The 45303-nt window shown below is 64.9% G+C and carries 42 protein-coding genes, 1 tRNA gene and 1 riboswitch; of the genes, 20 read left to right on the forward strand and 23 right to left on the reverse strand.

All coding sequences use genetic code 11. From position 1 onward, the window contains the following. From CIC12_RS14270 to guaD, 8 genes are all read left to right on the forward strand, one after another. Positions 1-553: GntR family transcriptional regulator (locus CIC12_RS14270; RefSeq protein ID WP_168664743.1), on the forward strand; the 553-nt coding region annotated here is incomplete at its 5' end. Positions 554-697: 144 nt separating this feature from the next. After that, the gene (locus CIC12_RS14275) at positions 698-2077 is read left to right on the forward strand and encodes an amidase (RefSeq protein ID WP_168664744.1); all 1380 of its coding nucleotides are present in this window, start codon (positions 698-700) and stop codon (positions 2075-2077) included. Between the two features lie 153 nt (positions 2078-2230). Then, positions 2231-2740: a disulfide bond formation protein B gene (locus CIC12_RS14280; RefSeq protein ID WP_168664745.1), complete on the forward strand. Its 510-nt coding sequence runs from the start codon at positions 2231-2233 to the stop codon at positions 2738-2740. A 425-nt stretch (positions 2741-3165) separates the two neighbouring features. Next, on the forward strand, positions 3166-4731 hold the full coding sequence (gene xdhA / locus CIC12_RS14285) for a xanthine dehydrogenase small subunit (RefSeq protein WP_168664746.1): 1566 nt from the start codon (positions 3166-3168) through the stop codon (positions 4729-4731). After that, positions 4731-7160, forward strand: coding sequence for a xanthine dehydrogenase molybdopterin binding subunit (xdhB, locus tag CIC12_RS14290; RefSeq protein WP_168664747.1), 2430 nt, complete (start codon positions 4731-4733; stop codon positions 7158-7160). The genes xdhA and xdhB overlap by 1 nt, the downstream gene beginning before the upstream one ends. A gap of 143 nt (positions 7161-7303) precedes the next feature. Next, positions 7304-8320, forward strand: coding sequence for a xanthine dehydrogenase accessory protein XdhC (gene xdhC, locus CIC12_RS14295; protein ID WP_168664748.1), 1017 nt, complete (start codon positions 7304-7306; stop codon positions 8318-8320). A 54-nt stretch (positions 8321-8374) separates the two neighbouring features. Then, positions 8375-9433 (forward strand): adenosine deaminase, encoded by a 1059-nt coding sequence (locus CIC12_RS14300; RefSeq protein WP_168664749.1) that lies wholly within the window; start codon positions 8375-8377, stop codon positions 9431-9433. 83 nt (positions 9434-9516) lie between these two features. Beyond that, on the forward strand, positions 9517-10890 hold the full coding sequence (gene guaD / locus CIC12_RS14305) for a guanine deaminase (protein WP_168664750.1): 1374 nt from the start codon (positions 9517-9519) through the stop codon (positions 10888-10890). Positions 10891-11015: 125 nt separating this feature from the next. Here guaD and CIC12_RS14310 read toward each other — a convergent pair whose 3' ends face one another. Then, positions 11016-12281 (reverse strand): NAD(P)/FAD-dependent oxidoreductase, encoded by a 1266-nt coding sequence (locus CIC12_RS14310; protein WP_174772047.1) that lies wholly within the window; start codon positions 12279-12281, stop codon positions 11016-11018. Positions 12282-12365: 84 nt separating this feature from the next. Between CIC12_RS14310 and CIC12_RS14315 the strand changes: the two genes are divergently transcribed. Then, positions 12366-13094: a methyltransferase domain-containing protein gene (locus tag CIC12_RS14315; RefSeq protein ID WP_168664752.1), complete on the forward strand. Its 729-nt coding sequence runs from the start codon at positions 12366-12368 to the stop codon at positions 13092-13094. 65 nt (positions 13095-13159) lie between these two features. Here CIC12_RS14315 and CIC12_RS14320 read toward each other — a convergent pair whose 3' ends face one another. The 17 genes from CIC12_RS14320 to CIC12_RS14400 form a co-directional block, all read right to left on the reverse strand. Further along, entirely contained in the window at positions 13160-13582 is a 423-nt protein-coding gene (locus CIC12_RS14320) for a signal peptidase (protein ID WP_168664753.1), read from the reverse strand. Between the two features lie 62 nt (positions 13583-13644). After that, positions 13645-14886, reverse strand: a complete 1242-nt coding sequence (locus CIC12_RS14325) for a beta-ketoacyl synthase N-terminal-like domain-containing protein (protein WP_168664754.1) — start codon at positions 14884-14886, stop codon at positions 13645-13647. Further along, on the reverse strand, positions 14883-16109 hold the full coding sequence (locus CIC12_RS14330) for a beta-ketoacyl-ACP synthase (RefSeq protein WP_168664755.1): 1227 nt from the start codon (positions 16107-16109) through the stop codon (positions 14883-14885). The genes CIC12_RS14325 and CIC12_RS14330 overlap by 4 nt, the downstream gene beginning before the upstream one ends. Then, positions 16109-16834 carry a 3-ketoacyl-ACP reductase FabG2 gene (locus CIC12_RS14335; protein WP_168664756.1) on the reverse strand — a complete coding sequence of 242 codons (726 nt, stop codon included), beginning with the start codon at positions 16832-16834 and terminating at the stop codon, positions 16109-16111. Before CIC12_RS14335 ends, CIC12_RS14330 begins: the two co-directional genes overlap by 1 nt. Continuing rightward, entirely contained in the window at positions 16831-17319 is a 489-nt protein-coding gene (locus CIC12_RS14340; protein WP_168664757.1) for an ApeP family dehydratase, read from the reverse strand. Before CIC12_RS14340 ends, CIC12_RS14335 begins: the two co-directional genes overlap by 4 nt. A gap of 5 nt (positions 17320-17324) precedes the next feature. After that, a complete protein-coding gene (locus CIC12_RS14345; RefSeq protein WP_168664758.1) occupies positions 17325-18509 on the reverse strand; it encodes a beta-ketoacyl-[acyl-carrier-protein] synthase family protein in 1185 nt (394 codons plus the stop codon). Continuing rightward, the gene (locus CIC12_RS14350; protein ID WP_238812610.1) at positions 18506-21172 is read right to left on the reverse strand and encodes an MMPL family transporter; all 2667 of its coding nucleotides are present in this window, start codon (positions 21170-21172) and stop codon (positions 18506-18508) included. Before CIC12_RS14350 ends, CIC12_RS14345 begins: the two co-directional genes overlap by 4 nt. Continuing rightward, a complete protein-coding gene (locus CIC12_RS14355) occupies positions 21172-21861 on the reverse strand; it encodes an outer membrane lipoprotein carrier protein LolA (protein WP_168664759.1) in 690 nt (229 codons plus the stop codon). Before CIC12_RS14355 ends, CIC12_RS14350 begins: the two co-directional genes overlap by 1 nt. Next, the gene (locus CIC12_RS14360) at positions 21849-22280 is read right to left on the reverse strand and encodes an acyl-CoA thioesterase (RefSeq protein ID WP_168664760.1); all 432 of its coding nucleotides are present in this window, start codon (positions 22278-22280) and stop codon (positions 21849-21851) included. Before CIC12_RS14360 ends, CIC12_RS14355 begins: the two co-directional genes overlap by 13 nt. After that, positions 22277-23881, reverse strand: a complete 1605-nt coding sequence (locus CIC12_RS14365; RefSeq protein WP_168664761.1) for an HAL/PAL/TAL family ammonia-lyase — start codon at positions 23879-23881, stop codon at positions 22277-22279. The genes CIC12_RS14360 and CIC12_RS14365 overlap by 4 nt, the downstream gene beginning before the upstream one ends. Continuing rightward, positions 23868-25610: a glycosyltransferase family 2 protein gene (locus CIC12_RS14370; protein ID WP_168664780.1), complete on the reverse strand. Its 1743-nt coding sequence runs from the start codon at positions 25608-25610 to the stop codon at positions 23868-23870. Before CIC12_RS14370 ends, CIC12_RS14365 begins: the two co-directional genes overlap by 14 nt. After that, a complete protein-coding gene (locus CIC12_RS14375; RefSeq protein WP_168664762.1) occupies positions 25610-27325 on the reverse strand; it encodes an AMP-binding protein in 1716 nt (571 codons plus the stop codon). Before CIC12_RS14375 ends, CIC12_RS14370 begins: the two co-directional genes overlap by 1 nt. Continuing rightward, positions 27322-27984, reverse strand: a complete 663-nt coding sequence (locus tag CIC12_RS14380) for a COG4648 family protein (RefSeq protein ID WP_168664763.1) — start codon at positions 27982-27984, stop codon at positions 27322-27324. The genes CIC12_RS14375 and CIC12_RS14380 overlap by 4 nt, the downstream gene beginning before the upstream one ends. Next, a complete protein-coding gene (locus tag CIC12_RS14385) occupies positions 27984-28235 on the reverse strand; it encodes an acyl carrier protein (RefSeq protein ID WP_168664764.1) in 252 nt (83 codons plus the stop codon). Before CIC12_RS14385 ends, CIC12_RS14380 begins: the two co-directional genes overlap by 1 nt. A gap of 3 nt (positions 28236-28238) precedes the next feature. Next, positions 28239-28538: a phosphopantetheine-binding protein gene (locus tag CIC12_RS14390; protein WP_168664765.1), complete on the reverse strand. Its 300-nt coding sequence runs from the start codon at positions 28536-28538 to the stop codon at positions 28239-28241. Next, on the reverse strand, positions 28513-29307 hold the full coding sequence (locus tag CIC12_RS14395) for a lysophospholipid acyltransferase family protein (protein ID WP_168664766.1): 795 nt from the start codon (positions 29305-29307) through the stop codon (positions 28513-28515). Before CIC12_RS14395 ends, CIC12_RS14390 begins: the two co-directional genes overlap by 26 nt. Next, positions 29291-30055, reverse strand: coding sequence for a beta-ketoacyl synthase chain length factor (locus CIC12_RS14400; protein ID WP_168664767.1), 765 nt, complete (start codon positions 30053-30055; stop codon positions 29291-29293). Before CIC12_RS14400 ends, CIC12_RS14395 begins: the two co-directional genes overlap by 17 nt. Before the next feature lie 593 nt (positions 30056-30648). Continuing rightward, positions 30649-30798: riboswitch (yybP-ykoY riboswitch) on the forward strand. 78 nt (positions 30799-30876) lie between these two features. Between CIC12_RS14400 and CIC12_RS14405 the strand changes: the two genes are divergently transcribed. Continuing rightward, positions 30877-31449, forward strand: coding sequence for a TMEM165/GDT1 family protein (locus CIC12_RS14405; RefSeq protein ID WP_168664768.1), 573 nt, complete (start codon positions 30877-30879; stop codon positions 31447-31449). A 142-nt stretch (positions 31450-31591) separates the two neighbouring features. Here the strand turns inward: CIC12_RS14405 and CIC12_RS14410 are convergent, their stop codons facing one another. After that, positions 31592-32290 (reverse strand): DUF4136 domain-containing protein, encoded by a 699-nt coding sequence (locus CIC12_RS14410; RefSeq protein ID WP_168664769.1) that lies wholly within the window; start codon positions 32288-32290, stop codon positions 31592-31594. Positions 32291-32519: 229 nt separating this feature from the next. On the opposite strand from CIC12_RS14410, the gene pepN reads away from it, so the two are divergent. The 5 genes from pepN (at position 32520) to CIC12_RS14435 (ending at position 37366) form a co-directional block, all read left to right on the forward strand. Beyond that, complete coding sequence (pepN, locus tag CIC12_RS14415; protein WP_168664770.1) at positions 32520-35216, forward strand: aminopeptidase N; 2697 nt, start codon at positions 32520-32522, stop codon at positions 35214-35216. Between the two features lie 199 nt (positions 35217-35415). After that, entirely contained in the window at positions 35416-35742 is a 327-nt protein-coding gene (locus tag CIC12_RS33865) for a type II toxin-antitoxin system RelE/ParE family toxin (RefSeq protein WP_446728009.1), read from the forward strand. Continuing rightward, the gene (locus CIC12_RS14425; RefSeq protein ID WP_238812612.1) at positions 35645-36259 is read left to right on the forward strand and encodes a HigA family addiction module antitoxin; all 615 of its coding nucleotides are present in this window, start codon (positions 35645-35647) and stop codon (positions 36257-36259) included. The genes CIC12_RS33865 and CIC12_RS14425 overlap by 98 nt, the downstream gene beginning before the upstream one ends. Further along, positions 36220-37236 carry a class 1 fructose-bisphosphatase gene (locus CIC12_RS14430; protein ID WP_091799881.1) on the forward strand — a complete coding sequence of 339 codons (1017 nt, stop codon included), beginning with the start codon at positions 36220-36222 and terminating at the stop codon, positions 37234-37236. The genes CIC12_RS14425 and CIC12_RS14430 overlap by 40 nt, the downstream gene beginning before the upstream one ends. 54 nt (positions 37237-37290) lie before the next feature. Then, positions 37291-37366 (forward strand) — tRNA-Thr (locus CIC12_RS14435). Between the two features lie 473 nt (positions 37367-37839). Here CIC12_RS14435 and CIC12_RS14440 read toward each other — a convergent pair. Beyond that, on the reverse strand, positions 37840-38040 hold the full coding sequence (locus CIC12_RS14440) for a hypothetical protein (RefSeq protein ID WP_174772048.1): 201 nt from the start codon (positions 38038-38040) through the stop codon (positions 37840-37842). An 859-nt stretch (positions 38041-38899) separates the two neighbouring features. Between CIC12_RS14440 and CIC12_RS14445 the strand changes: the two genes are divergently transcribed. Continuing rightward, the gene (locus CIC12_RS14445) at positions 38900-39049 is read left to right on the forward strand and encodes a hypothetical protein (RefSeq protein WP_168664772.1); all 150 of its coding nucleotides are present in this window, start codon (positions 38900-38902) and stop codon (positions 39047-39049) included. Between the two features lie 276 nt (positions 39050-39325). Then, positions 39326-39922, forward strand: a complete 597-nt coding sequence (locus CIC12_RS14450) for a chorismate mutase (protein WP_168664773.1) — start codon at positions 39326-39328, stop codon at positions 39920-39922. A 111-nt stretch (positions 39923-40033) separates the two neighbouring features. Here CIC12_RS14450 and CIC12_RS14455 read toward each other — a convergent pair whose 3' ends face one another. After that, positions 40034-41185 carry an exonuclease domain-containing protein gene (locus CIC12_RS14455; RefSeq protein ID WP_168664774.1) on the reverse strand — a complete coding sequence of 384 codons (1152 nt, stop codon included), beginning with the start codon at positions 41183-41185 and terminating at the stop codon, positions 40034-40036. Between the two features lie 333 nt (positions 41186-41518). Next, positions 41519-41722 (reverse strand): cold-shock protein, encoded by a 204-nt coding sequence (locus tag CIC12_RS14460; protein WP_007180812.1) that lies wholly within the window; start codon positions 41720-41722, stop codon positions 41519-41521. A 433-nt stretch (positions 41723-42155) separates the two neighbouring features. On the opposite strand from CIC12_RS14460, the gene CIC12_RS14465 reads away from it, so the two are divergent. The 3 genes from CIC12_RS14465 (at position 42156) to CIC12_RS14475 (ending at position 44509) form a co-directional block, all read left to right on the forward strand. After that, positions 42156-42398 (forward strand): hypothetical protein, encoded by a 243-nt coding sequence (locus CIC12_RS14465; protein ID WP_168664775.1) that lies wholly within the window; start codon positions 42156-42158, stop codon positions 42396-42398. Positions 42399-42933: 535 nt separating this feature from the next. Continuing rightward, on the forward strand, positions 42934-44082 hold the full coding sequence (locus tag CIC12_RS14470; protein WP_168664776.1) for a porin: 1149 nt from the start codon (positions 42934-42936) through the stop codon (positions 44080-44082). A 166-nt stretch (positions 44083-44248) separates the two neighbouring features. Then, the gene (locus CIC12_RS14475) at positions 44249-44509 is read left to right on the forward strand and encodes a hypothetical protein (protein WP_168664777.1); all 261 of its coding nucleotides are present in this window, start codon (positions 44249-44251) and stop codon (positions 44507-44509) included. Positions 44510-44552: 43 nt separating this feature from the next. Here CIC12_RS14475 and greB read toward each other — a convergent pair whose 3' ends face one another. Next, a complete protein-coding gene (gene greB / locus CIC12_RS14480; protein ID WP_168664778.1) occupies positions 44553-45122 on the reverse strand; it encodes a transcription elongation factor GreB in 570 nt (189 codons plus the stop codon). Between the last annotated feature and the right edge of the window lie 181 nt (positions 45123-45303).

A 45303-nucleotide genomic window follows, 5' to 3' on the forward strand; every position in this document is an offset into this window, starting at 1 on the left:
GCTCAACGAGGCCGAACTGATGGCGCTGACCGGGATAGGCAGAACGCCGGTGCACCAGGCGCTGCACCGCCTCGTGCACGAAGGCATGCTGACCATCATGCCGCGAAAGGGCATCATGGTCCGGCCGGTTTCGCTCGACGACGTGCTGGCGATCATCGACGTGCGTCTCGTCAACGAAAGCTACTGCGTCGAGCTCGCCGCGCGCCACGCGCAGCAGCACGACTACGACGCGATGCAGGCGCTGCTGGACCGCTCGTCGGTGTGCGTCGCCGCACACGACGTCGAAGGGATGATGGACATCGATCGCGAGTTTCATCTGGCCGTCTCGGCCGCCTCGCGCAATCCGGTGCTTGCCGACATCCTGCGCGGGTTGCATGAGCGTTCGCTGCGCTTCTGGTTCATTTCGCTGTCCGAGCCGCATCATCTCGAAGACGTCCATGAAGAACATCTCGAACTATTCCGGCTGCTGCGCGAACGCGATGCCGAAGGCGCGCGTCAATCAGTGCAGAAGCATATCGAGGCGTTCCGCGCGACGCTCTTCAACCGCATCTGAAGCATCCGGATCGCACGCGTCACGGTGCGTCACGGCGACGGTTTTTGAGCGCACACAGGTTTGCCATCTTCATTAGCCACCCTCACCTGCCGCATCCCCTGATCAACCGGCTTCGCCCGGTTCAACCGGATTCTCACCGACATCATGGCCACTGAATTCACGCCCTTCCCGCCGCTAGCCCAGCTTGCCGCCGACCTCGCCGCCGGACGCACCACGAGCCGCGCGCTCGTCGAAACCGCGCTCGAACGGATCGAAGATCCGGCCGGCCAGGGCGCGACCGCCTTCATGCACGTCGACGCCGGCAGCGCCCGCGCCGCCGCCGACGCGCATGACCGCCTGCGCGCAGCCGGCACCGTGCTCTCGCCGCTCGCCGGCATTCCGGTGTCGGTCAAGGACCTGTTCGACATCGAAGGCCAGCCGACCCGGGCGGGCTCCGTCGTGCTCGCCGACGCCCCGCCCGCGAAAACCGACGCCGTCGCGGTCGCGCGTTTGAAGCGGGCCGGCGCGGTGATCGTCGGACGCACCAACATGAGCGAGTTCGCGTTTTCCGGGCTCGGCCTGAATCCGCACTACGGCAATCCGCTCTCGCCGTACCGGCGCAACGTGAAAGGCGACGAGCGGATTTCAGGCGGCTCGTCCTCGGGCGCGGCGGCCTCGGTGGCCGACGGCATGGCGGCCGTCGCGCTCGGCACCGACACCGGCGGCTCGATCCGCATCCCGGCCGCCCTGTGCGGCCTGACCGGCTTCAAGCCGACCGCCTCGCGCATCCCGAAACAGGGCGGCGTGCCGCTCTCGACGACGCTCGATTCGTTTGGGCCGATCGGCGTGTCGGTCGCGTGCTGCGCGCTCGTCGACCGGATGCTGGGCGGGTTGGAGCCGCGCATTCCGGCCGCGCGTCCGCTCGAAGGCGTGCGCCTCGGCGTGCTGACGAACTTCGTCACCGACGGCGTCGAGCCGGCGGTCGCCGCCGCGATCGACACCGCGCTCAAGCACCTCGAAGCGGCCGGCGCGATCGTCAGCGAAGTGCGTTTCGCGCCGCTCGACCGCTTGCCCGACATCAACCGCTTCGGCTTCTCGCCGATCGAAGCGTATGCGTGGCATCGGCCGCTGCTCGAGACGCATCGCGAGCAATACGACCCGCGCGTGCTCACGCGCATCCTCAAAGGTCAGCCCGCCAGCGCCGTCGACTATCTGGACCTGCTTGCCGCACGCGAGGCCATGCTTGCGGAAGCCGCGCGCACCCTGTGGCAGCGCTTCGACGCGGTGGTCGCGCCGACCGTGCCGGTGCTGCCGCCGCGCGTGGCCGACCTGATCCACGACGACGACGCCTTTGGCCGCACCAATGCGCTGATCCTGCGCAACCCGAGCGCGTTCAACTTCCTCGATACCTGTGCGCTGTCGCTGCCCTGCCATCTGCGCGGTGACGCGCCCGTCGGACTGATGCTGGCGGGCGCGCCGCACGCCGACGATGCGCTGCTGGCGATCGGGCGCGGCGCGGAGGCGGTGCTCAACGCGATTCGTTGAGCGGGAGGGGGCGGCGAGTGAGGCGCCGGGCGGCTTGGGAGGTCCAGTGATCCAGCAGTCCAGCGGACGCAATAGTGCGATAAGCGTCGGGGCAGGGGTTCGCGCTAGAATCGCGGGCACCTGCCCTTTTGTCTTCAGACCGCCCTACGATCCATGAACAACGACACTGCAATGCTGCGCCGCGAGCGCTCCCTGCTGGTTCTGCTTGGCCTGATCTGTGTCGCCCTGGTGGGCGGTGCGTTGTACCTGCAGTACTTTCTGCACGAAGACCCGTGCCCGTTGTGCATCATCCAGCGCTATTTCTTCCTGCTGATTGCGATCTTCGCGTTCCTCGGCGCCCGCTTCAACCACTGGCGCGGCGTGCGTCTGCTGGAATTGCTGGCGGCGTTGTCGGCGCTCGCGGGCATCGTGACGGCCGCGCGGCACGTGTATGTGCAGGCCAATCCGGGCTTTAGCTGCGGCTTCGACGCGCTGCAGCCGGTGGTCGACGGTCTGCCGCCCGCCCATTGGCTGCCGGGCGTGTTCAAGGTGGCCGGCCTGTGCGAAACGGCCTATCCGCCGATTCTCGGCCTGACGCTGCCGATGTGGTCGCTGGTCGCATTCGTGCTCGCGTTCATTCCGCTGGTGATGAGCCTGATCCGCAATCGCCGCCGGATCGCCTGAACGCGCTTCCCAGCTTCCTGTCCCGACACCACGCCGGACTTCGCGTCGCCGGTCGCGGCGGCCGAAGGCCGGCGTTTTTTCGTCGGCTTGGCTTGTGCGAGCGCCTTTGCAATGCCGGGCAATGAATCGGCAAGAACCGCGGCATCCACGCGGCAATAACCGGCAAGCATCCGCCTGGCGCCCGCCCCCCGTGCGGCTTTTGCCCAATCCCGCCCGCCCACGCAACTTCCCGTCGCCGCGCGAATCGTACTGAAGCGACGGACTGCTCATGACCATCGCCGAATAAGCTTCATGCGACATGGGAAATATTTTCGGGTCGCGGTAATGCTATCTTGGGAACCGGATGGCGATCTACGTGCGCGAGGCCGGCTTTGGCGACCCCATGCGTAACGCGCGCCCGGTCCGCACTGTCTTTCGGATTCGCCATGACAACGCAAACCATCCGCTTCTATCACCAGGGGTCCGTCCGCGAGGTCGCGGGCGTCCCGGCGACGCGCACCGTGCTCCAGCACCTGCGCGAGGACGCGTTGTGCACCGGCACCAAGGAAGGCTGCGCGGAAGGCGACTGCGGCGCCTGCACGGTGGTCGTCGGTGAACTGGACGCGCGCGGCGCGCTCGCGCTCAAAGCGGTCAACGCTTGCATCCAGTTCCTGCCCACGTTGGACGGCAAAGCGCTCTTCACCGTCGAAGACCTGCGCGCCGCCGACGGCTCGCTGCACCCCGTGCAGCAGGCCATGGTCGATTGCCACGGTTCGCAATGCGGCTTCTGCACGCCCGGTTTCGTGATGTCGATGTGGGCGCTGTACGAAAACCAGCCCGCCGACGCCGGCCTGCCCACCCGCGACGAAATCAACGCCGCGCTGTCCGGCAATTTGTGCCGCTGCACCGGCTACCGGCCGATCGTCGAGGCGTCGCAGAAGATGTTCGACTATCCGCACTACCCGCGCGTGACGCTGGACCGCCCCGCCATCGCGGACACGTTGCGCGACCTGCAACGCCGCGCCACCTTCGAATACGGCGCGCCCGATGCACGCGGCGCGGCGTTCGGCTTGCCCACCTTCCGCGCGCCGGTCACGCTCGATGCGTTCGCCACGCTGCGTGCCGCCCATCCTCAGGCACGGGTACTCGCCGGCAGCACCGACGTCGGCCTGTGGGTCACCAAGCAGTTCCGCGATCTCGGCGACATTTTGTACATCGGCAACGTCGCCGAACTGAAAACCATCGAACGCGATGCGCAGACGCTGACGATCGGCGCGGCCGTCACGCTCGAAGACGCGTACGCGGCGCTCGCCGTCGATTATCCCGAACTCGCCGAACTGTGGACGCGCTTCGCGTCGCTGCCGATCCGCAACGCCGGCACGCTCGGCGGCAATGTCGCGAACGGCTCGCCGATCGGCGATTCGATGCCCGCGCTGCTCGCGCTCGGCGCGGAAGTCGTGCTGCGCCACGGCCCGACCCGCCGCACGCTGCCGCTCGACGCGTTCTACCTCGGCTATCAGAAAACCGCGCTCGACTCCGGCGAATTCGTTGCGGCGCTGCGCGTGCCACGCCCGGCGGGCAACCTGCGCTTTCGCACTTACAAGGTGTCGAAGCGCTACGATCAGGACATCTCGGCGGTATGCGCGGCGTTCGCACTCCACCTCGATGACGACGGCGCGATTCAGACCGCGCGCATCGCTTTCGGCGGCATGGCGGCCACGCCGAAGCGCGCCGCGCAAACCGAAGCCGTGCTGAACGGCGCAACCTGGAACGAAAGCACCGCGCGGCAGGCGATGAACGCGCTCGTCGCCGATTACCAGCCGCTCACCGACATGCGCGCGTCGAGTGCCTACCGGCTGAAGGTGGCGCGCAACCTGCTCTGGCGTTTTCATCTCGAAACGCGCCGGGACGGGCCGCTCGCGCTGCTCGAAGTGAATGCGTTCGGCTTCGCGGCCGCGCTGTCAGGCGTACCGGCGATGCCCGATGCGGCCGCAGCGAAGGAGCCATCGTGATGAACCGCACCGATGCTTTCGTCGAACACGCGGGCGGAGCGCTTGCCGCCCAGCACGCCGCCGCGCATGAACATGACAACGACGCCGCGATCGGCGTATCGCTGCCGCATGAATCGGCTGCACTGCATGTGAGCGGCGAAGCCACCTACACGGACGACATCGCCGAACTGCACGGCACGCTGCACGCGGCGCTCGGACTGTCGCGCCATGCGCACGCGCGGATCGTGTCGATGGATCTGGACGCGGTGAGAAAAGCGCCCGGCGTGATCGCGGTGCTGAGCGCCGCGGACATCCCCGGCGAAAACAATTGCGGCCCGGTGCTGCACGACGACCCGATCCTCGCCGTCGACGAAGTGCTGTATCTCGGCCAGCCGGTGTTTGCGGTCATTGCCGAGAGCCACGAACTGGCGCGCCGGGCGGCAGCGCTCGCAAAAAGCGACGACGTGATCCGCTATGAACCGCTCGAAGCCATCCTCACGCCCGCCCAAGCGAAGGCCGCGAAGCAGTTCGTGCTGCCGCCGCTGCATCTGAAACGCGGCGAGCCCGAGGCGAAGATCGCCGCCGCGCCGCATAGCATCAGCGGCACGTTCGAGGTGGGCGGCCAGGAGCAGTTTTATCTGGAAGGCCAGGTCGCCTACGCAGTGCCGAAGGAAATGGACGGCATGCTTGTCTACAGTTCGACGCAGCATCCGAGCGAAATGCAGCAGGTGGTCGCGCATATGCTCGACTGGCCCGCGCACAACGTCGTGTGCGAATGCCGGCGCATGGGCGGCGGCTTCGGCGGCAAGGAATCGCAGTCGGCCCTGTTCGCGTGCGTGGCGGCGTTGGCCGCGAAGCTGCTGCGTCGTCCGGTCAAACTGCGCGCCGATCGCGACGACGATTTCATGATCACCGGCAAGCGCCACGACGCGGTCTACGAGTACGAAGCGGGCTTCGACGACACCGGCCGCATTCTCGGCGCGCGCGTCGAAATCGCTTTGCGCGCGGGCTATTCGGCTGACCTGTCGGGCGCGGTAGCGACGCGCGCCGTGTGCCACTTCGACAACGCGTACTACCTCTGCGATGTCGATATCGTCGCGCTGTGCTGCAAGACCAACACGCAATCGAACACCGCGTTCCGCGGCTTCGGCGGACCACAAGGCGCGCTCGTAATGGAAGTGATGCTCGACGGCATCGCGCGTCAGTTGAACCGCGACCCGCTCGACGTGCGTCTGGCCAACTACTACGGCGTCGGCGAACGCGATACGACGCCGTATGGGCAGCGCGTCACAGACAACATCATCGCGCCGCTGACCGACGCGCTGCTCGATAGCAGCGACTACCGCGCACGGCGCGCGGCGCTCGCCGCCTTCAACGCGAGCAGTCCGGTGCTCAAGCGCGGCATCGCATTTTCGCCGGTCAAGTTCGGCATCTCGTTCAACGTGCCGTTTCTCAACCAGGCCGGCGCGCTGGTGCACGTGTATAAGGACGGCTCGGTGCTCGTCAATCACGGCGGCACCGAGATGGGCCAGGGGCTCAACACGAAGGTCGCGCAGGTGGTCGCGAATCAGTTCGGTTTGCCGCTCTCGCGCGTGCGGGTGACGGCGACGGATACCTCCAAGGTCGCGAATACGTCGGCGACCGCGGCGTCGACCGGCAGCGATCTGAACGGCAAAGCGGCCGAAGCGGCGGCGCGCACGATTCGCGCGCGGCTCGCGGAACTCGCGGTCAAACAGCTCGGCGGCAATGCGCAAGACGCGCAGTTCGCCAATAGCACGGTGTCGGTGAACGGCGGCGCCATGCCCTTCGAACAACTGGTCGGCGCGGCGTATCTCGCGCGCGTGCAGTTGTGGTCGGACGGTTTCTACACGACGCCGAAAGTGCACTGGGATGCGAAGACGCTGACCGGCCATCCGTTCTATTACTTTGCCTACGGCGCAGCGGTATCCGAAGTCGTGATCGACACGCTGACCGGCGAATGGAAACTGCTGCGCGCGGACGTGCTGCACGACGCCGGCCAGTCGATCAATCCGGCGATCGACATCGGCCAGGTGGAAGGCGGCTTCATTCAGGGCATGGGCTGGCTCACCACCGAGGAACTCTGGTGGAACCGCGATGGCCGGCTGATGACGCACGCGCCGTCCACGTACAAGATTCCCGCCGTCAGCGACACGCCCGCCGCGTTCTATGTGCAGCTCTATCAGAACCAGAACGCGGAGCCGACCGTGTTCCGCTCGAAAGCTGTCGGCGAGCCGCCGCTTCTGCTGCCGTTCTCGGTGTTCCTTGCGATTCGCGACGCGATCGCGGCGGCCGTGCCAGGCGCGCAACCTGCTCCACCGTTACGCGCGCCGGCCACGCCCGAAGCGATACTCGATGCGCTGGACGCGTTGCAGTCCGCCTATGCAACCGAACAATCCGCCACGCAGACGAGCACCGGCGCGACGGCCTGAATACAAGCGCAATAGAATGACCGGAATGAATCAACCCCACGGCCTGACGCGACACGAACGCGTCAGGGCGCACCCACAAGCGCACGCAAAAGCGCAACCGGCCGCGTGGACACCCTGCGCGGCCCTGCATGGAGAACTGCCGGATGCAAGCCTGGCTACCTGAGCTACAACAACTGCTCGCGCATGGCGACGCCGCCGTGCTGGTGACGGTCGCGCGCGTCGAAGGGTCGGCGCCGCGCGAAGCCGGCACCAAGATGATCGTCACCCGCGAATCGGCGAAGCATACGATCGGCGGCGGCCATCTCGAATGGAAGGCGATCGAGACCGCGCGCCAGGTGCTGCGCGACGGCATGCGCTCGCCGCATATGCGCCGGCTGGAGCGTTTCGCGCTCGGCCCGAGCCTCGGCCAATGCTGCGGCGGCGCGGTGATACTCGCGTTCGAGCGGCTCGACATCGGCGACCTCGGCTGGATCACGTCGCTCGCGAAACGCGTGGCCGCGGGTCAATCGACGGTGCGTAGCGTATCATTCGGCCCCGCGCCGGACGCGGTGATGCTGTCCGAGCCCGAGCCGGGCGTCGATGCCGCCGACTGCCTGCTGTGGGACGGCGCCGGTTTCGACGACAGCAGTGCGCTGCTCACCGAAACCATCGCGCCGGGCGACTTTGCCGTCGTGCTGTTCGGCGCGGGCCATGTGGGCGCCGCGCTCGTGCGCGTGCTGGCCACGCTGCCCTGCACCGTGCGCTGGGTCGACGAACGCGACGCGCAATTCCCGCCGCTCGAATCGCTGCACGCGCCGAACGTCAAGCTCGATCCGAACGACGCGCCCGACGAAGCGATCGATCAGGCCGCGCCGAACACATACTTCATCGTGATGACGCACAATCATGCGCTCGATCTCGAACTGGCCGAGCGCATTCTGCGGCGCGGCGACTTCGCGTTCTTCGGCATGATCGGCTCGCATAGCAAGCGCAAGCAGTTCGAACACCGGCTCGCGGCGCGCGGCATCGACCCGTCGCAGATCGCGCGGATGAAGTGTCCGCTCGGCGTCGACGGCATCGTCGACAAGTCGCCGGAGATCATCGCGATCTCGGCGGCCGCGCAGGTGCTGCAGGCCGTCGAGGCGAACGCGGGCACGCATCACGCGCCGCAAGCGGTCTGACACGGCGACGCACGACTCACGGCGCGCACCGGCTCCAACACACTTCAAACCACCATGACTACAACGACCGCCACCACGATCTCCCCCTCGCTCGCCGATAAAACCGCGCGGGCGCCGAAGGCCGAGCTGCACATTCATATCGAAGGCTCGCTCGAACCCGAACTGATTTTCGCGCTCGCCGGGCGCAACGGCGTGAAGCTCGCGTACGACTCGATCGACGCGCTGCGCGCCGCCTACGCGTTCACCGATCTGCAATCGTTCCTCGACATCTACTACGCGGGCGCGAGCGTGCTGCTGCACGAGCAGGACTTCTACGACATGACGATGGCGTATGTCGAACGGTGTCTCGCCGACAACGTGATTCACAGCGAAATCTTCTTCGACCCGCAGACGCACACCGAACGCGGCGTGCCGATCGCCACCGTCGTAGCCGGCATCGAACGCGCACTCGCCGACGCGGAAAAACGCGGCATGACGAGCAAGCTGATTCTGTGCTTCCTGCGCCATCTGTCCGAAGAGGATGCGCTCGCCACCTTCGACGAAGCACTGCCTCTGTTCGAGCAGTACAAGCACCGGTTGATCGGTGTCGGCCTCGACTCGTCGGAGCGCGGCCATCCGCCGTCGAAGTTCGAACGCGTGTTCGCGAAGGCGCGCGCGCTCGGCCTGAAACTCGTCGCGCACGCGGGCGAGGAAGGGCCGCCCTCGTACATCTACGAAGCGCTCGATCTCCTGAAAGTGGACCGCGTCGATCATGGCGTGCGGAGCATCGAGGACCCGGCGCTCGTCACGCGTCTGGCCGACTCGCGCGTCGCGTTGACCGTGTGCCCGCTGTCGAACCTGAAGCTCTGCGTGTTCGACGACCTCACCAGGCACACGTTGAAGGACCTGCTCGATCGCGGCGTCGCGGTGACGGTGAATTCCGACGACCCGGCCTACTTCGGCGGCTACGTGAACGCCAACTATCTCGCCACCATCGACGCGTTGAAGCTCAACGACGCCGAGGTGTACACGATCATCCGCAACAGCTTCGAAGCGTCGTTCGTGACACCTGAGGAGCGTGGCGCGCTGATCGCGAAGCTCGACGCGCACTGGCATCCAAGCGGCCCGCACTGACGGTGCCGACATGAAGTGGCCAAGGGCGGCACGGTTTGTCCGTGCGCGCCGCCCGGTTTTTCACATTCGGAGACGGTTTTTCCATGACTCAAGCGACTAACCCGGCCCACCCGGCCAAAGCAGCGCCGTCGGCATTTCGCGCGCAACTGCTGAGCTTCACCGGCGACCCCGCGCAGTCGCCCGCTGCGGCGGTGTTCCATGAGGACGGCCTATTGATCGTCGAGGACGGCCACGTGGCCGCGGCGGGCGCGTATGCGGCGCTCGCGTCGCGGCTCGCGCCGGGCACCGAGGTGCAGGACATGCGCGACAAGCTGATCGTGCCGGGATTCATCGATACGCACATTCACTTTCCGCAAACGGACATGATTGCGTCGCCGGCGCCGGGTTTGTTGCCGTGGCTCGACACCTACACGTTTCCGACCGAGCGCCGCTTCACCGATCCGGCGTATGCGCGCGACACCGCGAGCTTTTTCGTCGACGAACTGCTCGCGTGCGGCACGACCACCGCGCTCGTGTACTGCACGGTTCACAAGGAATCCGCCGACGCGCTCTTCTCCAAGAGCGAAGCGCGCAATCTGCGGATGGTAGCGGGCAAAGTACTGATGGACCGCAACTGCCCCGAGTTCCTGCGCGACACCGCGCAATCGGGTTACGACGACAGCGCCGAACTGATCGGCCGCTGGCACAATCGCGGGCGCCAGATGTACGCGCTCACGCCCCGGTTCGCGCCGACTTCGACCGAAGCGCAACTCGAAGCGTGCGGCGTGCTGGCGCGCCAGCATCCGGACGTGTTCATTCAGAGCCATGTCGCGGAAAACGTCGACGAGGTGAAATGGGTCGCAGGTCTGTTCCCCGGCCACCGCAGCTATCTCGACATCTACGATCACTACGGCCTGCTGCGCCGCCGCGCGGTGTACGGCCATTGCATCCACCTCGACGAGGAGGATCGCCGGCGCATGGCGCAAACCGGCGCGGTCGCCTCGCATTGCCCGACCTCGAACCTGTTTCTCGGCAGCGGCCTGTTCGACTTCGACAAGGCCGATGCGGCAGGCATGCCGATCGCGCTGGCGACCGACGTCGGCGGCGGCACCTCGTTCTCGATGCTGCAAACGATGAACGAAGCGCACAAGGTCGCGCGGCTCGGTGGCCATCATCTGAGCGCGACGCGCATGTTCTATCTGGCGACCGCGGGTGCGGCTGAAGCGCTCGATCTCGCGGACAAGGTCGGTACGCTGAAGCCGAATTCGGAAGCGGACTTCGTCGTGCTCGATCCGCAGGCGACGCCGTTGTTGGCGCGCCGCACGGCGCGCACCGAATCGCTGGAAGAGTTGCTGTTCGCGTTCGCGCTGCTCGGCGACGATCGGGCGGTCTACGAAACGTATGCGGCCGGCAAGCGTGTGCATCGTCGCGACGATGTGCGGCAGCATGCGGCGCGGGCGGCGTGGATGGTGGCTTGAGTACGCGCTGATCGCGACATGACGAGGCGGCCTCGGTCGGGCCGCGGAATGAAAAACGGCGCTTCGATCAGGAAGCGCCGTTTTCATTTGACCTCTTGAACATACGGATCAAACGATGCCGCCGCTCACCGCTGCATACACACCTCATGCAGCGCAGTGAGCCGCCGCACCGGATCGGCGACATACGGATTCGACTCGTCCCACGCATACCCCGCCAGCACCGCGCTGATCATGCGGCGAATCGACGGCACCTGGTCCGGGTAATAGATGATGTCCTGCAACTCGCCGCTGTACCAACGCTCGACGAACGCGCGGAACGTGTCGATGCCTTTGCGCAGCGGCACGTCGTAGTCCGCCGACCAGTCGACCGTCTCGCCGTCGAGTTGCCGGTTCAACGTGTGCGCCGCGAGATGCGCCGAACGCAGCGCGATCGTCACCCCGGACGAGAACACCGGATCGAGAAATTCGCCGGCATTGCCGAGCAGCGCGTAACCGGGGCCATGCAGGCGCTCGACGTTCGCCGCGTAACCGCCGATATGCCGCACCGGCATCAGAAACGGCGCGTGACCGATCAGCCGGTTCAGCGTCGGCTCCTGCTGGATCAGCGCGCGCAACGTCGCGTCGCGCTCCGCTTCCGGTACGTCGAGAAAACTCGCCTCGGCCACGCACCCCACCGACGAGCGCCCGCCCGCCAGCGGAATCATCCAGAACCACACGTCGCGGCGCCCGGGATGCGTCGCGATGCAGATCTTGTTGCGGTCGCTCGCACCGACCGGAATACCGTCGCGCACGTGCGTGAAAATCGCGGCGCGCGTCGGCATCCGCGTCGGTGATTCGAGATTCAGCAGACGCGGCAGCACGCGTCCGAAGCCGCTCGCATCGAGCACGAAACGCGCCTCGACCTGATACGCGTGATCCGCCTCGTCGATCACGTCGACGAGCGGCGTGGCACCGGTATGCACCGCGCGCACCGTATGGCCGAAGCGCACGTCGGCGCCCTGCCCGGCGGCGCAGCGAATCAGGATGTCGTCGAACACCGCGCGCTCGACCTGATAGGTGGTGCCCCAACCGGCCGAATGCTTGTCACGGAAATCGAACGACGACGACTGGTCGCGATACACGAAATGCGCGCCGTTCTTTTGCTGAAAGCCCGCTTCGACCACGGCCTGCAACATCCCCGCTTCTTCGAGGTAGGCCATGCTTTGCGGCAGCAGACTCTCACCGATCGAGAAACGCGGGAAAGGCTGACGCTCCAGCACCAGCACGGAACGGCCCGCCTGACGCAATAACGCGGCCGCTACCGCACCGGCCGGTCCGGCTCCGATAATCGCCACATCGACGCTCACGCGCTTTGATAAATGTGTGCTCACAATTGCCCCAATGGTTTGCATGCGGGGCGCCACCATGCAGCGCCCTTACTTCTCGTTACAATCACGCCTCTGACTGCAAGAACAACATTTCGCCGGGAGTGCAGCGTGTCGCCAACCGAAATATCCAGTGTGCCGTTCGTACCGGAGACGGCTTTCGGCATCTGGTTCCTGCGCACTCGCACGTGGGAGCATCATGTGCTGCGCGTCGCGATCAACGATCTCAAACGTTTGATCGACGCTCCCCTGTCTGACGCACCGGTCATCGTCGACGTCGGCTGCGGGCAAGGCATTTCGTTTCGCCTGCTCGCCGACGCGTTCAATCCGCGCCGTATTGTCGGCATCGATTTCCATGCGCCGTCGCTCGCGCTTGCCGCCGATGCGGCCCGGGCGTGCCGTCCCGCGCTGACCGACATCGAACTGCTGCATGGCGACTGCGCGAAGCTGCCGCTGCCCGACGCCAGCGCCGATATCGTGTTCTGCCATCAAACCTTCCATCATCTCGTCGAGCAGGAGCGTGCGCTCGCCGAGTTCCGCCGCGTGCTCAAGCCGGGCGGCATCCTGCTGTTCGCCGAATCGACCGATGCGTACATCAGGTCCTGGGTGATCCGGCTGCTGTTCCGTCATCCGATGCAGGTGCAAAAGAGCGCCGACGGCTACCTCGACATGATTCGCCGCGGCGGCTTCAACTTTGGCCAGCGCAACGTCTCGCTGCCTTATCTCTGGTGGAGCCGCGCGAAGGACTTCGGTCTGCTCGAACGGCTCGGTCTGCATCGCCCGCAACCGGGTAAGCGTCGTGAGACGCTCGTCAATGTTGCGGCGGTCAAGGCTGATTAAAGCCGGTTACAGCGCGCCTTCTTCGAGAACCGCGTAGCAAAGGCGCCTTGCCGCCTCGTTTCGACTCAATGCGCTTCGAGCACCACGAGTTGCCCGCGCACCGCAAGCGCCGCGGCGCTCGGACTCACGCCGCACGTGAAGTCGCTCGACGAACTGGTTTCGGTGCTATGAAAACGCGTCGACACGTCGATCACCGCATTCGCATGACGCGCGCGCGCCGCGTCGCGCAGCTTGCGCACGGCTTCGGCGAGCGCTTCGTGGCATGCGTCGTCGGGGCTCGAAACTTTGCGCGCGATGCGCACCGAATACGCGACCTCGCCCACCTGGCTCTGTACCGCCGGATGGTCCTGCTGACCGAAGAACACCGGCACCTCGCCACGCGACTCGCCACCGGCCGCCGCGAATGGCAGCGACTTCACCTGCGTCGCGCAACCCGCCTGCGTCAACGCCACCACGACAAGCGCACCCAGCACAGTCCATTTTTTCATTGTCGTCACCTTCGTTATTTTTAAAGTCGGGGCCGTTTTTCCCGGCCTCGTTGTGGGCCCATTCAACCGCCCTGCCATGCTTCGAACATCAGGCTCGCGCAACTGCCGCCGAACCCGAACGACACCGACATCGCCGTGTCGATACGCGCAGCGCGCGCGCTCCGCACGAGCGGCATGCCGATCACTTCCGGCTCGGGCGTGCCGACATCCGCCGTGCCCGCGATGAACCCATCGCGCATCATCAGGAGGGTGTAGATCGCCTCGTGCGCGCCGCACGCGCCGATCGAATGCCCCGTCATCCCTTTTGTCGACGAAAACGCCGGCATGCACTGCCCGGACGCGGCGCCGAATACGTCACTCAACGCGCGCAGCTCCTCGATGTCGCCGAGCGGCGTCGACGGTGCGTGCGTGTTGATGTAATCGGGCCGCCTGGCCGCCGCGTCGAGCGCGTCGCGCATCGCCCGCGCGATGCCGCCCGCGCGCGGGGCGACCATCGCCGCGCTGTCGGTGCAATCGCCGAAACCGGTCAGCTCCGCGTAAATGCGCGCGCCGCGCGCCAACGCGTGATCGAGCGCTTCGAGCACCAGCACGCCGCCGCCCGACGCGATCACGAAACCGTCGCGCTGCGTGTCGTACGGACGCGACGCGTGCTGCGGCGTGTCGTTGAAGCGCCGCGACAGCGCGCCCATCGCGTCGAACAGCAATGTCGTGTTGTCGTGCAGCGCTTCGCTGCCGCCGCTCAGCACGATCTGCTGGCGGCCGGTCTGGATCAGTTGCATCGCCTGGCCAATCGCGAGCGCCGAGGTCGTGCACGCCGACGACGGCGAATAGCTCACCCCTTCGAGCCCGAACACCTGCGCGACGTTCGCCGACGCGGTGCTGCTCATCGCATGCGGCACGATGTACGGCGGCACCTTTTCGACGCCGCGCGCCTGCGCGATCGCGAGCCCGGCGTCGTAGCTCGCCAGGGTGCCGACGCCCGAGCCGATCACCGCCCCGGCGCGCGGCGAGCGCAACGCGGCGGGCGCGAGCCCGGCGTCGTCGATCGCGTGACGCGCCGCGTGACAGGCGAAGCGCGCGGTGTCGCCCATGAAGCGTTCGAGCTTGCGCCCGAACGGCGGCTCGTGCGCGACCGACGCGACGCCCGCCACCTGCGAGCCGAACCCGCGCTCGCGCCACGCGTCGATCCGTTCGATGCGCGAGCGCCCCGCGCGCAACGCGGCGGACACGCCGTCGAGCGTATTGCCGAGGCACGACACGATCCCCATGCCGGTAACGACCACGCGTTGCAGCGCGACGCTCATCGAACGCGCCTGAAAATCAGCGACGTGTTGATGCCGCCGAATGCAAAGTTATTGCTCATCACATGTTCGGCATCGATCTCGCGCGCCGTGCCGACGATGTAGTCGAGCGGCGCGCAGGCCGGATCGACGTGGTCGAGGTTCAAGGTCGGCGCATACCAGTTGCGCTTCATCATCTCGATGGTCCACCACGCTTCGAGCGCGCCGCACGCACCGAGCGTGTGCCCGACGTAGCTCTTGAGCGAACTGATCGGCATGCGCTCGCCGAAGGTCTGCGCGGTCGCATGGCTCTCCGCGATGTCACCGCGATCGGTCGAGGTGCCGTGCGCGTTCACGTAGGCGATCGCTTCCGGCGGCAGTTGCGCGTCGCGCAGCGCGAGCTGCATGGCGAGCGCCATCGTGCCGGCGGTCGGCTGTGTCATGTGCGCGCCGTCCGAATTGCAGCCGAAGCCGACGATCTCCGCGTGAATCCGCGCGCCGCGCGCCACCGCGTGTTCGTATTCTTCGAGCACCAGCGTGGCCGCGCCTTCGCCGACCACGAGGCCGTCGCGCGCGGCATCGAAAGGACGCGGCGTCAGATGCGGCTCGTCGTTGCGCGTGCTGGTCGCGTACAGCGTGTCGAACACCGCGACTGCCGGGCCGGACAGTTCTTCCGCGCCGCCCGCGAGCATCAGCGTCTGCTTGCCGCTCTGGATCGCTTCGAACGCGTAGCCGATCGCCTGGCTGCCCGACGCGCACGCGCACGAAGTCGGAATGATCCGCCCTTTCAGATCCCAGAACAGGCTGACGTTGACCGCCGTGGTGTGCGGCATCATCTGCACGTAGCTGTTCGACGTGACGCTGCCCATCGAGCCGGTTTCGAGCATCGCGCCGAACGCGCGGATCGGCTGCACCGAGCCCGACGACGAGCCATACGCGACACCCATGCGGCCGTCGGCGATGCTCGGGTCGTCCGCGAGTCCCGCATCGGCGAGCGCGAGTTCGCTCGCGCGCACCGAGTACATCGACACCGGGCCCATCGAGCGCGTTTTCTTGCGCGGATAGTGGGCCGGCGCGTTGAAATGCGGCAGCGGACACGCGAGCCGCGTATGCAGCGCTTCGAAGTAATCCCATTCGGGCATGCGCCGCACCGCATTCTCGCCGCTTCTCAGGCGCGCTTCGATGACGTCCCAGCTATCGCCGAATGCGGTGACGCCGCCCATGCCGGTAATGACGACGCGCTTCATCACACCATCCCGCCATTGACGCCGATCACCTGGCGCGTCACATAGGAAGCCGCATCCGACATCAGGAAGCTGACCACCGAGGCGACCTCGGCAGGCTGGCCGACGCGGTTCATCGGCACCGTCTTCAAGGCCTGTTCGAGCGGCATCTGCTCGAGCATGCCCGTTTCGATCAGACCCGGCGCGACGCAATTGACGGTGATGTTGCGCGTCGCCAGTTCGACCGCGAGCGCCTTGGTCGCGCCGATCAGCCCGGCCTTCGCCGCGCTGTAATTGACCTGGCCGCGATTGCCCATCACGCCGGACACCGACGCGATCGTGACAATGCGCCCGCCCTTGCGCGCACGCACCATCGGCATGGTGAGCGGATGGACGACATTGTAGAACGCGTCGAGACCGGTCTCGATCACGATGTCCCAGTCTTCCTCGGTGAGCGCGGGAAACGCGGCGTCGCGCGTCACGCCCGCGCTGCATACGATGCCGTAGTACGGCCCGTGTGCGGCGACGTCCGCTTCGAGCACCTCGCGGCACGCGGCGCGCTCGCGCACGTCGAACTGCAGCACGCGCGCCGTGCCGCCTTGCGCGGCGATGCCCGTCGCAACCGCGTCGGCTTCGCTGCGTCCCGTGCGGCAATGCACGGAGAGCGCGAAGCCGTCGGCGGCCAACTGGTACGCAATCGCGCGGCCAATGCCGCGGCTTGCGCCGGTAACGAGAACACGCCGGCTCATGAACTGAAACTCCCTTCGATGAATGACTGGAAATCGGGCGGTTGAAAAACCTTGATGACGGCCTCGGCGCAACACACGTCGCCGTGATGGATCGTGCATTCGTATGCGCCGTGGCCTTCCTCGCTGCGCAGCAGTTCGAGAACGCGGATCGTGAGACACGCGCCGGCCGCCAAGGTCGGCTGCAACGCCTTGTAGCTGCGCGAGCCGAGCAGCACGCCTGGCCGCGCGCGGCCGCCGCCGAGCAGCGCCAGCAACGCGACGTGCGCCGCGATCGCCTGCGCCATCAGTTCGATGCCGATCCACGCGGGCATCGCGCCATCGGCGTCGGCATACCATGCTTGAGCGTCCACGCTGGCGCGCGCGCTCAGCGTTTCTTCGGCGAACATGTCGACGGCATCGATCAGCAGCATGCTGCCGCGATGCGGAATGATCGCTTCGATCGGTTGCTGCGCGAGGTGCGCGAAGGTGGGCGTCGTGGTCGTCATGCGCGTCATCGTGCGAGGATCAGGCTGACGTTGCTGCCGCCGAATGCAAACGAATTGCTCATCACGTATTGCGCGTTCGCACCGCGCGCGACGAAGCGTTCGTTCTCCACCAGGTCCAGCGGCGGCAATGCCGGGTCAAGCTCGCCGTCCCACACGTGACGCGGCAGCGGCACGTCGTCGCGCGCGAGCGTGAGCCACGCGAAGCCGAGTTCGGTGGCGCCCGCCGCGCCCAGCTGGTGGCCGGTCAAGGGCTTGGTGCCGCTCGTCGCGACGCCTTGCGGAAACACGCGCGCCATCAGCTTCGCTTCCATCTCATCGTTCTTGCGTGTGGCGGTGGCGTGCAGATTCACATAGTCGAGCGCGGACGGTCCAATGCCCGCATCGGCGAGCGCTTCGCGCAACGCCAGTTCGGCACCCGCACCCTGCGGGTCCGGCGACGAAATGTGATGCGCGTCGCTCGATTCGCCGAGGCCCGCGAGCCGCACGGCCGCTTCGTCGCGGCTCATCAAAAACACGGCCGCGCCTTCGCCGACGTTGATCCCGCAACGGTTCACGCTCATCGGATTGGTGCGCACGCCGCTGGTCGATTCGAGCGAGGCGAAGCCCTGCACGGTCAATTCGCAAAGCGAATCGACGCCGCCCACCACGACCGCATCGCACAGCTGCAATTGCAGCAAACGCCGCGCCGACGCGAAGGCTTTCGCGCTCGAGGTGCACGCGGTCGAGATCGTGAAGGCCGGCCCTTGCACGCCGAGCGCGGCGGCCGCGAACGGCGCGGCGGTGCCGATCTCCATCTGCCGGTAGTTGAAGTTCTCGGGCAGCTGGCCCGCCTGCGCGTGATAGACGAACGCGGCTTCGGCCGCCTCGATGCCCGACGTGCTGGTGCCGAGCACCACGCCGATCCGGTGAGCGCCGTAACGCTCGCGCGCGGCGTCGATGGCGGGCGCGATCTGCGCGAGCGCGGCCAGCAGCAAACGGTTGTTGCGACAGTCGTAACGCACGAGAGCGGCGGGCGGCGCCAGATCCAGCGGCGCGAGCACGCTGCCGGCAAACGCGTCGCCGATGCCTGTATGCACGTTCGCCATGCCAGGCGCGCACGTCGCGGCGAGCGCAGGCACGATTTCGTCGATGTTGCCGCCCAACGCGTTGATCATGCCGAGCGCGTGCAGATAAACCGATGGCGTCTTCATGCCACCCTCCTCGATTCCGATGGCATGCCGATCGGCGCGAGCAGCACCGAGACCGCGATGCCGAGCGCGAGCGTCGCGCCGAAGCTCTTCAGCGCGGGCATCTCGCTCATGCCGAGCATGCCGAACGACAACAGCGTGGTGGCCGCCGACAGCAGCACGCCGGTCCATACCGCGCCGAGATCCGCATCCGCGCGCAGGCAGCCTTCGCGCAGGAACACCGCATAGTTTGCGCCGACGCCGAGCACCAGCATCAACGCGAGCCAGTTGAACAGGTTGAGCGGTACACCCGCGTAGCCGAACACCGCGAGCGTCACGCCGACGGCGAGCGCCACCGGCAACGTGGTGGCGATGCCGCCGCGCAGGCCGGTTGCCAGGGAGATCTTTAGCGGAGCGTCGGACGCAGAGACCTTGTTCCGGGCGTCCACCGAAGACGCTTCACGTTGCGTGGGCGCGAGCCGGGCGTCGGGTTGCGCGGCCCATAAAAGGTCGCGCTCCGCGGCGTTTTGCAACAAGGTTTTTTGCGGAGTGTGCCCCAAGGCGACTTCATTCGAAGCGCTACCGAATGAGGCTTTCTTCGGCGCGTATCGCACGATCAGCAATACGAGCACGAGCGCAAGCGCCCCCCCGAGCCACCAGCCGCTGTCGACACGATACGCGCCGAACAGTTTCGACACGCTGGCGGCCTTGTCGACGAACGCGACGCCCGGCACGCCTTGCGCGAGCACGTTCAGTGCGGGCGCGTTGTGCGGCGTCACGCCTTGCGGGATCACGACGGCCGCATAGGTTTTCGCGGCCGGGCCGACTTCGCCGAGCCACACATGCCGGTACGGCTGCGACCACGGCGCGGCCAGCCAGCGCTCGACGGTGAGCGGCGCTTGTGGCTTCGCGTAAGCGGCGAGCCACGCATCGGCGACTTCATCTTTGAAGCCCGCTTGCAGCAGCGTCGCGCGCAATGCAGCGGGATCCTTGAACACATGCTGCGCGAGCAGTGCGCGGTCGTCCTTCTGCCGCTGTGCCGACGGCACGAATTGCGCCACCGACTGATAACCGCCGATCTGGTTCGGCGTACCGTTCAAGCCGTCCAGTTTCGCGCCCAGCGCTTCGGCGCGTTGCAGCACGACCTCCGGCGTCGCGCCGCGCACGACGAAAAACTGCGCGCTGTTATCGACGCCCACCGCGTCGCGCACCTTGTTCTCCTGCGCGACGAGCGACGGGTCGCGCTGGATCAGCAGATGGATATCATCGTCGCTGGTCAGGCGCAGCCAGCCGGGAATCGCGACGATCACCAACAATGCCGCCACGCCCCACGCGCGCCGTCCGCCAATCGCGCGATGCCAGAACGTCAGCAAACGTGCGGCACCCGCGAACACGCGTTGCGGGCTGCGCTTCGGCGCGCAGGTCAGCAGCGTGGGCAACAGCGACAGCACGGACGCGAACGCGGTCGCGATACCGACCATCGCGAAGCACGCGATCTGCTTGAGCGCGGGGAACGGCACCCACAGCAGGATCGCGTAGCCGAGAAGGCTCGTCAGCAACGCGACCGTCAGGGCGGGTCGCACCGCGCGCGCGCCGCGCCGTGCGTCCCAGTCGCGCTGCGCGCCGAGATACACGACGAAGTACTGGATCGAATAATCGACGGCCTCGCCGATCAGGCTCGCGCCGAATACCAGCGTCAGCAGATGCAGCTGGCCGAACACCAGCAGCGTAGCCGCGAGCGCGCAGACGATGCCGAGCGCCGTCGACACGAAACCGAGCAGCAACAGACGCGGCGAGCGGAACACCCACATCATCAGCAGCGCAATCCCGCACAGCGACGCGACGCCGATCAGATGCACTTCGCGCTCGGACGCGCTGCGCGCCGACTCCGCGTAGAACACCGCGCCGGTGCGCGCCACCGACACATCGGGGAACGTCTGCCGCAACGCGCTTTCGCCTTGAGCGAGCGCCGCGTGCACCGCGCGCTGTGTTCGGGTTTCGTACGCGGAGCCCGGCAACGTCGCGACGATCAGCACGCTGGTCGCGGCCCCGCGATGCGCCAGCAGCAGGTTGTCTTCGATGTCGAGGTTCGACGTCGCAAGCGGCAGGCTGCCGAGCCAGCGTTCGAGCCAGCCGAACGGATCGTCGGCGAGCGACGTGGTCAGGCCGCCTCGTAATGGGCTGTAGATGCGTTGTGCGAGGGTGTCGCGCAGGGTCGAGTTTGCTGCGGGTGCTGCATTTTCCGAGGCCGCCGCTCCCGCCAAGGCCGCGCGATCGGCCGGTGTCAACAAGTCAAAGCGATACGGCATGTACAAAGTCGCAATCTGCGCGAGATCGAACGGCGGCAATTCCGCCGTCACCGAGGCGAACGCCCCGCTCTTTTGCAACGACGCGCCAAGCTGTCTCGCCGCCGCTTTCGCGTGCGCGTCGTCGTTGCTGGTGACGAGGAGCACCGTGCGGTCGCCGAGCGCGCTCGCCAGCGTGTCGAGCGCTTTTTCGGCGACGGGGTCCGCCTCGGTGGCGGGCAGGAGCGCGAGCAGATTGGTCTGCAACGGCGACGGCCCCGCGAAGCGCCACGCGCAATACAGCACCGCGATCAGCGCGAGCAGGAGCCACACGGCGCGCACGCCCCACGTCTGTGTCGCCGACCGCTGTCGCGGCATGTGCCGCACGTCCCGCCTATTCATTACGGCGCTCCGAGCAGGCTGCTTTCAGCCGCCGTCGGTTCGCTCACCGCCGTGCTCTTCGTGAACTCGAGCTTCGTCACGTCGCCGTTCGCGAGCGTGATGCGCAAGCTTTGCAGATAGTCGCCGCCCGCCATCTCCAGACGCTTGATCGATTGCGCGATCTGCGGCTGATTCGGCGTCAGCTGCATGCGCCATTGCGCGGCGCTGCCTTCGGCCTGCACGTCGAATTGCGAGTACAGCGCCGACAGATCGCCGCCGAGCATCGCGCGCATCATCTTCGAAACCTGCGCGACGCCGCGCGTGCCTTGCGCGCTGTGAGCATTCACGCGCCGACCGGTAGCGTCGACCTGCACGACGCCCGCATCGGTGATCACGTAGGTGGCTTTGTACGGCGTATCGATCTGCCACAGCACGCCGCGCTCGTGCAGGAACAGCAGCGTGCCGTCGCTCACGAGCGGCTGTTTCATCGCGGCCAGCGTCTGCGTCTGCGTGAATTGCGCGCGCACGCCCTTGGCCTGGGCGAGGTGCGCGGCGATCTGCGAAACGAGTGCGGGATTGCCGGCGGGTGCGTTTGTTGCCGCTGTAGCGCTCACGGCCGGTGCCGGCCATGCCGCCACGCCGACCACGCCGGTCAGGCTCAACATGCTCAACGCGCTCACCATCAGCGCACGCAATGTCATCGTCCCCATACTCGCTCCAGCTTGTCGAACACGACCGGTGGCGAGACGAACTGCAACTCCTGGGTCGCGGCATCGACCGCGACCTGGATCGTATAGCCCTTCGTCAGTCGCGTGCCGGATTCGCAATCGACAATTTCATAGCCTATTTTCAGGCGGTTTTCGTGTTCGAGCAGTTGCGTGCGCACATCGAGCTTCTGGCCGTAGACGGCCGGGCGCACGTACTTCAGATGCGCCTCGACGATCGGCCATAGATAGCCCGACGCCTGCATCTCGCGGTAGTCGTAGTCGAACGCGCGCAGCAGCGCTGCACGGCCGATCTCGAAGTACTTCAGATAGTTGCCGTGCCAACACACGTTCATCGCGTCGACGTCGTGAAACGCCACTTCGACCGTCGCGCTCGCGCTCAGCACTTTGGGCGTTCCGCTCATGCGTTCGCTCCCTGACGATAGTCGTCGAGCAGATCGCACGCGGCGATGCGCGCGGTCAATGCGCGCAGCTCGCTCTCCAGCGCCCGGTCCTCGGCGACGAACGGCGAAACCGCGCCCACGTCGTCGATAAACCGTTGCAGCGGCGCCGGCACCGGCGTCGCGCCGTCGATCCGCAACCGCAGCCGGGCGGCCTGCACCGTCGCGAGCGTATGCGCGGCGGCCACCTGTTCGGTCAACTCCAGCACGCGCAAACAGTCGCGTGCGGCGATCGTGCCCATGCTGACCTTGTCCTGATTGTGCGACTCGGTCGAGCGCGAAAAGACGCTCGCGGGCATCGTGTTCTTCAACGCTTCCGCAGTCCATGCCGACGACGAAATCTGCACGGCCTTGAAGCCGTGATTGATCGCGGCGCGCGCGGCCTCGGCGCCCGACAGGTTGCGCGGCAAGCCGTTGTTGAAATTCACGTCGACCAGCAGCGCGAGTTGCCGGTCCATCAGATCGGCGAGATTGGCGAGCGCACCCTTCAGCGCATCCATCGCGAACGCGATGTGCCCGCCGTAGAAGTTGCCGCCATGCAGCACGCGCTCGTTGTCGGGATCGATCAGCGGATTGTCGTTGGCGCTGTTCAATTCGTTCTCGACGTCGCGGCGCACCCACGTCAGCGCATCACGCGCGACGCCAATCACGTGCGGCGCGCAACGAATCGAATACCGGTCCTGCAGACGATGCCCCGGCGTATCCTCGCGGCCCGTCAGATCGTCGCGAATCCATGCCGCTGCTTCGGCCTGGCCTGCGTGCGGTTTCACCTCGAACAGCGTCGCGTCGAAATGCGCGGCACGGCCGTCGAGCGCGACGCTCGAGAGCGCCGTCAGACGCGCGACTAGCCGCGTGAGGTGATCCGCGCGGGCAAACGCGAGACAGGCGAGGCCTGTCATCACCGCCGTGCCGTTCATCAGCGCGAGGCCTTCTTTCGGTGCGAGCGTGAGCGGCGCGCGGCCGAGTTCGGTCCATACGTCACGCACATCGCGCAGCGCGCCGTCGAACTGCACGTCGCGTTCGCCGGCAAGTGCCGCCGCCACATACGACAGCGGCGTCAGATCGCCGCTCGCGCCAACCGAGCCTTCGGCCGGGATGCGCGGCAACACGCGGTGATTGATCAGATCGGCAAGGCGTTCGAGCAACACCGGACGCACACCGGAAAAACCATAGGCGAGCGAGTTCAGGCGAGCGGCGATCACCGCGAGCGTTTGTGCGTCGTCGAGATACTGGCCCATGCCGCAGCCGTGATAACGCGTCAGCTGCAGCGGCAACGCTTCGACCAGTTCCATCGGCACGTCGACCACGCAGGCGTCGCCGTAACCGGTGTTCACGCCGTAGACGGTCGCGCCCGCGGCCAGTTGACGGCGCAGAAAATCCGCGCCGCGCTGGATGCGCGCGCGCCATGCCGGGTCCGCGCTCAGCGCGACCGGTGCGCGCCGCCACGCAATCGCGACGACCTCTTCGATCGTCAGTTTGCGCGCGCCGATCACGACCGCCGCTGCGTGTCCATTCACGCCGGCTTGCGTATTCGTGCCGGCCTCGCTCAGATCATGTTCGGCCATTCGCGCCTCGCTTGGGGCTGGCCCAGAAATCGAAGAAGTTGAACCATTGATAGGGAGCCTTGCGGCAATAGTGTTCGAGACGTGCCGCGTAACGCTGCGCCCACGTGGCGAGATGCTGCGCGCGTTCGCGGCGCGGCAGTTCGATGCGTTCGGCGAACGGCTCGAAATACAGACGATAACCGTCGTGCTCTTTCAGGCAGAAGAACAGGTAGACCGGGCAGCCGAGCGCATGCGCGAGCACATACGGACCTTGCGCGAACGGCGCGCTCGCGCCGAGAAACTGCGCGTCGGTGGTGCGGCCGGCTTCGTGCGCGGGCACGCGGTCGCCGACGATCACCAGCAGCTCGCCGGCATCGACGCGCTGCTGCATCAGCATCGCGGTCTCGGGTCCGAAGTCGCGGACTTCGAGCAGATGCCGCGAGAACTCGCTATTGGCCGACGCCAGCACACGGTTGAAGCGGCGCGCGTGCTCCGTGTAGACCACGGCGGTGACCTTCGCGTGAGCACCGTGTGCGGCGAGCGCGCGCGTCATCTCCAGGTTGCCGAGATGCGCGCCGATGACGAGCGCACCTTTGCCGCTCGCCACCCATGCTTCGAATGCCGAACGATCTTCGAACGTCACGTCCGAATCGCCGACGCGGCCGGACCATGCGGCGAGTTTGTCGAAACCCGACTGCGCGAACGCCAGCATGTGGCGATACGCGGACAACCAGCCCGGGCGCGGCGTTTCGTCTTGCGGCGCGGCCGCGCCGAGATGCCTGAAGTAAGTGCCCGACGCCTCGCGCGCGGCGCGCCCCGTCAGCAGGAAGTACGCGACGACCGGATGCAGCCAGAGCCGGGTGAAACGGCGGCCGAACAGCTTGCAACTGAGCGCGAGCAAGGCCATGCCGAGGTGGCTGCCGCGTTCGGCGATCCGCCACCAGGCCTCGTCGTCCGGTTCATCGCGTTGTTGTGCTTCGTTCGGTGCATCCAGGGGCGCGGCGCGGCGTGGCATCAGCTTGTGCGCGAGCAGCATCGGCAGACGCCACAGCATGCCGAACACGAGCCGCGTGTGGCTGCGGCTGATGCGCACGTTGTCCCACAGCACGTCGAAATGCGAGACGCCGTCGGCGGCATAGGTGACGCGCGTCGGAATCGAGCGGAACGCCGCGCGCCGCCAATGCAGGCGCACGAGGATCTCGATGTCGAAGTCCATGCGCGTGGGCAACGGCACGCTGTCGATCAGCTCGCATGCAAGCGCCAGCGGATAAAGACGGAAGCCGCACATCGAATCGCGGATCGTCAGCGACAGCGTTTCGATCCACACCCACACATGCGTCAGATAGCGGCCGTAGAGACGCGCTTTCGGCACGCTCTCGTCGTAGACCGGGCGGCCGAGAATCACCGCGCCCGGCTCGGCGCGCGCGGCGTCGATGAAACGCGGCACGTCGGACGCGTCGTGCTGGCCGTCGGCGTCGATCTGCACTGCGTGCGTGTAGCCCGCGTCGCGCGCGGCGCGCAGCCCCGCCATCACCGCCGCGCCTTTGCCGCCGTTGACGGGCAGCCGCAGCAGCGTGAGTTGCCCCGTGTACTGCTGCGCGAGCGCGGCGAGCACCTGCTGGGTCGCGTCGTCGCTGCCGTCGTCGACGACGAAGATCGGCAGGCGATGCACCGCGAGATGCGCGACAGTCGCGCCGATCGCGTCCTTGTGGTTGTAGATCGGAATGACGATGCAAGGAGCGAACTTCATCATGCGGGCTCCCGATAGACGATCACGCCCGATGCGCATTCACGGCCGTCCAGCCGGTACGCGAACTGCACACGCCGGCGTGCGGCGTCGTGGGCCAGCGTGAGCTTGAGCACCGCGCCCGGTGAAACCGGCGCCATGAACTTGAGCCGATCGATCGACGCCACCGCGCGCACGGCCGGCAGATGATCGCCGGCAAGACGGACCGCCCAGTCGACCTGAACCACGCCGGGCAGAATCGGCAGCCCCGGGAAATGGCCGGCGAAATGCACGAGCGCGGGCGGCACGCGCAGTTCGTAGTGCAGCGTGTCGCCGCTGGGTGCCTGGGTCAGCGCTTCGGCCAGCACTTCGATACCTTCGGCGGTCGCGCCGAAAGCAGCCGCCACCGCGCTGACCGGCAGCTTGCCGCGCGCGTCGAACGGCAAGTTCAGCCGGAAACGCCAATGACGCGGCAGCACCACCACGTCGAAATAACCGGCGAGATGCCGGCGCAAGGTTCGCGCGAGCAGCACGCGGCCTTCGTCGCGCAAGGCCGCGCTGCCCGCTTCGGTCAGTGCGACCAGCGCGCCCACACGTTCGCGCGACGCGCCGGCCAGCGGCACGAGCGCTGCTTGCGCGACATACGGATGCAGCGCGAGACGCGCTTCCAGCTCGGGCAGCGACACGCGTTTGCCGTCCAGCTTCAGCACACGGTCGAGCCGCCCTTGCAGACGGAAGCGGCCGTGCTCGTCGCAAGCGATCTGGTCGTCGGTGCGGTGCCATCCCGCGTGACCGAGATGCGGTGAGCGCACGTTCAACGCACCGTCTTCATCGCGGCGAATTTCGATGCGGCTCACCGGTTGCCACGCATCGGTCCGATCCTGACGCCGCCACGCGATGCCGCCCGTCTCCGTGCTGCCGTAGATTTCGAGCGGCGCAGAGCCGTAAGCCGTGGCGTAGTGCTGCGCGGCATCGGGCGCGAGCGGGCCGCCCGACGAAAAGAAGGCGCGCGGGGCCGGCGCCAGCGACGCGAAGCCGGGCAACGCGGGCCAACGCGACAATTGCGCGGGCGTCGAGACGACCACGGTTGCGCCGCATTGCTCGATGCGGCTCTGCAAATGCAGCGGCTCGATGCTGGTCGCACGGTCGAACGCGCGGCCGGCCGCCAGCGGCCAGAGTACGCGAAACAGCAAACCGTAGATGTGGTGATGCGGCACGCTCGCGAGCATCGTCGCGTCGCCGACCACAGCGCCCCACTGCAGTTCGAGCGTGTGCACTTCGGCGTCGAACTGGGCGAGCGTCTTGCGGATCGGTTTGGGGCTGCCGCTGCTGCCGGACGTGTAGAGCGTCAGTGGAGCGTGTGGGTCGATGCGGTGTCCCGTGCCGAAGGTTGCGCTGGCGTCTGCGCCCGCTTGCCGCGCGAACGGCGGCAGATCCGCATCGGTCAGCAGCGCATCGTAGGCGTCGGCGAGATCAGCGAGATAGCCGGGCGTCGCGTTGGCCGGAATTATCGGTTCCTTGCCGCACGCGAACAGCGCGAACAATGCACAGGCGAAGTCGAACGGATCGTCGATACACAACGCGTAGCGATGCGCGGCCTGCGTGCGCACCTGTGCGATCCATGCCGCGACGCGGGCACGAAACGCCGCGCGATCGAGCACCTCGCCGCGGTCCCGGCACACCGGAGTGTTCGACGAAGCTTCTGCGCGAACCAAAAGCAGGTCATGCAACGCGATCATGCCGCCTCCGAACGGGCGGCTCGCGGCAACACGACCAGATACCGCCAGATGAGTTCGGCCACGAGCAGCACGCCGATCAGCCCATAGGCAATCGCGCCGTTATACAGCGACCAGCTCGCGCGGCTCCAGTACAGCGCCGTGTACGCGGAGAACGCGCCGTTCAGCACGAAGAACGCACACCACACCTGCGTTACGCGCCGCGTGTGATGGACCGCCGCGGGCGGCAGATGAGGATTGCCGAGGCGCGCGAACTTCTCGATCATCGATGGGCCGCGCACGAGCGTCGCACCGAATGCGATCAGCAAACCAAGATTGACGAGCGCCGGGTAGAGGCGCAACAGCAGTTCGCTATCGGTGACGACGATCGCCGCGGACGCGACACTCAGCAAGCCGACCACGCTCCAGTCGATCGCCGACAGACGCCGCAGCGAAGTGGCGACCGGGCCGCTGCCTGCCCAGCGCTGCAGCCACAGAATCGCAAACAGCATGCCGCCGACGAAGCGCGGCTCGTCCCAGCGCCACGCGCACAGAATCAGCGCGGGATACGCGAGCTTCAACAGCGCCTGCATGACGGCCTTGCCCCAGTGGCGCTCAGTGGCGGGCGTCCCGACGACAGCGTCCGGCGCCGCCACTGGCACTCGCGAGCGCGCGGCCGGCATCAGCCCTGGGCCGCCAGCAGGGATTCGACCGCCCCGATCACGTCGCCGACGGTGCGCACCGATTTGAATTCTTCCGGCTTGATGCGCCGGCCGGTCATTTCCTGCAGTTTGATCGCGAGGTCGACGGCGTCGATGCTGTCGAGATCGAGGTCTTCGAACAGATGCGCCTCGGGCGTCACCCGTTCAGGCTCGATGGCGAAGTTGTCTTTGAAGATCTCACGGATGCGTTCAAGAATCTCTGCGTCGGACACGGTTTAATCCCCCTTCTTTGCGGTTTCGTTCGCAGCGTGCGCCGCTTCGCGCTGACTCTCGACCAGCGCGGCTAGCGTGCTGATCGAGCGAAAATGTTCGCGCGTGCTTTCGTCGTTGGCCGCGATGGTCAGTTGGTATTGTTTGCGCAGCACGATGCCGATTTCGAGCGCGTCGATCGAATCGAGACCGATGCCGTCGGTGTCGAACAGCGGGGCATCGTCGTCGATATCGGCCGGGCTCAGGTCTTCCAGATCGAGGGCTTCGATCAGAAGCTGTTTAATTTCCAGTTTTAAAGAATCCATAATCGAACAGGTGCCGGGTAATGTGGGCTTCGACGGCGCTCGTCACGCTGCGCGCCGCCAGAGCCGGTGTCGTGTCATGGGCCGCGAGATGCTCGACGCCGAGCGCATCGAGCACGTTCACGCGCATCCGGAAGGCGCGCGCCGGCACGTCGTACCAGCGCATCTGCCGGGTGAACGCGGGCGGATCGCAATCCATCAACACTGGCACGATCGGCGCGCCGGCCTTCAGCGCCATGTGCGCGAAGCCGCGCGAAAAAGCGTGCAGCCGGTTCGGCGCGGGACTACGCGTGCCTTCGGGAAAAACAATCATCGTGTAGCCGGCCGCGAGTTGCCGTGCGCCCGCTTCGATCAATTCGGTGGGGTCCGCGTTGCTGACGTATTGCGCCGCGCGCACGATCCCCCAGAAACACGGGTTGCGCCAGTGCGCGTTCTTCACGACGCAGCAGGCGCGCGGCGTGAGCGACAGCAGCACCATCACGTCGAGGTAGGTCGGGTGATTCGCGACCACGATCGCCGGGCCGCCGGCGCGCAGCGCGTCCGATCCCGACACGTCGAGTTCCATCACGCCAATGCGCTGCAACACGGCGACCAGCGCGCGGAAAAACCAGTGGATCACGCCGGTCACCGCCCGCTGCCGCGACGCGCGATGCGGCCACAGCCACGCGAGCGGAAACACCAGCGCGGAAAACAGCACGCCGCACACGCCGAATATCACGAAGGCCATGCCGGTCGCGCAAAAACGCCATAGATAATCAAGCCGCGCGGTCATGCCAACTCCAGAGCCAGATCATGCCGGCGCGCTGCCAGCATGCAGGCTGGCCGGTTTCCAGGCAGTGCAGCAACGCCTGGCTTTGGGTCGCGAACGACGCGGGCGCGCGGGTTGGCGCGGTGCCGGTTTCGCCGGGTCGGGTTGCGCCGGCTTCGCGTACGTCGCCCAAGGGCCCGGACGTCTGATCACCGGCGGCGCGCGACAGGGAGCACACCATGTGCCCAGTGGCCGCCTCGCTGTCGAGCAGAATGGCGAGCGCGCCGCCCTGCACTTCGTCCTCGATCGTGCCGTAGGCGGCGTCGGCCGGTTCGTCGGCATACACCAGCAAGACCGGCGAGTCGGGCTGCGTCGCATATTGCGCATGCGCTTCCAGCAGTGCGTAACCGAGGGTTTGGGCGCCCGCCGAAATCGCGCTGGCCGGCGAGCGGTCGCCGCGCGCGATACCGAACACGCCGGTCATCGCGTTCAGCACCGACAGGCTGAAGGCGGTCGGCGAAACCGGCTCGCCAGCGCTGATGCTGCGCAGGATGTCGGTGGTGCGGCGCAATTCGCCATGCCGCGACGCGAACACAACCCGGACCGCGTCCTGCGCGACGCAGTCGTGCGCAACCTTCAGCGCGACTTTCGACAGCGTGCTCAGACGACGCCGCACGATCGGCTCGATAAAGCCAATCTCGGGGGCGGCGGATGCGGTAGCCGGCCAGCTAGACCAGCGACCGACCGGAATGGTCCAGTGCAGATCGGGCATATCGGTGCTTGCGCGTTGAAACGCGGGAGAGGCTCAGACGCCAGACGGAACACAAACCGTCACGGCCTGCACACGCCGCGCGGATCGGCGATCTCCAGCCGGTGGGCAATTTTCTTGTAGGGTCAGCGCATTAACGGCGCCCGGCCCTAATTGTTTAGAGGCCTGTGACATTTAATCAGATGAATCGTCCGAGGCGCTCCTAGTCGGCGGAATCATACTGAATATTCTGGATTAAATCAGCCACAAAAGACGTATCCATCTGTATCCGTATCGCCAGTGCGACGAATGGCTGGCGCGCGCCGGGCCGTCCCATTGACATTTGCGCCACGCGCCTTGATCCGGCTGAAAGCCCCTTCCGATATGTTTCCGACCGAGCCGGCCGCCCGGTCGAAAACGCGCGACCCAGGCGAATACTTTCATTCGACTTTCTTGACAGGTGTTTCAGACCGGAACATTTGCATACAGGCGAGGCGTTCCGGCGGCCCTCGTATGCGAGAAGCATTCTTCGGGCGCAGCCGCTCATTGCCGATCCGCCTCAGCAACGCCGCGGCCGACGGCCAGCCGTCATCAGACACATCCCTGCCTGCTATACTCCGTCGCTCATTGGGGAGTAGCCGCCCCGCGGCATGTCCGCACCGCCGTACCCGGGTGCGTCGAACGTGCGGTTCGCGGGGGCGCCTGTCAACAGACTTGGCCTGCATGGCCATGGCAGCCGCAGCCTCTGGCCTGGCGAGACCGATGATCCACACGCGCCGCAACAGGGCCCGGCGTGTCGCGGGTCGTCGCTCGTACACATCTCGGCCCGAGGAATCCCCACAATCGTGAATCACGCTTTTCTCATTTCGACCGGAGCGGTCGCGCTCGCCGAAATCGGCGACAAGACACAACTGCTCTCGCTCGTGCTCGCGGCCCGCTACCGCAAACCCGCACCGATCATTCTCGGCGTGCTGACCGCCACCCTCATCAATCACGCGGGTGCGGGTGCGCTCGGCGCGTGGCTCGGCTCGCTGCTGACGCCGACCATCATGCGCTGGGCGCTGGCCGCCTCGTTCATCGCGATGGCCCTGTGGATCCTCGTGCCAGACAAGCTCGACGACGACGAAGCCAACACGAACCGCACGCACTTCGGCGTTTTCGGCGCGACCGTGGTGGCGTTTTTCATCGCGGAAATGGGCGACAAGACGCAGATTGCGACGGTCGCCCTCGCCGCGCGCTTTCACGATTTCTTCGGCGTGGTGGCAGGCACCACGCTCGGCATGATGATCGCCAACGTGCCGGCGATCCTGCTCGGCGATCGCTTCGCCCACCGCCTGCCGACGGGGCTCGTGCACGGCATCGCGGCGGTGCTGTTCGTGGTGCTGGGGGCGATGGCGCTGTTTGGGGTCGGCATGTAAGCGGCGCCCGGGCGACGTCTTTGCGGTCTTCAGGCGGCACTGCGCTTCGCTTCTCACAACTGCACAAACAGAACGGCCCGGCAGGGATAACCCACCGGGCCGTTCTTATTGCGCTTGAACCTGCGCCACGTTATCCGTCACCCTACTCCGCCGCCTTGGCACCCGACGCCGGAACCGGCGCCGCGGCCGGCGCGCCGCCGGTCGCGACCACGTCGTTCGCCGGGCCGCCGCCCTCGCCGCGCGGAATTTTCACCGTATGCACAGCGCCATTGCCGAGCGGGAAATCGGCCAGCGCGCTGCGCGCCAGATACGGCATCGCCCTCACCAGCGACGACTCGCCGCCCGAATTGCGGGCCGTCACGTTATAGACCTCCTTGCCGGTCGCGCGCTCGGTGATCCGTATGCCCAGCAGATGGGTGAAAATCGGATAGGTCTGGTTCACGTAGGTAGCCGGATACGGACCCCACGGTCCCCACGGATCGAACGGCCGGCCCCAATACGGTGACGGCCACGGGTTGTAGTACACCGGTTCCGCAACCGTCACCATGTCCGAACGGATGCCGTACGAGAGTCCGACCAGATAGCGCGCCTGTGCGCCGTCGACTTCGCGGAACGCATGCGCCGAGAGTTCGCTGGCGACCATGCGCTCGTAGGTGGCGAGTTCGAGATTGTTCTGCTGATCGGGCGCCCGCGTGAACGCGAAGGTGCGCGTGGCATCGGTGCCGCTCCAATCGGAAAACGCCGTGACCTGAGTGGTCACGTAAGTCGTGCAGCCGGACAGAAGCACCGCCAGCGCGGCCAACAGCAGCGTGGCGCGGCGGGTCCATCGATCGATAGTCATGGTCTACCTCGTGAGGCCCTTGAATTGCCCATTATCGCCAGTGATGAGCGGCTCCGGCGAACGCGCACGCGGCTTTTTCACGCGCGGGCGCCGATAATACGCTGACCCCGCGAGCCGGTAAAAAGTTCGCTCCGCACGATTGCGCGAGGCTTTGTACAATGGCCCGACCAGCCCGGCTTGCGTGCCCTTCGCGCGCCTGACCGCTCGAGTACCAACCCTACAGAACGCCATGGCCGATACCGCAACGCCCAATGTGATCCGCCGCGCCGATTACGCGCCGCCCGCCTTCCTGATCGACACCGTCGCGCTGGAGTTCGATCTGGTCCCCGAACGCACGATCGTCAGGAATACGATGCGCGTGCGCCGCAACCCGGACGCGTCCCGCGCCGCGCATCTCGAACTGATGGGCGAGCAACTGGAGTTCGTCGGCGCGGAAATCGACGGCCAGCCGTTCGCCAACGCGCATGCGCACGAGCACGGACTGCTGCTCGACAACGTGCCCGACAGCTTCGAACTGACGCTCACCAGCATCTGCAATCCGGCCGCGAACACCACGCTGTCGGGCCTCTACGTATCGGGTGGCAACTTCTTCACGCAGTGCGAGGCCGAAGGCTTTCGCCGCATCACTTATTTCCTCGACCGCCCGGATGTGATGGCGACCTTCACCGTCACGCTGCGCGCGAGCCAGGCCGACTATCCGGTGCTGCTGTCGAACGGCAATCTGCTCGAAGAAGGCGAGTTGCCGGACGGTCGCCATTTCGCGCGCTGGGAAGATCCGTTCAGGAAACCTAGCTATCTGTTCGCGCTGGTCGCGGGCAAGCTGGTCGCACTCGAAGAACGCGTGAAGAGCGGCTCGGGCAAGGACAAGCTGCTGCAGGTGTGGGTCGAACCGCACGATCTGGACAAGACGCGTCACGCAATGGATTCGCTGATCCATTCGATCCGCTGGGACGAAGAACGCTTCGGGCTCGAACTCGATCTGGACCGCTTCATGATCGTCGCAGTGAGCGACTTCAACATGGGCGCGATGGAGAACAAGGGGCTCAACATTTTCAACACGAAGTACGTGCTGGCGAACCCCGAAACGGCAACCGACACCGACTTCGCAAACATCGAGGCGGTGGTCGGCCACGAGTACTTCCACAACTGGACCGGCAACCGCGTGACCTGCCGCGACTGGTTCCAGCTGAGCCTGAAGGAAGGCCTGACGGTGTTCCGCGATCAGGAATTCTCGGCCGACATGGCCGGCGGCGCGACAGACGAAGCCGCGCGCGCGACCAAGCGCATCGAGGACGTCCGCGTGCTACGCCAGATGCAGTTTGCCGAGGACGCGGGTCCGATGGCGCATCCGGTGCGTCCGGAAAGCTACGTCGAGATCAACAACTTCTACACGATGACCGTCTACGAGAAAGGCTCGGAAGTCGTGCGGATGTATCAGACGCTGTTCGGCCGTGACGGCTTCCGCAAGGGCATGGACCTGTACTTCAAACGCCATGACGGCCAGGCCGTGACCTGCGACGACTTCCGCCACGCGCTCGCCGACGCGAACGGCCGCGACCTCGCGCAGTTCGAGCGCTGGTACAGCCAGGCCGGCACCCCCCGCGTATCCGTGCGCACCCAGTACGACGCCGCGCGGCGGCGCTACAGCGTGACGCTGCGCCAAGGTTACGGCGACGCTCCGGCGGCCGCCCGCGAAACGCAAAAAGGACCGCTGCTGATTCCGTTTGCAATCGGCCTGATCGGCAAGGACGGCACGGATTTGCCGCTCAAGCTGGAAGGCGAAGCGAAGGCGTCGGCCGCCACCACGCGCGTGCTCGAATTCACGCAAACCGAACAGACCTTCACGTTCGTCGACGTCGCGCAGGAGCCGCTGCCGTCGCTGCTGCGCAATTTCTCCGCGCCGGTGATCGTCGAATACGACTACTCGGCGGACCAGCTCGCATTCCTGCTCGCGCACGACAGCGATCCGTTCAACCGTTGGGAAGCCGGCCAACGGCTCGCTACCCGCGAGTTGATGGCGCTCGCCGGCCGCGCGGCCTCGGGCGTGCCGCTGCAACTCGACGACTCGGTGGTCGCCGCGTTTGCGCGCGTGCTCACCGACGAAACACTGTCGCCGGCGTTCCGCGAACTCGCGTTGATGCTGCCGTCCGAAGCGTACCTGGCCGAGCAGATGGCCGAGTCGAATCCGGCGGCCGTACATGCCGCCCGGCAGTTCGTGCGCAAGCGTCTCGCCAATGCGCTAAAAAACGACTGGCTCAAGGTGTACGAGCGGCATCGCACGCCGGGTGCCTACGAGGCGACGCCCGAGGCGGGCGGCCATCGCGCACTGAAGAATCTCGCGCTGTCGTATCTCGCGGAGCTGGACGATCCGGCCGAGGCGGTGCGCCTCGCGTCCGCACAATACGACGCGGCGAACAACATGACCGACCGCGCGGCGGCGCTCTCCGCGCTGCTCAACGCGGCGGCCGCCAACGGCGGCAGCGTTCAGGCGCAGCAGGCGCTCGACGACTTTTACCGGCGCTTCGAAAAGGAGCCGCTCGTCATCGACAAATGGTTCGCCTTGCAGGCCACACAGCGCGGCAGCGCGCAACGTCCGGTGATCGACATCGTGCGCAAGCTGATGACGCATCCGGCTTTCAATCTTAAAAATCCGAACCGCGCGCGTTCGCTGATCTTCAGCTTCTGCGCGGCGAACCCCGCGCAATTCCACGCCGAAGACGGCTCGGGCTACGCGTTCTGGGCCGATCAGGTGATCGCGCTCGACGCGATCAATCCGCAAGTGGCCGCCCGCCTCGCCCGCTCGCTCGAATTGTGGCGCCGCTTCACACCGGCGCTACGCGGAGGCATGCGCACGGCGTTGGAGAAAGTGGCGTCACAGGTGAAGTCGCGCGACGTGCGCGAGATCGTGGAAAAAGCCTTGGCCTGATCGCCGCCTGATAGCGGCACTCGCTTCGTCAAGCCGGCACGCGTTGCCGGCTTTTTTTCGTTCTGAGTCCGGCCCGGCGTGCGTACTTGTCGACGTACGCGTGAGCCATCTGAACGACTGTCCATCTGATGCCGGCGGGGCGAGAGTCAACACATTCAGTTAGCGGTTTGCGTTTAACGCAATGCGTTACGCCACCCCTATGATCACGACATTCGGCGACAAGGCTACCGCGAGAATCTTTCAAGGCAAGTTCGTGTACCCACTGCCGCTTCACATCCAGACGCTCGTGCCCCGCAAGCTGCTGATGATCGACGCGGCCGACTCCATCATGAGTCTGCACGCGCCGCCGGGTAACCGGCTGGAGGCCTTACAAGGCCAGGGCAGTGGGCAGTGGCGCATTTCAGCATCACTGATTATCGGGAGACCGCATGGTCATCAAACGCTCCGCGCTGGAGAGCATCGATCTCTCGGCCATCGATACCGGCGACACCATCCCCGACATCCATCCGGGCGAGATCGTGCGTAGCGAGTTCCTCGAACCGCTCGGCATGTCCTTCGACGCGCTCGCGCTTGCGCTGCGCGTGCCCGCGCCGCGCATCAACGACGTCGTACGCGGCAAGCGCACCATTTCGGCCGACACGCGCTGCGAGTCGAGCGCTATTTCGGCGCAAGCGCGCCATTCTGGCTCGACCTGCAGATCGCCTGCGACCTGCGCATCGCTACTGCCGCGGCCGGCGAGCAGTTCGAACGGGAATCGAACCGATGCCCCGGGCGGATCGCCCGAAAATGCCGAAAGTGCCGGCCGCGCATGCCCGGGCAGCCGCGCTCGCGGTCAGCGTGAGCGGCAGCCACACCGCCGGCAAAGCACGCCGCAAAGCCGGACGCGGCGCGCGCCGCACAGCGCCGGCCGCATCGCCGCGCGCTCTTCGCGCTTAAAAGCACAGAGCAGACACACCGAGCGGTTAAAATCGGGATATTCCTCTAGCCTTCCCGGAGTACAGCAATGGCTTTGCAACGTCGTACCACTCTCACGAAGTACCTGATCGAGCAGCAGCGCGAGACCAATAACCTGCCGGCCGACCTGCGCCTTTTGATCGAAGTCGTCGCGCGTGCATGCAAGGCGATCAGCTACCACGTCAGCAAAGGCGCGCTCGGCGATGCGCTCGGCACCGCGGGCAGCGAGAATGTGCAGGGCGAGGTGCAGAAGAAGCTCGACATTCTGTCGAACGAAATCCTGCTCGAAGCGAATGAATGGGGCGGCAACCTGGCCGGCATGGCGTCCGAGGAAATGGAACAGTTTTTCCCGATCCCGGCCAACTATCCGAAGGGCGAATACCTGCTGGTGTTCGATCCGCTCGACGGCTCGTCGAACATCGACGTCAATGTGTCGATCGGCACGATCTTCTCGGTGCTGCGTTGCCCGGACGGCCAGCAGCCCACCGAGCAGTCCTTCCTGCAACCGGGCACGCAACAGGTGGCCGCGGGTTATGCGGTGTATGGTCCCCAAACCGTGCTCGTGCTGACCACGGGCAACGGCGTGAATTGCTTCACGCTCGACCGCGAGCTTGGCTCGTGGGTGCTCACACAAAGCGACATGCGCATTCCGGTCGAAACGCGCGAGTATGCGATCAACGCGTCGAACGAGCGCCACTGGTATCCGCCGGTCGAGCAATACATCGGCGAATTGAAGGCCGGCAAGGATGGTTCACGCCAGAGCGATTTCAACATGCGCTGGATCGCGTCGATGGTCGCGGACGTGCACCGTATCCTGAATCGTGGCGGCATCTTCATGTACCCCGCCGACAAGCGCACGCCGGACAAGCCGGGCAAGCTCCGCCTGATGTACGAAGCGAACCCGATGGCGTTCATCGTCGAGCAGGCGGGCGGCGCGGCGACCAACGGCGAAAAACGCATTCTGGACATCCAGCCGAAAAGTCTGCACGAGCGTGTAGCGGTGTTCCTCGGCTCGAAGAACGAAGTGGATCGCGTCACCCGCTACCATCTCGAAGCAAAAAAATGAGTTAGGGGCTTGCCAAGCTACTGAAGAAGTCCCTATAATCTCGTTTCTCCTGATGCCGGAATAGCTCAGACGGTAGAGCAGCGCATTCGTAATGCGAAGGTCGGGGGTTCGATTCCTCTTTCCGGCACCATCAAGATTCAAGCAAAAAGCCCGGTCCTTGCGACTGGGCTTTTTGCTTTCTGGATCGCCATCGACCAGACGGGCGCGCGTGCGATCCGCATCGCTCACCACGTTGATCCGCGCATCTCAAAATATCGACCCAGCGCCGAACATGTCGAGAGGGTGGAAACGTTCGCGCTGATCGACGCGACGCAGATCGACTGCAGGTGCCGGCGAGCAGTCGCTCGTATCCTACGAGTTCGTTTGAATGCAGTGCGTCCCGCAGCCATCATTCAGCACTCGCTGACTCGAGCCCTTGTGACACCTGCTTTTTTCCGGCTGCGGCGGTAAAGCTGATACCACGACGTTCACGTGCGACAAGCGCTTCGTCGCGCGACAAGAGAATTCCGCGGCGCGAATGGCTAGTGTTCGATTGGCTCTCGCAGAAGCAAGTCCGGCTTCATTGACTCCTTCAGAGCCAGTTGAATGAAGAGGCCGCGCTGGTCACGCGCGAAAGCGCGAGCGGTCATATGACTGCGTCATGACGAGGTTGCGGGCCACGACAGAATCCTCGGCAACCGCCAGCTCTTCTCGTGTCTTGCCGTACGCGGCGATCGCTGCCTCTGGCGCCGACGCAAACCATAAGATTCTGCCGGCACATTCGATTCCGACCTGACGTCCTTTCCAGTAGACCGCGTTTTCCATGGGACTTCTCCGAAGCGCGAAGACTGACATCGTCCGCGTCGGGGACGGACGCGTCCGTTAGCCACCGCACGTCGTGTGGCAGATAGCTCCTTCAAGCATAGGCGGCGGCTGCGTGTCGCCGGGCGAGAAGGTTTTGGCACGAAAGCGGGAGGTGGCATCGGGTGCAGCAAGACGGGGGCCCTTCGCCGTCGCGCCCTATTCGCGCCGACTTGAGTCAGAAGATGAATGCACGCCAATGCGCATCGCCAACGCGATGGCGCACGCTCTTCCAGCATAGGCGTGGCCGCCCTTTAGCCGCAATCCACAACTGGTCCGGCGTTTCCATCAGCTGTGTCACTCACCACGCCCAGTTGTCACGACTCGAGTTAGAACTGACGCCGCCCATGGATCTGCGAGTCTTTGAAGAAAAACTTTAATAAAAGTTAAGTTTCGTCAACCAAAACTCAAAATCAATCGTTTACGAAACATTAGGGGATGACGGCTATCGAGATATGAGTGCATCGGTAATCAACGAACGTTCAGTCACTTATCGAGAAAATCCTTCCGATGCCGCACCGCACAAAATACGCTGATTTTAGTCACACGCAATTCATATGGAGAGTGTGTCGCGCAAACGCCAAGAACCCTGTGCAAAGCGCACAAGACCAGGTGCGGAAGGAAACAACGCGGCAGGCCGCACGGAGCTGATTCGCGCGGAGAAAAAATCGGCACCGCAATCGATAGACGATAAATTCTATTCAAACGCTCTGTTGAAGTGTCGGCTTGTGCCGTTAAAGCAACAGAGAGCATCTCATCAGCATCTCATACTGGTGCAAGACACGGGCCGAGGCAGATAATCGGTTTGTAAAGGAGAAAGATCATGGATGCCAAACCAACGAAGATTCCGACCCCGGATAAAGTCTTTTGCCCGGATCCGGAACCCGCTGGCGTCGAGTTTCTGGGTGCCGAGTTGCCTCAGCACGTGCGCGCATTTTTCGACGAACAACGTAAGTCGTGCGACTCCAAGTAATCGGACAGCGGTGCGATGCAGCATCGGTGTCCGCGCGTAGCGACGCGCGGCGTCAACATGCGCCCCACTAAGCGTCTTGCGCGCGCCGCGTGACGCTGATTCGGCATGCGTGAAGCACGCCACGTCCTGGTCGCAGCGGCGTCTGACGCGCGCTTCGATTCACGCATCCCACAATCGGACAGTGACAGTCGGCCGGCCGAATAACTCGCTCCGCGAGCGTCGCATCATTTATTCTTCTGGTTTTCCTCAGCGGCCATTCGGCCACGTCCATTTCCCATGAATCGCTCGTCTCGATTTGGCGCGTCATGCGCACTCGCATTGACCGCTTGCGTCGCTCTCGCGCCCGTCCCCGCCGTCGCCGATGGCGACGACACGGCGCTCACCAATCTGATTGCGCTGGCTTCGCAGCGCCTCGCGCTCGCGGAACCGGTCGCGCGCTGGAAGTGGGCCAACCATCAGGCGATTACGGATACGCCGCGCGAGAACGCGCTGCTTGCCGATGTGGAAAAGCGCGCCGCGGCGGCGAACATCGACCCGGCGTTCGCCCGTGCGTTCTTCCAGGATCAGATCGACGCAAGCAAGGACGTGCAGAACGCGCTGTTTGCCACTTGGCGCAGCACGCAGCCGCCAGAAGGGCCCGCGCCCGACCTCGCGACCAGCACGAGGCCGCAGTTGGACCGGCTGACGCAATCGCTCGTAACCAGTCTTGCGCGTGTGCAGCCACTGCGGACGGCGGACGACTGCCCGTCGCGCGTCGCGCAATCGCTTGCTAACTGGAAATCGCTGACCCGCTACGACTCTGCTCACGCGAGCGCATTGACGCGCGCGCTAGGTCACGTATGCGAAACAGGCGGCGTGGGCGCGACCGGCTGATCCGGACCCGGGACGAGCATGCGGCCGAGGGCGCTCTACCTGCCGCGCACGACCGAACTCCGCGCACCTGATTGACTGAACGTGCTTTGCTTTGAGCGGCGAAGTCGCGCGTCAAGCGAGGCTCGAAGCCGGTGCGTCGCTCGAAACGCTCAATGGCATCACGCGCAGCCCGCGTGCAAGATGACTCTGCAGGATGCGATACGTCGACAGCTCGAATGACCCCGCAAAGCTCGACGCATACAACTCAGCCGCCTGCGCGAGCGACGGCGCATGCCCGACATAGCGCCAGCGGTCGACGACATGGAAAGCCCGCGCCTGCGACGCTTCCTCGCGCTCCTCAAAAACGACCGGCCCCTGGAATGGCCAAGGCGCATCCGCCGGATCGCTTTTTGTCACGCGCGGCAGCCGGTTATGGCCAGGACGCAGCGTCGCAATCCACTGGGCCTCTGCGAGCATCGCCCCCAACTCGCCGCCGGTCGCACGCCACTCGACACGCCGTACCTGCTGGGCCAGCCGAATATCCTTCGACGAACGCCGCTCACCTGTCAGATGCGAGCGCAACCGCTGACGTACGCGCACACTTCGCCCTACATAGAGCGGGAAGTCTCCTTCGCCATAAAAAGCGTAGACGCCGCAACCGGCGGGCGCCGTGTCGAGCAGATCCTCCGTGATGTCTCCGGCAAGCCGGTAGCGCCGCGTGGTGCGCTCGATCTGCCCGCGCAGCACGTCCAGCGGCACGAGGCCGTGCAGACGTTGCCAGAACTGCCAGATCAGATCGGCGTCGGCGAGCGCGCGGTGGCGGTCTGACGGCACCAGCCCATGACGCTCGACCAGCGCGTCCAGACCATGACGCTTTTCCGCCGGAAACAATGCGCGCGACAGACGCACGGTGCACAACACATCAGGATCGAACGCGAGGCCGGCTCGCCGAAACTCGCCGCGCAGAAAACCGCGGTCGAAACTGGCGTTATGCGCGATGAAGAGCTTGCCGTTCAGGCGTTCGAACAGCGCCGGCGCGATTTCGTCGAAGGTCGGCGCGCCGCGGACCATGGCATTCGTGATGCCGGTGAGTTGCTGGATGAACGAGGGGATCGACTGCTGTGGGTCGACCAGAGTGCTCCAGCGCGACACGCCGGCCGGCCCTACTTCGACGACGCCGACTTCGGTAATGCGATGCTCACTGGTCGAGCCGCCGGTGGTTTCGAGGTCGACAAAGACAATGGGTACATCGAGGGCCGGTTCCGGCAAAGACTGTTCAGACATGGAAAGAGATACTTTAGATGCGTGGCTTTGCGGCAAGTATGCCCTAGTTGACCGGCCCGCACCCAAATCGCATCGACGCCGTGCGTTGCCCAAAGGGGGACGTCCTTTTTATCTAAGCCGCCAGATGCCGCTGAACGCTGGCGAAGCGGGAAGCACTATGCGATTTGATCTAATCAATAACTACCACGCCCAAAATCAACGCTTCGCTATTCCAAACCGCACGCGGCTTTAACCAGAACTCCCAGGATCTGACGGAGCAAACTGTATAAGCCATAAAAAAACCCTCGCACGCAGCGAGGGCTCTCTGGCAATCGGCGGCGTGCCCCGCGCGGCTTACAGCGGCTGGATGTTCGCTGCCTGCTTGCCCTTCGGGCCGGCTTTGACGTCGAAGGAAACACGCTGGTTTTCCTTCAGCGACTTAAAGCCGTCCGCGCGTATTTCGGAAAAATGTGCGAACAAATCTTCTCCACCTGAATCCGACGTAATGAAGCCAAAACCCTTAGCATCGTTGAACCATTTGACGATACCAGTTTCCATTTTCAGTTTCCCTTCGACGATTTACAAAGATCGGGCATTGCCCTTATGTCCGAATAACACCATCACTTCGCCGGCCATGCTGATATTAGGCAGCTTCTCACAGCCGGAACTGACGATTGACATTCAGACTTGCTGTTATACGGGGAACGAACGATTATCGTCAAGAAAATTTTCCATATGCAGTTAGCACATATGGAGATAACGACCGACCTTGTCGAAGGCGCAATGCATATTCATTAACTACTGAGTTACCCTCGAGGTAATATTGCCAGAACAGTTTAAAAGCATCCTAGCAACGGGAAATTTTTCTGATTTAGAAATGTAAAATGTGACAAAAACTGTATTCAGTAAGTGTTTGTCCGACTTGCTGCGCCACATTCACGGCGGGATGATCGAACCAGTTGTTGTAGTAAACGCATATCAGGAGACTGCCATGCTGCTCAATCAACTCCACCGCCTCTGGGTCTGGCTCACCCCCTCGCACGCAAAAGCCACTCCCCTTTACGCCGTGCTGGCCACAGATACGCCGTTCGAATTCGATCCCATGTGGCACGGGGATCATTGGCAAAACCTGCTGTCGTCCCCCATGGACGCCCGCCGCTACGTGATGGAAGACTGGAGCGCGTCACCAACATCCGACTGGAGCGACCTGGAGGACGCAGCGCCTGCACACTGAGTAATGAGCTGCGGATTCGAATGCGCACGCAAAAAAAAAGCGCGACTGGGAAGTCGCGCCGACAAAGGTTTGGAGATCTTTTTCGTCAACGAAAAAGTCTGCTTCGAAAAGCAGAAAGTGCAGTATAGACGCACAACTCATGTCTATTATTCACACAATTAACAATCTGCTATTGCACAGACAACAACAATCCGATTTTTGAAATCGGTGCGTTGTTTTTTTGCGTCGGCTACTGTCGCAAATGAGCAACGCCATTCAACGCGCACCCATCACTCCACTCTCGCAATAACGCCGCAAGCCTTTATCCATAAGGCTCAAGCGACATTCGCACATCGTTTCCAATCGCGTAATACTTTATTGCGAAAATCGGAACGCCCACATTGCGGAGTGTCTCTCTAAACTCTGCCTAACCGGAAACCAGCGCGATTTGGTCGGCGCGCTTCTCACACGAATCTGCCTCTCGCAGCACATGCGCTCGTGTGAAGGTCTCCCAAGCCAGGGTCCCAAGTACATCTCTCGCTCTCGGAGTTACACAATGAAGAAGACACTCATGGTCGCGGCCCTCACGGGCGTTTTTGCAACCGCCGCGCATGCGCAAAGCAGCGTAACGTTGTACGGCTTGATCGACGCCGGCATCACCTATACGAACAACCAGCACGGCCACAGCAACTGGCAGATGACGAGCGGCTCGGTGAACGGCAGCCGTTTCGGCTTGCGTGGCGCTGAGGATCTGGGCGGCGGTCTGAAGGCCATCTTCACGTTGGAAAACGGCTTCGGCATCAATGACGGCACGCTCAAGCAGAACAGCCGTCTGTTCGGCCGTCAGGCTTTCGTCGGTCTGGCGAGCGACCAGTTCGGCGCCGTGACCCTCGGTCGTCAATATGACAGCATGGTCGATTACGTCGGCCCGCTGACGCTGACGGGCACGCAATACGGCGGCACCCAGTTCGCGCACCCGTTCGACAACGACAACCTGAACAACTCGTTCCGCATCAATAACTCGGTCAAGTACCAGAGCGCAAACTACGGCGGCTTCAAGTTCGGCGCGTTGTACGGCTTCTCGAACCAGGCAGCCGGCTTCGCCAATAACCGCGCTTATAGCGCGGGCGCGTCGTACAACTGGGGCGGCCTGAACGTCGCTGCTGCTTACATGCAACTGAACAGCAACGGCGCGAACACGGCAGCCGCTGCGTTCAACTCGGGTGGTGCGGTTTCGGGCGACAACACGTTCTTTGCTGAACGTCAGCAAACGTGGGGCGCAGGCGCTAACTACGCGTTCGGCCCGGCAACCGTCGGTCTCGTGTATTCGCAAACGAACCTGTCGGGCCTCGCCGGCATCAGCCAGAGCTCGTCGGGCGTGGCGGGTGGCGTTGGCTTCCCGACCAACAGCGCTCACTTCCAGAACTTCGAAGCCAATGCCCGTTACGCTTTGACGCCGGCCTTGAGCATCGCCGGTGCATACACGTACACTCGCGCGAACCTGTCGAGCTCGCATATGCACTGGAACCAGTTCAACCTGCAAACCGCATACTCGTTGTCCAAGCGTACCGACGTGTACCTGCAAGGCGTGTATCAGCAAACCAACGAGGGCGCCATCGTCGACGCCAGCATCAATGGTCTGGGCGCAGCGTCGAGCAGCAACAAGCAAATCGCTGTGACCGCAGGTCTGCGTCACCGCTTCTAAGCTTAAAAAGCTGCGGAGTACTCGCAGTATCGAAGGCGCCGTTCGCGGCGCCTTTTTTTCGCCTCGTCTCTATGCGCCCTACGATGCTCTTGAGGAGAAGACGCGCTAGACCGAGTGGCGAACGCCGAGTGCGAACGCATTCAATATGCTGTTTCCGACAGCAGCCATGCGAAGACCACCGGACGCACGGCCGCCACAACTCGCGGCTGTGCCCGAAGCCATTCTGTGGGTCGAGCATGACGGCGAGCGCTGGATGTACGTTCTCGCGCACATTCCGCCGCAACAAATCTGCTATGCGAAGTATCTGAACTGCAAGCGTAGCGGCATGGTGGATCGGGTGCCTACACTGCTTGCCCATACGCAGACAAACGCCACCTGTTGCCCCACGCTGAGCAGCAGCGAGGAGGGTATCAACGAGACCGTCTGATCCCGCTCTGCCCTCAACGATATCAAGCACGCCATGGGCACGCTTAACCGCCCGTATCCGCCGGCGGGTACTTGACGTCGAGAATCTCGATCGGCTGCGGACCGGCCGGCGTGAACAATGTGACCGTATCGCCGATCTTCGCCTTGAGCAGCGCACGGGCAATCGGCGAAATCCAGCTCACGTGCCCGATATCCAGATCGACCTCGTCGATCCCCACAATTGTCACGGCATGCGCATCGCCGTCTTCCGTTGCGTATTCGACAGTCGCGCCGAAGAACACCTGATCGACGTTCTCCTGTTTGCTGCTATCCACGACTTCAGCGAGGTCCAGACGCTTAGTGAGAAAGCGGATTCGCCGGTCGATCTCGCGCAAGCGGCGCTTGCCGTAGATGTAGTCGCCATTCTCCGAGCGATCGCCGTTCGACGCCGCCCACGACACGAGCCTGACCACTTCCGGCCGCTCGACATCGATCAGATTCAGCAGTTCATCGCGCATACGCCGGTAACCGGCTGGCGTGATGTAATTTTTGGTGCCCGCGGGAACTTCCGGCTGGGCGACGTCGAGATCGTCGTCATTCTCTTCACTCGACTCTTTGACAAAGGCCTTGTTCATGATGGTCCGTTAACTGCAGCAATCGACTGCCTATCAAGGGTACACGATCAGGTCCATGAGACAAATCGCAGTTACACGCTTCCATTTTCCAAAACGTTTGGCTATAATCTCGTTTCTGTGTGCGGCTGTAGCTCAGTTGGATAGAGTACTTGGCTACGAACCAAGGGGTCGTGGGTTCGAA

Origin of the sequence: Paraburkholderia sp. SG-MS1 (assembly GCF_012275575.1) — a bacterium.
In the GTDB taxonomy this organism is placed as follows: domain Bacteria; phylum Pseudomonadota; class Gammaproteobacteria; order Burkholderiales; family Burkholderiaceae; genus Paraburkholderia.

Bases quoted from the DNA above. Each gene is read 5' to 3' on its own strand.
- CIC12_RS14275 (WP_168664744.1), top strand. From the start codon at position 698: ATGGCCACTGAATTCACGCCCTTCCCGCCGCTAGCCCAGCTTGCCGCC.
- CIC12_RS14280 (WP_168664745.1), top strand. From the start codon at position 2,231: ATGAACAACGACACTGCAATGCTGCGCCGCGAGCGCTCCCTGCTGGTT.
- xdhA (WP_168664746.1), top strand. From the start codon at position 3,166: ATGACAACGCAAACCATCCGCTTCTATCACCAGGGGTCCGTCCGCGAG.
- xdhB (WP_168664747.1), top strand. From the start codon at position 4,731: ATGAACCGCACCGATGCTTTCGTCGAACACGCGGGCGGAGCGCTTGCC.
- xdhC (WP_168664748.1), top strand. From the start codon at position 7,304: ATGCAAGCCTGGCTACCTGAGCTACAACAACTGCTCGCGCATGGCGAC.
- CIC12_RS14300 (WP_168664749.1), top strand. From the start codon at position 8,375: ATGACTACAACGACCGCCACCACGATCTCCCCCTCGCTCGCCGATAAA.
- guaD (WP_168664750.1), top strand. From the start codon at position 9,517: ATGACTCAAGCGACTAACCCGGCCCACCCGGCCAAAGCAGCGCCGTCG.
- CIC12_RS14310 (WP_174772047.1), bottom strand. From the start codon at position 12,281: ATGCAAACCATTGGGGCAATTGTGAGCACACATTTATCAAAGCGCGTG.
- CIC12_RS14320 (WP_168664753.1), bottom strand. From the start codon at position 13,582: ATGAAAAAATGGACTGTGCTGGGTGCGCTTGTCGTGGTGGCGTTGACG.
- CIC12_RS14325 (WP_168664754.1), bottom strand. From the start codon at position 14,886: ATGAGCGTCGCGCTGCAACGCGTGGTCGTTACCGGCATGGGGATCGTG.
- CIC12_RS14330 (WP_168664755.1), bottom strand. From the start codon at position 16,109: ATGAAGCGCGTCGTCATTACCGGCATGGGCGGCGTCACCGCATTCGGC.
- CIC12_RS14335 (WP_168664756.1), bottom strand. From the start codon at position 16,834: ATGAGCCGGCGTGTTCTCGTTACCGGCGCAAGCCGCGGCATTGGCCGC.
- CIC12_RS14340 (WP_168664757.1), bottom strand. From the start codon at position 17,319: ATGACGACCACGACGCCCACCTTCGCGCACCTCGCGCAGCAACCGATC.
- CIC12_RS14345 (WP_168664758.1), bottom strand. From the start codon at position 18,509: ATGAAGACGCCATCGGTTTATCTGCACGCGCTCGGCATGATCAACGCG.
- CIC12_RS14350 (WP_238812610.1), bottom strand. From the start codon at position 21,172: ATGAATAGGCGGGACGTGCGGCACATGCCGCGACAGCGGTCGGCGACA.
- CIC12_RS14355 (WP_168664759.1), bottom strand. From the start codon at position 21,861: ATGGGGACGATGACATTGCGTGCGCTGATGGTGAGCGCGTTGAGCATG.
- CIC12_RS14360 (WP_168664760.1), bottom strand. From the start codon at position 22,280: ATGAGCGGAACGCCCAAAGTGCTGAGCGCGAGCGCGACGGTCGAAGTG.
- CIC12_RS14365 (WP_168664761.1), bottom strand. From the start codon at position 23,881: ATGGCCGAACATGATCTGAGCGAGGCCGGCACGAATACGCAAGCCGGC.
- CIC12_RS14370 (WP_168664780.1), bottom strand. From the start codon at position 25,610: ATGAAGTTCGCTCCTTGCATCGTCATTCCGATCTACAACCACAAGGAC.
- CIC12_RS14375 (WP_168664762.1), bottom strand. From the start codon at position 27,325: ATGATCGCGTTGCATGACCTGCTTTTGGTTCGCGCAGAAGCTTCGTCG.
- CIC12_RS14380 (WP_168664763.1), bottom strand. From the start codon at position 27,984: ATGCCGGCCGCGCGCTCGCGAGTGCCAGTGGCGGCGCCGGACGCTGTC.
- CIC12_RS14390 (WP_168664765.1), bottom strand. From the start codon at position 28,538: ATGGATTCTTTAAAACTGGAAATTAAACAGCTTCTGATCGAAGCCCTC.
- CIC12_RS14395 (WP_168664766.1), bottom strand. From the start codon at position 29,307: ATGACCGCGCGGCTTGATTATCTATGGCGTTTTTGCGCGACCGGCATG.
- CIC12_RS14400 (WP_168664767.1), bottom strand. From the start codon at position 30,055: ATGCCCGATCTGCACTGGACCATTCCGGTCGGTCGCTGGTCTAGCTGG.
- CIC12_RS14410 (WP_168664769.1), bottom strand. From the start codon at position 32,290: ATGACTATCGATCGATGGACCCGCCGCGCCACGCTGCTGTTGGCCGCG.
- pepN (WP_168664770.1), top strand. From the start codon at position 32,520: ATGGCCGATACCGCAACGCCCAATGTGATCCGCCGCGCCGATTACGCG.
- CIC12_RS33865 (WP_446728009.1), top strand. From the start codon at position 35,416: ATGATCACGACATTCGGCGACAAGGCTACCGCGAGAATCTTTCAAGGC.
- CIC12_RS14425 (WP_238812612.1), top strand. From the start codon at position 35,645: ATGGTCATCAAACGCTCCGCGCTGGAGAGCATCGATCTCTCGGCCATC.
- CIC12_RS14430 (WP_091799881.1), top strand. From the start codon at position 36,220: ATGGCTTTGCAACGTCGTACCACTCTCACGAAGTACCTGATCGAGCAG.
- CIC12_RS14440 (WP_174772048.1), bottom strand. From the start codon at position 38,040: ATGGAAAACGCGGTCTACTGGAAAGGACGTCAGGTCGGAATCGAATGT.
- CIC12_RS14445 (WP_168664772.1), top strand. From the start codon at position 38,900: ATGGATGCCAAACCAACGAAGATTCCGACCCCGGATAAAGTCTTTTGC.
- CIC12_RS14450 (WP_168664773.1), top strand. From the start codon at position 39,326: ATGAATCGCTCGTCTCGATTTGGCGCGTCATGCGCACTCGCATTGACC.
- CIC12_RS14455 (WP_168664774.1), bottom strand. From the start codon at position 41,185: ATGTCTGAACAGTCTTTGCCGGAACCGGCCCTCGATGTACCCATTGTC.
- CIC12_RS14460 (WP_007180812.1), bottom strand. From the start codon at position 41,722: ATGGAAACTGGTATCGTCAAATGGTTCAACGATGCTAAGGGTTTTGGC.
- CIC12_RS14465 (WP_168664775.1), top strand. From the start codon at position 42,156: ATGCTGCTCAATCAACTCCACCGCCTCTGGGTCTGGCTCACCCCCTCG.
- CIC12_RS14470 (WP_168664776.1), top strand. From the start codon at position 42,934: ATGAAGAAGACACTCATGGTCGCGGCCCTCACGGGCGTTTTTGCAACC.
- CIC12_RS14475 (WP_168664777.1), top strand. From the start codon at position 44,249: ATGCGAAGACCACCGGACGCACGGCCGCCACAACTCGCGGCTGTGCCC.
- greB (WP_168664778.1), bottom strand. From the start codon at position 45,122: ATGAACAAGGCCTTTGTCAAAGAGTCGAGTGAAGAGAATGACGACGAT.